We start from the raw sequence: 41,779 nt of genomic DNA on the forward strand, positions 1-41,779 counted from the left end.
GTAAAAATCCACACAAGTTGTTCTTCATAATCTCTTAATGATCTTCTTGCTGATTCGTCACCAGCAAGCTAGGTCGGCTATATTACACTGAATTTCTAAAGTGTCAATCCGTAATTCAAATTAATTTAAACTTAACCAACAAAACCCAAGCTTAACACCTCGTGCTAAGTTACTGTTTTATCAGAAGTTTTAATCTTCATCACTGCCGATGGATGTGCATTCTACAGCATTTCACACCCAACACAACCCCTATTTCTAAATAATTCAGCAAAAAACTAACGACTGTTTATTTATTCTACAAAAAATGCAGGTTTTTCTATTTTTTGAGCATTAAAGGTACAGAATTTGATAAATGAGTTAAAAGTTTGTCGGTTTTATCTTGCTCTTGAAAGCGTAAAGGACGGCAATCAATGTATTCACAGTAGCCACCTTCCCCATTTTCGTTCTCTTCATTTATTTTGACCTGATAACTAAAACTTCCAACATAGCCCGCGGCCAAACCAAATTTGAAATCACCGCGACTTTGCCCTTGTACCCAAATACAGGTGCCATCTTTAGCTTCGTAACACCATTCAAATTCACGTGGCAAATACATATTTTGCCCATTCGGCGTAGTGACGCGCGGATAGACACGATGGACTTTAAAATACACTTTTTGGTCAAACATCTGAGTCTGCATCTTGTTTAAATCACGCAAATACATCCGAGACTGAACAATACTATTCACCCCATCCCGAATTTGCGCCAACAGTAGCTGCCGGTTTTCACTCAGGTTAATAATTTGATAAGTCAGGAAGGCCAAAGGCAGATAAGGGAAATTGAAACTTCGTGCATATTCAAAACTTCCGAGGCTATCAATATTATATGTCTGTTGTTTATATTTTAATGTGCCCTGGCAATAGCACAGCAAAGACCAGTGCTCGGCAAGTGAAAACCGCACCTGGCTAAAGTGGGAAATGAGCTGAGTGGTATGAATGCTTAAATCGAAACTGAGTTCCGAGTCAAAACGCTGCAAACGAAAATGAGGAAAGGTCCCACTCAGTTGCTCCCGATCTAAAAACTGAAATAAGCCAGCATCAAAGTTACAGTCCTGCTGTACTGAATAACGATGCAGTTGGCCGACCATATGCGAACTGGTGCTGCAAATCACTGTTGCGGTATCCAGTGCGTTGGTTTGAATTGCACTGGGATTGGCCAGCATCGGTGCATTCGGCTGCCCGATAATGCTGAGAAAATTTAGATAGTGCAGCGGCGCCGGAAGTCCAGGAATCATCAAACCTTGATGAATAATCTTATATTTTGAGTTGGGGCCATGATAGGCAGGATAATGCGAAACAGTTGGAGTCTGATTCAGCTGTTTCGAACGATCTAAAAAATCTTGAAGAAACCGCATCTCAGACTCCTTATATTTTTATAATCTACTCGATCTTTTTGCCATAAAGGTGGTCACAAAACCAGATAAGGCATAGAGAATAGAAATTACCAGAATGCCGACAGGAATATTATAAGTCATCGCAGCAAAGACAAATACGGCAATTGGTAATACAAAAAACGGAACGCGTTTACGCTCTACGGTCTTGAATGAATAATATTTGATATTGGAAATCATCAACAAGCCCACCGCAATAATGACAACGGCGTTAATGATCTGAATGGATGCTTCACGAATATCAAAAATTTCAGGAAAATCTAAACCGACCCAGACCAGCGAAACAATCATGAGAGCCGCCAATGGACTGGCCACACCAATAAAATAACGCTTGTCTACCACGCCAATCTGTACGTTAAAGCGGGCCAGACGAAAAGCAGCACAGGCGGTATAGACAAAACAGGCGGCCAGACCAATCCGGCCTAAATCACTCAACCCCCAGCTATACATCAAGATCGCGGGAGCCACACCAAAAGCCAGCATATCGGAAAGCGAATCAAACTGTTCACCAAACGGACTTTGCGCACCAATCGCACGCGCCACGCGCCCATCCAAACCATCCAGCAAAGCCGCAATAAAAATTGCATAGATCGCTTGCTGGAAATTGCCATTCATACTGGCAATAATGGAGTAGAAACCCGCTAACAACGCAGCGGTTGTAATCAGGTTCGGCCATAGATAGATGCCTCGACGCTTAACTTTCTGCCCTTCCTGGGTATGTTCCTCTTCTTCCACCTCAAAGGTGATGCCATCAAAAGGCAAGTCTTTTGAAGAGTCGCGTTCCGGTTTGCTTATATTTGTCATTCTTGTCGATCCTAGCTATGACCTGTGCTTTGAAAAAATTATTCGCCGACTAACCAGCGAACTGCAGCGTGACCACCATTTTCACTCATGCGAAGATGTGGGAATAACCATTGTAGTGCTTCATCTGCATCTTCAGAGAATTTCCAAGGCGGATTAATCACCAGCAAACCACAACCATTCAAGCCGACTGGGGTGTCATCCGGCCATACACAGACTTCACACACCAGTTGACGGCGGATGCCGGTCTTGAACATTTTTTTCTCGAAGCGTTCAATCATGGCACGGTCTTTAATTGGATACCAAACAGCAAATACACCTGTCGGCCATTTCTTATAAGCGGCAACCAGCAATTCTACCAATTGTGGAAAATCTTTACGCTCAAGCTCATAAGGTGGATCGATCATCACCAGACCACGTTTTTCTTTCGGCGGAATCACCCCCAAAAGACCTTCATAAGCATCACGCTCATGCAAACCGGCACGCTTGTCAAAAATATTATGACGAAGCTGCTGAAACACATCACGCTGCATTTCAAAAATGGTCGCTTTATCAATCTCGCGCATGCCTTCTAGTGCAAACCAAGGTGAACCGGGATAAGCACCCTTACCAAAGTTTTCACGCATTTTCTCAACAACTTTCAAATATTGTTGTACACCTTCAGGTGCATTACGCTTGATCGAGTCATCCAGTTTAACAAGACGATGAATGCCGTTTAAGAACTCACCTGATTTTTGCGCTTCAGCAGTCGATAAATCATATTTACCCGCACCACCATGTGTATCTACATAGCGATAAGGTTTGTCTTTTGCATTCAGTCGAGTCAACAACTGAAGCAATAAAACGTGCTTCATGACATCGGCAAAGTTGCCTGCGTGGTAAGAGTGACGGTAATTCATGTTTCATTAATTCCTAATATCAACAGCTATTTTAACATGAAAAATAGTTTCGTTCAGGCACGATTCTTACACTAAAATAGCGAACCTGTTTTGCCACACTATCGAGAATTGAAAAAAATGGAAGCTGTTATCATCCCAGGGGATTGGAATGTTGATCAAATCTTAGATGATTTAGATCAACATGGCTTTAGTATTGTTGACGATGCTTATTCTAGCGAATATCAACATGCGGTAAGTCAGGAATGCTTAAGCCACTTAAACGAATTTCGTAATGCAGCCATTCAAAATGGCGTCGTCAGCAACATCCGTAGTGATCATATTCTTTGGTTACGACCTGAATTTCAAATTTCCCACCTACACACCCAAACCCTGCAACAGTTTTCTCAAGCTTTAAACCGTGCTTTTTATTTAGGCATTAAAGAAATCGAAGCACATTTTGCCTGCTATCACGCTGGCGAGTTTTATGCGCTGCATCGTGACAATCCTCAAGCTAAAAATGGCCGAATGATTTCCAGTGTGTATTATCTGCATGAACAATGGCAGGCAGATTGGGGGGGTGAATTGCGTCTGCAAGATAAAAATGGCCAGTGGCATATTATTCAGCCACAGCCGAACCGGATTGTACTGTTCCAGAGTGATTTGTTACATGAAGTTTTAATTTCCAAACAGCAACGTCTATCCATTACGGCCTGGTTAAGAAGCGATACAGCCTTAATCTAATGCTCGCTCATGCTTTAAATTTATTTTTTTAACCTCATATAGCCATTATTGAGAAATGAGGATTGCGTTGATGCGATTAACAACCAAGCAGATTATTGAGCGACTGGGTGAAACTGACCAATTGTACTTAAAAGGCAATACGCCAGAATTAACGCTTGAACGTGCTGATCTTCGTTTACAGCTGGTGACTTTAAGTGAGCTGCGTCAGGAACAGCGACATTTCCTGCAAGAAGCGATTGTCTTACTTGAACAAGGCCGGGTGGAATTTGAAGAAATGCCGCTGCGCATGTATATCAATTTATCCTTGCATCTGGCCAAGGCTTATATGATGTTTTTTGAACTGACCAAAGAGCAGCATTTTGCCCTGATTACCCAGCAAATTCTTAAGCCGATGGCCAGTTATGAACATGGCGATATTTATTTCTTTCTGGCTTATGCCAGTGCCAGTAAAAATGAGCCGGCCCTGACACGTCACTGGTTAGGTAAATACACCAAAACGGCTGAATGTGAACTGGAATTGTTGCAGCAGCATCATGCCTTTAGTGATTATCGTCAGCAGGAATGGTTTATCAAAATATTAAAAAGTAAAATGCATTAAGCTTAACAGCGTCAAAGAAAACGCCTCATTTGAGGCGTTTTCTTTTGAGCATCACTTTCATTTTTTAAGTAATACCAAGATATAACACAGTTAAGCAGGCTGACGTCTGTAGGCATCCATGTGTAATTGCTGGTTCAGCTCATCCACCCAGATTGCCCAATCATCATCCTGTACCAGATGACTAATCAATAATGAACGCTGGGATTTATTCCAGAATGGTGCCTCGTGCAAGGACAGGCCTGCTGGAAGTTGATGAGTCCGGATATACAACTCAATGGCAGCAGCGCTATTGGCCAGACCGAGTTGAGAAAATAACATTTCTAAGGATGGTTGGTTCTTCATGAGCATGTCGCCCTCCTTATATCAGATAAATTGTAATTATTTATAGATCTAACTTATAAGATAAGACAAAAAAAACCTAGTCATTTGACTAGGTTTGTTGTTTCTTTTTGTAGACTATAATTTAAACACCTTGCTTGTCACTTTCGACATGTAACAGCTGGTTCAGTTTATCAATAATCACAATCCATTCATCATCTTGATGCCAGTGCTCGCGTAAGAATGCACTTTGGCCCTCACTCCAGAATTCAGCATCCGGTAAAGCGACTTCAGATGGCAACTGATGGGTATGGGTGAATTCATTAATTGCGGCTTCATCAGAAGGCAAACCCAATTGTTCAAATAATAATTCTAAAGTTGGCTGTTGTTCGAACATGATCCACTTGCTCCTGTTATATGCTCTAAACTAAAAATAAGACCTTTACCATCCCTAAAATAAGAACTGGCATAAATCCTTAAATACTCATTTATAAATCACATGACCCAGAACCTTGGGCTTCGCTATGTAATTGTTCATTCAGGACATCAACTAAAATTGCCCATTCATCATCTTTTTTCCACTGACCAATCAGGAAATCATGCTGGGATTTCGACCAGAACGGCGCCTTGTGCAAAGGCACGTCCATGCCAATTTGATGGGTCTTGATAAACTCATCAATCGCCTCGGGACTCGAGTCCAATCCAAGTTGCTGAAAAAACATTTCTAACGTTGGGTGTTGATCAAACATCTTCTTCACCTCGCCTTTTATTGGATTATTTATGTTTTTTAGCTTAGTCCAAGCCTAAGCAAGATTCAGTTGCTGCTGCATCACAGCATGTTATTTTTTGTTCATCAAAAAAATAGAGAGATAAAAAAAGCACCCCGAATGGAGTGCTCTTTCAACTTAATCTAAACGATCAAATTATTTAAGCATGTCAGCAATCGCTGCGCGCTCTTCTTCAAGTTCGTTCAATGTAACATTGATACGCTCACGGCTGAACTCGTCGATTTCTAAACCTTGAACGATTTTGTATTCACCGTTCTCAGTCGTTACAGGGAAACCGAACATAACGCCTTCAGGGATACCGTAAGAACCGTCAGAAGGGATACCCATTGTTACCCATTCGCCGTTTGTGCCAAGAGCCCAATCGCGCATATGGTCGATTGCAGCATTAGCAGCAGAAGCAGCAGAAGACAAACCACGTGCTTCGATGATCGCAGCACCACGTTTACCAACAGTCGGAAGGAATGTATTTGCATTCCATTCTTGGTCGTTGATCATGTCTTTAACGCTTTCACCGTTAATTGTTGCAAAACGGTAGTCAGCATACATGGTTGGAGAGTGGTTGCCCCAAACTGTAAGATTTTTGATGTCTTTAACCGCTTTACCGGTTTTAGCAGCAATTTGAGATGCAGCACGGTTGTGGTCAAGACGTAACATTGCAGTGAAGTTTTTCGCTGGAAGATCTGGAGCAGATTTCATTGCGATGTAAGCATTCGTGTTCGCAGGGTTACCTACAACAAGAACTTTAACGTCACGGCTCGCAACTTCGTTAAGTGCCTGGCCTTGACCGATAAAGATTTCGCCGTTCACTTTAAGCAGATCAGCACGTTCCATACCTGGACCACGTGGACGTGAACCAACTAATAACGCGTAGTCAGCATCTTTGAATGCAACTTTAGGATCATCAGTACCGATCATGTCTTCTAGTAGCGGGAATGCACAATCTTGAAGCTCCATCATTACGCCTTTTAGCGCTTGCTGAGCTTTCTCAAAAGGAACTTCGAGCAATTGCAAAATCACTGGTTGATCTTTACCTAGCATTTCGCCGCTTGCGATACGGAATAATAGGCTGTAACCAATTTGACCTGCAGCGCCAGTAACGGCAACACGAACTGCTTGCTTCATCTAATTATCTCCAATTGAGGATATTCAACGCGATTAAATAGTTAGTATTTAATCTAATAATCGTAAACGCGAAAGATTGTACTCCAATCCTTTGCCGGATGCATATAAAAGAGGACGGATTTCATCTAAAGTCTGATAGGAAATATAAATTAAACCGGCAAAAAAGCTCAGTATGTTCCTTTTATTGTGACAGTTTTTGGGCATGTATTAATAATGTTGGCAGGACAGGATTTATAATTGCCATTTTTGTGATAACAGACTTTGATCGAGGTCAACACGCTGCTAGCTTGAGTAAGCTGGCAATTAAATCTCAAAGCATTGGCGGGTAATTGCGGATTAATTCTCACAAATTTCACACGCAGCGCATCGACTGACATGGTGATATTTTCCTGTTCAGTCAGCTCTGCCGGCACTTTAAGCCGGTCTGCATAATTGATAATCGTCCGGAAATATTGGCTGGCATTCATCGGAACGCAACCGCCGATGTTGCGCCACAAAATGGTCCGGGTATTTTCATCCGGCATGATTCTGGCCACCACCTTGGACTGAAGCGGTGAAAGTTTTGCAGAGCTATTGGTTGTACAGTTTTCTGACGTAGCCTGAGGATATAAGCCGGAAATATTCAAGGAATAACCTTCTAGACATTTTCGTTTCTTTGCATATTCAGGGTACAGGCTACACAAAGCCGGCACCATTTCTACATCCATAACATAGTCTGTCGGCATGGCGAATGCTGCCGGACTGCTGCCCAAGAATACAAGCGCTGCCCATTTCCCCCAAACTCGACGATCCTTCATTATTTTCATGAATAAATCACCATCCCCAATAATTTTAATTTTATTGTGTATTACGTAATGGTATCAGTTGCATACGCTTACCCACGGACTGTGCACCCTGTCCCAACAAGAGACCGTAATGTGTGGCATTGGTCATGACATGTTTCACATAATCCCGAGTTTCAAGTAAAGGAATACTTTCAGTATATTGATCTGCTGCCATGCCCTGAAATTCCGGCTGCCAACGGCGGGCACGGTTTGGTCCGGCATTATAGCCTGCGGTTGCCAAGACTGGGCTGTTGCTGAGCTGACGCTGAATGGTCGATAAATAAAAGGTGCCGTAACGAATATTGGTATTCATATCGGTCAAAGCTGCCGGATTATAAGTCTCACCCATTTGACGTGCCACCAGCTTGGCGGTATCTGGCATGATTTGCATCAGGCCACCGGCACCCACATGTGAACGTGCCACGGTATTGAAACGGCTTTCCTGACGCATCAAGCCATAAGCCCAAGCCGGATCGATCCCGGCATTGCGGCTATGACTGACCACGTAGTTCTGGTGCGGCATTGGATAACGATAATTGTAGTTATGTTTGTTCACGGTGCGGTCAGCTGCATAAATGGCCCGATCATGCCAACCCATGTCCATGGCACGCTTTGCTGCGGCCAGCAACAGCTCATCATCTTTTTTCAGATAGGCCTGACGCACTGCCCAGTTCCATTCACGGTTAATGTAGTTATTCGGTGCACTGATATTACGTAGCGTGAACGCACGACGGAAATGAATATCCTGATTCAAACGTTGCATGGCCTGATTCGATGGCTGAATTGGATTGGGTGTGCTCGCAGTCAGCTGTCCCAACTTGTCGCGTGCCAGAAGATTGTGATAATCATCCCCGGCGGCCAATGTACGATAAATACTCTCTGCAGTTTTCTTTGAACTACGATCTGCACGCTGCTCACTGGCACGGGCCAGCCAATATTGCCAGCGATCTTCCTGTTTCTGATTGACGCTCATGGCATCAATCGCACGGATTAGGCTTTCCCACGCACTAAAACGGATGGCCTGACGCGCATAAATCTCAGCTTCTTCCGGACTAAATGGCAGACCATAACTGACATCAAAGGCATTTAACACTTCCCGGTTAAAGTTGTTCTTCATGACGGTGGTTCCACCGACATACCCCACAGCTCGGTATAAGGCACGTTGTACTTGTACCGGTGTGCCTTCAGCAGTCCGTTTCACAATGGATAACGCCGAGTCCAGATCACTATCTGCCAGACGTCCCAGTGCATAAATCAGATAAGCATGTTCTGCCGCACTGTTTTTCGGTGCAGACCATAAATAATTGGTTGGATTGGCCTGAATCGAATTGAGTTGTGCTAAAGACAGATTCAGACCGATTCCTTGCGCAGTGGCAATAGCCTGACCTGACTGACCGGCACGCAATTGTACCCAAAGTCGCTGTTGGCGGTCTTCTGCCGTCATTAAAGGGCTAGAAAGCATCATTCGACCAAGTCCAGTACAAGAATCCGGTTGGCTATTGGTGGTTAGCCAGACCTCTTTAAACTCGGCATAAACCAGCTCATCACCGGCTTTGGCACGAACTTGTGCTACGGCACAGGCTTCAGCTGGATCAGCATTGGTCACATAAGGCAATACCGGTTGAGCCGTGGTGAAATCTGCCATTTTGACTTTTTCTTCGACATAGTCCGCTGCCAGCTTTTCAGCCATCGCAGATTGCGGGTAGCGCTGAGCAAAACTGACAATTTGGCTGGCAGGTTGCAAGGCAAGATTCTGGTTTAAAATCCAGTATTCCGGATAATAGCCTAAAGCATCATTCTGCATGGACAGGCGATATTGTTGTAATAATTCAGTATTACCTGAATTGGCCGCACGTAAGGCATCGTTAAATTGCTCTTCAGCTGCATATGTACTTGCTGAACCGATACACGCCACACTTAACGTAATTAATTTATAATATTTATACATATTTTCAGTGTGTTTCAACATCCCTTTGCCTTCTCTCATCGATTCTGTGCCTAGCCTATGTTGCTTATCATAAGAGCTTTGTTGAAATATTATAAGCAACTGTATTGTTCAGTTATGTAACCTTATGATTAAGCAATATTAATCTACAGACAATTTTTACCCATAAATCAATATTTTTCCACGTTTAATTTAAGCTATAAGTTTAAGCGACTTTCCTGCTAAAATATGCGCCTTCCCATATTTCAGTCCGTGAATTGAATTGTTATTCACCTGTTTGATGCGTCAATCAGGCTGTTCGTTCACTCTTTCAACGTATTACCTTGTAGGAGCCTACATGACGGTTCAAACCTTCATTCCGAATGGTGCCCCAGCTGCCTCAGAAAACACTGTTACCCAGCCAGCGCACACCCCTGTCCATGAGATTGCAGTAAAAAAACTGTATATCGAAACGCAAGGGTGTCAGATGAATGAGTACGACAGTCACCGTATGGCAGACCTGTTAGGCGATTCTCATGGCTATGTGCTGACCAACGATCCTAAAGATGCCGATATTCTGCTGATGAATACCTGCTCGATCCGTGAAAAAGCCCAAGAAAAAGTGTTTTCCGAGCTGGGTCGCTGGCGCAAACTGAAAGACAAGAATCCGGATCTGATTATCGGGGTTGGCGGCTGTGTGGCGTCTCAGGAAGGCGACAACATCCAGAAACGTGCCAATTATGTCGACATGATTTTTGGCCCGCAAACCCTGCACCGCTTGCCACAAATGCTGGATCAGCATTTTGACCAGATCGAAAAACCGAAAAAAGAAAAAATCAAACTGGTAGATATCTCCTTCCCGGATATCGAAAAATTCGACTTTCTGCCTGAACCGCGTGTTGAGGGCTATAAAGCCTTTGTTTCGATCATGGAAGGCTGTTCAAAATATTGTTCGTTCTGCGTGGTGCCTTATACCCGTGGTGAAGAAGTGTCTCGCCCACTGGATGATGTATTGGCTGAAATTGCGGGTCTGGCAGAAAAAGGCGTGCGTGAAATTTCCCTGCTGGGTCAAAACGTCAATGGCTATCGTGGTGAAACCTTTGAAGGCAATATCTGTACTTTTGCCGATCTGTTGCGTTTAGTCGCGGATATTCCGGGCATTGGCCGGATTCGTTATACCACTTCGCATCCACTCGAATTTAATGATGACCTGATCCAGTGTTATCGTGACCTGCCACAAATGGTTTCGCATCTGCATTTGCCGGTACAAAGTGGCTCGAATGATGTGCTTCAGGCCATGAAACGTAACCATACCATCGATGTCTATATCGAGAAGATTAAAAAGTTACGCTCAGTTCGTCCCGATATGCATTTATCTTCAGACTTTATCATTGGCTTCCCGGGTGAAACCGATGAGAACTTTGCAGAGACCTATCAGTTTATTCAGGATCTGGATTTCGATCATTCTTATAGTTTTATCTATTCAAAACGTCCGGGTACGCCTGCGGCAGAACTGGAAGATACCATTCCGGAAGATGTCAAAAAAGAACGTCTGGCCAAAGTTCAGCAATGGATTAAACGCTCGAGTATTGACAAAACGGATGCCATGCTCGGTAGCATCCAGCGGGTACTGATCGAGAAAGTCTCTGATAAAGATCCGAATATTCTGGTGGGTACGGCGGACAACACCCGTTATGTCAACTTTATTGGTGATCCTGCCTGGGTAGGTCGCTTTGCCGAGATCGAAGTGACCGAAATTAAAACTTTGAATTTAGTTTATGGTGAACTCTTGAATCTTGAGCCTGACGTGGCGTAATGTAGAGCATATAACGTACACTTCATAAGGAATACTCTTTGACTGCAGCGATTCGACGTACAGTAGCTTTTCCTGGGATTTCAATGGACCGTATCCAAGCGATGTTAGGTGCTTATAACGGTCATTTGAAGCAAATTGAACAACGTTTAGATGTCAAAATCTCCCATCGCGGAGAGAGTTTTATTGTGGATGGTGGAATCGATGCCGTTGAAAGAGCCGAAATGCTCTTGCAACGTCTACACGAAGAATCTGAACAGAGCCAGCAGATCAGCGCAGATACCCTGCACCTAATGATTCAGGGCAGTCAGACTGACCGTGAACTCCAGCAAGATCTAGAAGACCAAGAACATACCGGCCTGGACAATGTCTGGTTACAAACCCGTAAAGGCCGGATCAATCCGCGTGGTGCCAACCAGAAACGTTATGTACAGCGTATTCTGCAAAGTGATATTTCTTTTGGTATAGGTCCTGCCGGAACCGGTAAAACCTATCTGGCTGTCGCTGCTGCTGTGGACATGCTGGAACGCAATGAAATCCAGCGCATTTTACTGGTGCGTCCTGCGGTCGAAGCCGGTGAAAAACTGGGTTTCTTGCCAGGGGATTTAAGCCAGAAAATCGATCCTTATTTGCGTCCATTGTATGATGCTTTGTATGAAATGCTCGGCTTTGAAAAAGTGGCCAAGCTGATTGAACGTCAAGTGATTGAGGTGGCGCCACTCGCTTATATGCGTGGCCGTACCTTGAATCATTCTTTCGTCATTCTGGATGAGGCACAGAACACCACCCCAGAACAGATGAAAATGTTCCTGACCCGTTTAGGTTTTGGTTCACGCGCGGTCATTACTGGTGACGTGACGCAGGTGGATTTACCGCGCGGCCAACAGTCTGGTCTTTCACATGCCCTGCGTGTGATTGATAAAATCCCTGAAATTCATATCACCCGTTTTCATTCGCGTGATGTGGTTCGTCATCAACTGGTACAGAAAATTGTTGAAGCCTATGAAGGCTGGGACAGTGATCAGCAGCGTTTAAGTGCAGAAGCACGTGCCGAACGTAAAGCACGTCAGGACGCCTTGATCGCTGAAAATAATGCTGCCGCAGATGCACAGCATTAAGCTTTCAATTTAAGGATTTGTGTTGAAACTTAGTCTTTCCTTACAGCAGGATTTTCAGTCACCTGAACTGGTACTAAAACGTGCCTCTATTAAAAAAGTAGTCGAAACCACTTTAGGTCATATCGGTACGCAAAGTAATTGCGAAATCGGAATTGCCTGTGTCGATCATGATGAAAGTCATAAACTGAATCTGGAATATCGCGGCAAAGACAAATCGACCAATGTCCTGTCTTTTCCGAGCGATCTTCCAGATGAAATGGCGCAATTTCTGGATGCCTTTCCCATTGGCGATCTGGTGATCTGTATTCCTGTGGTACTTGCTGAAGCGCTTGAGCAGCAAAAAGCGCCGTTGACGCATTTCACCCATATGCTGGTGCATGGCACCTTGCATTTAATGGGTTATGATCATGAAACATCAGATGAAGATGCGGAAGAAATGGAAGGCATCGAAATTGAAATTCTGGCCAAGCTGGGTTTTGAAAATCCTTATCTGGAACGAGATTAAGATTTAAAAGAAAATGAAGGAAGCGAGCTGAGGCTCGCTTTTTTAATGCTTTATATTCGCTCTTCCTCTAGGAGATGAGAATCCTCAGAATATATTCTGAGTTCGCAAGGGAGAGGTTCTAATACCTGTTAAAACCCCTCTCTAACTCTCTCCCAAAGGGAGAGAGAACTAGAATGAATTAACGTACTTCAAACTCTGCTTCAGCCGGATCAAAACGCCAGGTTCGGATAATCCGCAATTCAGAAATTTCCTTCATTTTGGCATCAAACGCACCAAATGGCGCCGCTTTACGTACAGAAGATTTCGCAGCCTCATCCAGCATGGCATGTCCTGAACTGTCAATTAATCGGATGGCACGAATCCCTCCATTCTGATTCAGGATCACCATCAGACGAACTTCACCTGCCAGATTCTGCTGCTTGGCAGCTTCCGGATAATACTGATTGCCATAAAACTCTACTTTCTGACGGAACTTTTCCAGATAGGCTGCGGAGACATCCTGCTTGGATTGAATACCATCCACAGTTTTAATTTTTTGCTGACGACTAAAATTTTGCTGACGCTGTAAATATTGCGCTTCCAGACTGACCACCATGGCTGCTTTGGCCTGAAACTGGCTTTGTAACTGCTCCTGCATTTTTTTACGCTGATTTTCTTCTGCCTGTTTTTGCCAGCTCAAGGTGGTCATCAGCACTTTTTCTTCAAAACTGAGTTCCTGTTTCTGTTGCAGCAGATCCGGACTTTCTTGTTGTTCTTCCCCTGCCTTCTGCTCTAACAAAGGAGATGGCATATCACTCGACATCCGATGCGCTTCTCGAAACTTGCCAGACCCTTGCTGGTCTGTCTGGGCCAGAAAATCAGCGTGTTCAATTTTTTCATCTGTTTGTCGCAAGCTGACTGCAATTTCTTTGGTGCTGGTCTCCCGATCTTGCGGCATACCAAATTCCAGTGTCAATACGATCAAATGCAGAATGCCTGCGGTGAGCACGGCACTGCTAAACACAGGATCTTTCCACCAGGTTCTGACCAGAGGCATTAATATCATTGCTTATCACATTACCCAAACTCAGTCCTGAGTTCAGTTCCCCAAAAAAGTATTTTAAAGATTAAAAATAAACAAATTGGGCATTTCTATTTTAAAAATGCCAAATCCATCAAATCTTCAACGTTACATAACTAAAACTATAAAAATGGTGCTATTTATTTTGCTAAAATTCAAGCTTGAATACTTGTATTTTTCATACAATTCGACAAGATACACTTCGAGTCAAAAATAAAGTTGCTAGGATGCTTCAATATGCAAACGCTAATTTCCAATATTTCCAACCGAATCCGCCAAGTGTATCAGAGGGCGGAAGGATTTATTGAGGATGAGCGTGAATTCCCTTTATCGCAAGTCTTCTTAAATGCAACTTTTCAACGCTTTGTCACTGACAATGTCGATGCACTGAAAGACTTACACGCAGACCTGCATGAAGACTGGCTGCGTCTCTACGCGACACTAGACTATAAAGGCTTGAATATCACTTTGTCGGTAGACTTGAAGCTGGTTCAGATGGAACTGAATAAGACCACCCAGCTGATTGTATTCGAGCAAATCAGTGATACACAGCTTATTGACGCCAAATATCCAAATCTGTTGTATAAGCTTGGGGTGCGTTTTGCCCTGTTCTTCTATCAACGCATCTTGAACAAAGATCCATTGGGCATGATTCTGGAAAAACTTGGCGTTATTAAAGTCATTGATGACTTGCTGTATCTGGACTTGAACCGCTGGTTAGGCAAAAACCGTTCGATTATTGACACTCTAGGAAAAGTTCATGTGAATCATGCAGTGCTTCGCGAAGCTGAACTGGTGGTGATTGGTAATGTGAATCTGGCAGCCCTGTTTAGGAAACTTTCTCAAGACAGAGAGGAAAATTGGGATGAAGACGAAATGGACGATAACCTGGTGACCCCGATCAAACAGAAAGATCCGTCTTGAATACTATTCAATCTCGTTTTTTGAACTTTTGTTGAAAAAAACTACATGAAAGATACATTTTTGCTAGAAATATCCCTTAAATTTCCATATTTTGCCTAAAGAATAAAAGCTACAACAAGTAAGATATTTTGCCCGTTTAACCAATATAGGAAAATGACTAATGGTGAAGACTGTATTTAAGACTTTAGCGATGACCACAGGTCTAAGCGGTGCAATACTGTTGACTGGTATTTCTAGCCAGGCTTTTGCCATGACGCCTTTCCAAGCCAATTATCAATTTAGCTATAATGGCAAGAATATGGGTTCTGCCACCCGTACTCTGAGTAAATCCGGCAATAACTGGACTTACGTCTTTGCTGCAAAAGCCGGTGGTATTGCTTCAGCAACTGAAACCAGCCGTTTCACCTTTAATAACGGCAAGATTGGCTCCAGCAGTTTCAGTCGTAGCAGTAAAATCCTGGTGCATAACAACACCATGAGTATTAACTTTAATCCTTCCAGCAAAACCATCAATACCAGAAAAGATGATGAAAAGCGTTCTTTTGCCTGGAGAGCCGATGTTCTGGATGAACTGAATGCGGAATTACAAATTCGTGAAGATCTAAAAAATGGTGGCTTAAAATCGAATTATTATCTTGCTGATGCTAAAGAGGTCGAAGGCCGTAAGTTTGTTCGACAAGGTTCAGAAACGGTCAGTACCAAATATGGTTCTTTTAATACCATCAAGGTGGTGATGAAGCATAGCAAGCCGGGTCGTGAAACCATCTTCTGGCTGGCACCGAAACTTGACTATCTGCCAGTCAAGGTTTCGCATGTAGACAAGAAAACCTCTTATGGTTTGCTATTAACTGACTATAAAGGTGCAAGCAACTAAGATTTTGGCGAATTTCACTTGATTTTTTCCGGGTGCTTTTTACAATACGCTTTTGCTTGAAAAAGCACCTGCTCTTGAGGATTCTCCCGTGCATGCACTAGAACAGAAAATCTTGGCCGAAGGCATCGTTCTCTCTGAAGAAGTTTTGAAAGTGGATTCTTTCTTAAACCACCAGATTGACCCAGTCATGATGCAATTAATTGGTCAAGAATTTGCGCGTCTGTTTAAGGATGCTGGTATCACCAAAATTATTACGATTGAAGCATCAGGTATTGCACCTGCAGTGATGGCAGGTTTAGAACTTGGTGTACCTGTCATCTTTGCACGTAAATACCAGTCTTTGACCCTGAAAGATGATTTATACCGCTCTAAAGTGTTTTCATTTACCAAACAAACTGAAAGCACCATCGCGATTTCAAATAAACACATCAGCTCAACCGACAAGGTTTTAGTGATTGATGACTTCCTGGCGAATGGTCAGGCGGCGCTGGGTCTGGCCGATCTGATTCATCAGGCAAACGCAGAAGTGGTCGGTATTGGTATTGTGATTGAAAAATCATTCCAGCCTGGTCGCGACTTGCTGCTTGAAAAAGGCTACCGTGTGGAGTCACTGGCACGCGTAAAATCTTTGGCAAATGGCACAGTTGAATTTGTTCGCGACTAAGCTCGACAATCAATTTTAAAAGAGCGCTTATGCGCTCTTTTTTATTTTGTCTATCTGATGAAATAAATTAAAAATATTCAAAGCTCGACTCTAGTTCAATCTAATGTGTTATTCATGATTCCTGACTTGATCCTAGATAAATGGCTTACTTTTAAATTCGAAGTGATTAAACCTCTAAAATAGATCGTGTCATAAAATAAATAATTTTTCTATCCGATGAATAAACAACCAGTTATAGCAATTTTATTATAAGATAAAGAGGTCTAACTATCTGCAAATAATTAGACCTCTGTTCACCTTGAACAAGAGTTTATTTAACCGTCACAGTAATACTGCCGCTATTTACAGCACCGATAGCGGTAGTTGTGATGCTATTGTTAATAGCAGTTTGAGTTCCTTCTGCAATCGCATTGACAGAGGCATCAATGGTACCCGCATTATAGGCAATGTTCGCTACACTATAATTGCTTAAAGTTTCATTGATCTGCTCACTATAGTTGGTAGACAGTGATGAACTTACAACTTCCGATAGATCTGAACTATCCGCAACCTCGGATAACTCTTCTAAGGTTTCAGAATTATTCGTTGCACTAGTGACTTGACTGAAATCATAGTCATATGTTTCATCTGATACGTCTGATATCACCTGATTGAAGCTGCCTTGCTCAATCGTGATACTACCTGTGTTCGCTGCACCAATTGCAGTAGTTTCAATTGTCCCTTCAATTGAACTAATCGCATCTGGTACTTCTCTTACTGCTCCTGCAAGTGCTTCTAAATCAACGCTTGCATCAACATCACCTGTATTCACTGCCAGATTCAGCGCAGAACCATTTTCAACCTGCTGAGAAATAGAATCCAGAGTAGCTTGTAAACCGGTATCTACTTCCACATTGGTTTCTTGAGCATATGCCATCCCCGCACTAGACAGAAAGGCGACGGATAATGCGACTGTTTTGATCGTGTTTTTCATCATTGTTCTTCCTACTGTTATTTTGAAGTACCTCTCGCTAAGTACTTCTTCTGACAATGGGAGCGAGCCCATTTTCAAATCTTTTTAATCACGTTGAGTATTTGACCAGTAATTCTCTACTACCTCTGGATTGGCATCCCATAAACTGGATGACTTCTCCTCAGCTTGTTCTTTGTCAGCTTTTTCTTGACTATCTTTTTTGTCATTTATTTTGCTTGTAGGGGATGGGCGCTTAGTCTTACTAATATATTTAATCAGTTCCTGTTTGCTCATTTCAGGCTCGGCTTCAGGATTCTGAATCACCTCAGATTCTTTCTGCTTAGGCGGCTTGATATCTTTGCTGGGTGAATTGGTCGACTTGTTTTTTTCATTGGATGAATCTGCCTGACGTGAGGCCGATTCCTGAACAGGGTTGCTGGAATCGGTACTGATTTGTTGCTGATTTTTCTTATATTTATGCAAGGCAACAGAACTGCGAGTGAGATCTAAGCGACCAAATTCAGGTGGAATTTCCGCACGGCAACTTGCAAACACTGCCGGTGGCACGACCTGACTGAGTAATTCAAAAGTGGCCAGGTTCAACATTTGGCGTAAGGCAAAATTAGTCGCCTCTCGTTCTCCCTTGCCAATTTGAATATTTAACAGTGTACGACCCGCGAACCTGCCTGCACTCAGACCATAATCCTGTGCAGCAATCTGCTTTTGCAAGGAAACATTACCCACCACTTTACTGCTGCGGGTATCGGTCAGAGATAAATCCAAACCGACCATAATACGGGTTTGACTGTAATTTGGGCCAACTCCGGCAATTTGCATGTCAAAACCCCCACCCGGAATAAAATCCAGACTGTTAATACTGCCGGTGACATAATAATCGGAGGCCTGAATTTGCCTTGGATCACGAATCCCCCACTTGGCTTCACTTTCGATAATACGGGGGTCACGTCGGTTCATTAAACTGACGCCCGCCTGAAACAAGGCAGACTGCACCATATCTCCCGCACCCTGGGTCACCATTTTGCCACTTCCGCCATTGGTGACTACGTCTTTACCGGTTTGATCCAGAATCGCGCCAACAGAAAAACTCACATCACTACGCAGTTGCCCTTTGAGGCAGGAGAGCGCCATATCAAAAGGGGTAAAAATATCGGTAATGGGTGGTCCTTGCACCAGACTAACTGCTTTCTTGTTTGAGGGAGCTAAACCTGTACAACCTGTTAGAAACGAGCTAAAAAAAACAGGAATACTCAGAGAAAATATATATTTTCGGGTTAAGGAGAAATTCAGCATAGCGACTCTCCTGATTGAGTACTTAAATTAGGACAGCGCTGAGCGTTTTGATTGGTATTTGAATTGACAGGTGCTTCATTGAGTAATTCACTCGAAATATCGATGTTGTTGTCTGAACCTTCGACATTGATATTGTTGGTGGGTGTATTTACGGTACCTATAGAGGTGGTTGAGGTACTGTAAATAGTGGTTCTACCTAATCCAGAATAATAATCGGACTCCTTGAGCTCGATCAGATTGGCTTGAACTAGATTTTCATTGGAGCGGGCACTTGATGATTTCCAACGCTGCGTCCACTCATCAGATGTGGCATAAGCATTGTTTAAAAAACAAAAACATAATAAACCCAGATTGATGACTAATATTCTCATAATCTTAATATCCTCTGATCTAAGATATTTATTTAATTCTTGGGTTGAGTAAGATTAAATTTATCTGAAAAATATTAAATCACATAAAAAAATGAAAAGTAGAACCCAGCATTATTCACATATTTATTTATATTGATTAAAAAACCCATATATTTGTTTTTATTTATAATAATTATTTTTGTTATATTTTTTGATTTGTAAGAAATCATTATATCGAAAATATATGAATATAATAATCATCTAAAAAACTTGATTAAAATAATATATTTTTTATCTTATCAATAATAAATAAATTATCTAATCACGACCCAAATTATTATTTATTTTAATTTTAAAAATCTGTAAATTTTTATTTTATTAGAACTTCTCATTAATAATAATAAATATCACACTTTATTAAAAATACAATTAATCAATGAGAATGAAAACCACTTATAAAAAAATGCCGATTTTAAGCTGTTTTTTTGATAAAAAATGCCAAATAGCTTTAATGAATCCTTTCTGTTTGCAAGCTTTTGAGAGCAGCCAGCAAACCGTCAGCTGCTTTGAATATAAAGAAATGGCCAATCAGGCCTGTGTATAGATAGAGTACTGAGGAAGAAAAACCTCCAAAATCTTATAGTGTCCTGCATGATCGAAATAATTCAAAAATGACTCACGCAGATAAAAATAAATATATTTACAGCTGAAATACAATGTTTGAGCGTTAATTCAACTAGAATCAGGAAGGTAGGAAATGCTCCTGACCTCAGGATTCAGCATGTATATATGCTGTTGCAGCATATTATGAAGAGCTGCTGATCTAGAGAAAATTGCATCTCCTCCATAAACTTAAAACAAGTGAATACCAATCCTTGATGGAAAAACCTATGCAATGTCCTAAATGTGGTTCCACTGACATCGAACAGCGTGATCACGAACAGAATTTAAAGAAAATTGGTGGCATTCTCATGAGCTCGGCAGGTGCTACTGCGGGTACAGTCGGTGGTGCTGCTTCTGGCGCATCCGTTGGCGCAGCGATTGGTACTGTTGCTGGCCCCTTAGGTGTAATTTTAGGTGGGACAGTGGGTACTTTTGTCGGGGCAATCAGTGTTGGCATTACCGGTGGCGTAATAGGGAATTTCCTCGGCAAAAAAGCCGGGATTTCCGTCGACCGTAATTTATTCTTGGATTATCAATGTTTAAAATGCAAACATAGATTTATTCAAAAAGATCAAAAAGATCAAAAAGATCAAAAAGATCAAAAAGATCAAAAAGATCAAAAAGATCAAAAAGATCAAAAAGATCAAAAAGATCAAAAAGATCAAAAAGATCAAAAAGATCAAAAAGATCAAAAAGAAGATTAATATCATGAAGGAAATGAAGTGAGTGAGTTCTTCATTTCCTTGTGAGTTAATGCTTAAGACTGATTGAGTTTTAAAGCCACTTCAGCCAGTCGTTTGCCCTGTACTTCGCACAAAACTTTTTCATCTGGGCTTAAACCCTGATCATGCCGTGGGCCACTGACATGACTGGCACCGTACGGCGTACCGCCAGTCTTGGTATTGGACAAGGCAGCTGTAGCATTACTGAGCCCCATAATCATCATACCGTGGTGGAATAATGGTGGCAGCATAGTCAACAAGGTACTTTCCTGTCCGCCATGCATGGAGCCCGATGCGGTAAAGACACAAGCCGGCTTACCATGCAACGCGCCATTCAGCCATAGACTGGTGGTCTGATCCCAAAAGTATTTCATTTCTGAGGCCATATTGCCAAAACGGGTCGGTGAACCTAAGGCCAAGCCAGAACACTGGGCCAAATCCTCTAAACTGCAATAAATATCCCCTTCTGCCGGGATACTCGGCTCGGCTATGGTTACGACGCTAGAAATATTCGGGACAGTCCGAATTTTTACCGCCATTCCTGCCGATTCAACGCCATTGGCTATCAGATGTGCCATTTCTTTCGTTGAGCCATATTTGCTGTAATATAAAACAAGAATATAAGGTTGCATGAGGCTTCTTATTCATTACTTAAAAAAATAAAACTATACGATATTCTGTAACTTTTTTGGTTAAGCTAATGGATGAAAATTCATGATGATTAAAAAAATTGAGATTGGATGCACATGATTGTTGAGTATTTAAAAAAGTTACCCTTTTATGAGAAACACTGGTTTCAGTTTATTTTATTCGTACTTCGACGCTTTGAAGCAGACCGTTGTCGTGAGCAAGCCGGTTCTCTGACCTATACTACGCTTTTCGCAGTCGTGCCGATGTTGACGGTTTTCTTGGTCATTATTTCATCGATTAAAGCCTTAGAGCCTGCACGACAACAATTGCAACAGCTGATCTACAGTAACTTTCTACCCAAAACCACGATTGCCTTTGATAAAGCGCTGAATGCCTTTACCGATAAATCCAGTAATTTAACCGTGATTGGTATCCTGTTTTTATTTATTACGACCGTATTGATGCTCACCAGTATCGAAACGGCCTTTAACCGAATTTGGCGAGTGACTCAGACCCGAGGTGGAATCATCGGGTTTATGCGCTACTGGACTATCATTTCGCTGGGACCGATTTTACTGGGTAGTGCCTTCGTCATTTCATCAACCGTGGCTTCCATGAGTGTCCTCAGCAATAACTTTGCCGGGTATGAACTTAATGGTGCTTTTGTCCTCTGGGCCATTTCTTTTTCTCTGACCGTACTCGGATTTTTCATTCTCAACTGGACCATCCCCAATCGCAGTGTGCCACTCAAGTCTGCATTTATTGCCGGCCTGTTTAGTGCAGTGGTGTTTGAGCTGCTTAAAAACCTGTTCGGTTTTGTGATGTCAAACTTTACCAGTTATGAGATTGTCTATGGTGCATTTGCCGCTGTGCCGATCTTTCTACTGTGGATTTATTTATCCTGGAATATTGTCTTACTCGGCGTTGAGATCAGTTATGCCCTGACGGCCTTTGAATCTGGCCAGGATCATAAACGTCACCCAATCATCATGCTGCTGGATCTATTAGAGCTGTTTCATAAAAAGCAAAAAACTGGTGAGAGCATTAGTGAAGCAGAAGCATTAGATGCTTTGGGTCGTGATGAAATTGGTCGCTGGCCAAACTATGTGAGCATGTTTGAAAAACAAAATCTGATCAAACGTACCGATGACAATGAATATGTCTTGGTACGTGATCTGGATCAGGTGAGTTTTTGGGACTTTTATCTGCAACTTCCTTATCCATTGCCACGTAAGCATCACTTCACCGAGGCACATACCGAGGAAATCTGGATGCAGAAATTCTCGCCTAAGCTACAGGAAACCGATCAATATCTGGAAGAAAAGCTGAGTTTTCCACTTTCCGAATTGTTCCGGAATAAATAATCCTAAATCCTCTCGCTTGAGAGGATTTTTTTAAGTTGTTTGCGTAGACTTCCAGCAGACGATCGCACCTGCGGTCACCAAAGCAGTACCAATCCAAAAACTCAGCTCGGGTCGAATATCCAGAATCAGCATCGACATAACTGAAGACAGAATTGGCATAAAATAGGTGGCCAAAATCAGTACCTTGATATTGCCGTACTGCATGCTCTGATTCCAGTTACTATAAGCAATCCCGATCAGACTGCCTACTATGGCGATTTCCAGCCAGAGCTTCAATGAAGGCATCCTGAAAGGCTCATCCAAGCCCAGATGTAAGCCCCATAACGCAATGACGGCGACCACAAAAAAAATCGGTACGCCGTTTTGTCCACGACCATATTTTCTGGTCAGAATGCAATAACATGGCCATAACAAGGCACCGATAAAAGCAAAGCCATAAGCCCAAGGATTTTCAGCTAAAACCTGCATAAGTTTCGATAGATTGGTAATTTCAGGATTGACCACCAACATCAGACCGACTACAGCAAGCAAAAATCCTGGAATGACCCAAAGACGCGCCTGCAATTGCCGGGCAAATATCGAAAAGACAATCATCAAGGGTGGCCAGAGATAATTGATCATCGCAATCAGCATCACCTGTTCACGGTGATCCGACCAGGCAACTGCAACAAGAAATAGAATTTCATAAGCAACGAACAAAGCCCCACACCCCAATAGATAGCGCTTGGACATTTGCCTGATTTTAGGAAATCCAATCAATGCCAGAATCGCCAGACTACTAAAAGTGTAAATCAGGGCAATCCCCTGCACCGGACTGGTAGATTCGGTAATCAATTTGACCACAGCCACCAGACTGGCCCAGATCAGAATGGAAGACAGGCCAATCCAGGTGGCCAGTTTCATCGACAAGACGTTCATGTTTGCTCTTGAGGATTATTCGTTGTATTCGGTTTTTTCAGCCATCCCTGCAAGCTCACCAGAATCACGCCCAGCATGACCATACAGGTTCCAATAATAAAATTCAGTTCGATCTGTTCATCCAGAATCAACACCCCAAACAGCATGCCAAATACAGGCGTTAAAAAAGAAAATACGCCCAAACGTGAAGCCAGATAATGTTTCAGCATCCAGAACCAGATCAAATAACTGGCAAAGGAAATCAGCACGGTATGAAAGATCAGACTGGAAATAGACAGGGTCGTCCATTGAATGGTCGCTTGCCCACTAAAAAAAGCCAAAGGTAGCAATAATATGCCGCCCATCAATAATTGATAGAATAAGGTCTGGGTGGCAGGTGCTTCAGCCAGTCGGCTCAGACGTACACTGACAGTGGTGGCTGCCCAGAATATACCTCCGAGTAAGGCCAGAAAATCTCCCCACAAAGCATCGGTTTGTAAAGTAGAGCTTGTCTGTGGTCTGAGTAAAAAACTGACCACAATCCCGCTAAATGCCACGAAGATACCGCCCCATTGCACACGCGACAAACGCTCTGCCGGCAATTTCCAGTGCAGACCCAATGCGACAAAAATCGGCGCAGTATAAAGCAAAACAATGGTATGCGAAGCTGAGGTATAGCGTAGTGCTTCCCCAATCAGATGAAATTCGGTTGCGAACAGTATTCCGACCAGCAATCCTGCAGGCAAATAGCGGGTGCTCAAAAGCTGACGGCGCACGCTCTGCTGAATCAGGGGATACACCATGATCGCAGACAAGGCTGAACGCAAGGCAATTTGCATCAAGACTGAAATATCACTGGCCGCCCATTTCAGCACGACCTGTTGTAGCCCCACAACATACATAATACAAACATGATGGCAGATGCTTTGGCATCTAGCGCCTGACGTTGCTTCACCCCTACTCCTGTGACCGCTTTAAAGTGCCCACTATAATCTTCTCTGCGGTAAAACAATACTTTTCTATTATTTTGCCAGCGCTGTAAATATTTTAAAACTCGATAAAAAAGGACTGCGTTCGCAGTCCTTTCAATCAAAAAATAAACCGTTCAGCTTATTTAACCCAAGTCGTCCAGATATAATCCTGAGACTGGCCTTTCAGGATCATTTTTAACTGATCGCCTGCATGCAATGCCGCCACACCTGCGGGTGTACCCGTCATCACCACATCACCTTCTTCTAAAGTGAATACCTGGCTAATATCTGCCAGTAAAGTCGCGATATCAAAAATCAATAAAGCGGTATCGCCTTTTTGACGCAGTTCTTCATTCACCTCCAAAGTGTAATGCACATCTTGCCAGTCCGCGACCACATCATTCACAGGAATCCAGTCTGACAACAGACACGAACCATCAAAGGCTTTGGCACGTTCCCAAGGCTGGCCTTTTTTCTTGAGTTCATCCTGCAAGTCACGCAGGGTCAAGTCCAGACCTAAAGTCACCGCACCCACCGCTTGCAGTGCTTTTACAGGATCATTTTCTTTGCTTAAAGTCCGGTCAATACGCAAACTGAGTTCACATTCATAGTGGCAGTTGCCCCACTCCGGATTCCATTCAATCCCTGCATCGAGCGAGCCTAAGGCACTCGGTGGCTTAATAAATAAGACCGGACGATCAGGGATCGCATTTCCGAGTTCTTTGGCATGATCGGCATAACTGCGACCAACGCAGACAATTTTGGATGGGCGTGTACTCATGATCAAAACTTTCCTTTATTTGTCTTTATATCGATCTCTGGATTATTTTTTAAATGCATTCTCAAAAATGTTTTGCTCAGTCGCATCTTTAAAGGCACGTTTTGGCACAATGATGACGGTACGGTTTTTCAGTTCCAGCATATAGGTCAGTTTGCCGGCAGCAAAACTCTGCACTTCACTATACGCTACCAGCTTGCTACGCTCATTATTAAAAATCTCCGCATAGTCCTGATACAGATCAAGGCCTTGTTCACTCTTACCAAACTGATATTTGACGAACTGGCGTTTAAACATCATCGGCAGAAACCAGTAACGCATGATGCCTTGCAGGATCAGGAAGAATGCCCCCAAAGCCACGTAATAGCGTCCTACCCCGTCAAAGCCCATCGAAAAGCCCCAAAGGATAATCCCGATACTGACCAGAGGCGTCAGAAAACGTGAAATCTGCTTTTTGCCAAAAGTCGCCAAGGCAAAACCATCCTGAGATTCTTCTAAAGTCAGAAAATAACGGGTCGATAAAGTCGGTGCTGACTCAGTCATAGCATCACATCAAAAAAATAAAATCTTGCCCAATACTATAGCAAAATATGCACAATGCTTATGGCCTGACGCATCAATTACATAACTTTGCTTTGGAAAAACGTGTATTTAGTTTTAAATAAACAGCAATTAAAACAAAAAATATGCAACAGGATGTTGAATGAAAGGATTCAAGCAATGTATTGCAATCGGTATCTGTTCGGGTCTGTCTACTCTATCACTGGCCAAGATCATTCCCTGGGATGCAGAATTACCCAGTAGCCTGAGTGCTTATCCGGGCAATGCCCAACAATTGGCAGAATTAACAGGCGAAAGGATTCTGATTTATGCGCATCCGGTGACTAAAACCCAGCTTCCTACCTTAAACAGTAAGGCCACCAGCAAGGTACAATTTTATAGTGCCGCCGTGGTTTTGCCTGTGGCTGAAACACAGGTCGAGAAATTGCTACAGCATTATCCGGATTATGTTGGCCTGTTTCCGACTTTAAAGTCAGCCAAAATTCTAGAACAGCAAGGTTCGATTCAGCAGGTCAAATATCAGGTGCATATCCCCACACCAATTCCGATATTGAACTTCAAAGAAACCGTGGTGATGCAGCATCATCTGGGCAATAACAGCATCAGCACTTTAATTATTGATGCACCCATTCCTTATGGCGCGGGAAAACTGGAATGGTTCGCGCTTGATCCGCACAGAACTCTGGTGACAGTGACCCAGTGGGGCGACCTGAACCAGCCTAAAGGTTTTCTATTCAGTAAAATTCTCAATGCCCTGCCTGAAGCCAAACTTGGCATTCCTCCCGGTACCAACGCATTTCTACTCGAAGCACTGCAACAGCGTTTTAAAACCAGTCATGCCACAACACTCACCGCCCCGACTCCACAACTGAAATTTAATTCACAACAGCTACAGAAGATTGCCCAGCTTAGTCAAAAATCCGGCCAACCAGTCAGTTTTATTTTGCCCAGCTATCAGATTAAAGAAGGAAAAGCGTCAGAAAATTTGAGATTTAGCAGTACCTATCAATACTTTCCGCATTCGGTAGACAAGCTACGACCGTGGTTGGCTGCACAAGCCAGTCAACAGCTTTTCCCGCGCCAGATCAAGAAAGTCGAACTTAACCCGATCAATACCCAAAGTGTAGATGCCAACTATAAAGTTTCAGTGGGCTTAGGCGTGATTCAGATTCCATTTAACTTCAAGATGCGTTTTTACCAGCCCGATCCCTTGCAGAATCAGTTCAATGCCAATGGTGGCGACTTAAAGTTTGTCAAAGGCAGCATGAAGCTATTGCCGCAATCACAAGGTAATCTGTTCCAAATCACCAGCAGCATGAAGATTCATGATCAGGCACCGTTTTTATTAAGGGCCATGCGCAGTCTGCCCTATCACGATGTATTACCTGCGGTGGGTGGCAATACCGTCTATGCACTCAAGGTACAGCAAAAATTAAGATAATCAACGAATCGGTAGTTATTGGTTTTTTATATGAAAAAGCGTTAAATATTACAGACGTAAAAAAACCGCATCAATGTGCGGTTTTTTCAGAATTCTTATCAAGATTGGTGCGCTCAGAGAGATTCGAACTCCCGACCCCTTAGTTCGTAGCCAAGTGCTCTATCCAGCTGAGCTATGAGCGCGACGTCTTGATGGGGTGCATTATACGGATTTTTTAAGGCTTGTTAAGTGTTTTTTAATAAAAGCACAACCGAATGTATAGTAATTAAACGATACAGCAGTATTTACAGTTTTCTGTGAGAATTTCTGCACATTTAGAGCTAAAAACAATTAATACCATCCGGACTTTGACGCTGCATTCAATGTGGCGACAAGCTCCATTTCATCCTGATGAAAAGTACACAGCAAATACCGAGAAAGATGTCCCCAAATTTCAGGCACAAAAAAACCGCTATGAAAGCGGTTGATTGTTAAAGTTGGTGCGCTCAGAGAGATTCGAACTCCCGACCCCTTAGTTCGTAGCCAAGTGCTCTATCCAGCTGAGCTATGAGCGCGTAACTTGTGTGCCTAGGTTGGCAATACGTTTTTATGCTTAACTTACTTGGTGCGCTCAGAGAGATTCGAACTCCCGACCCCTTAGTTCGTAGCCAAGTGCTCTATCCAGCTGAGCTATGAGCGCGCGACATAAGTAAGCGTGGCGGTGAGAGAGGGATTCGAACCCTCGATACAGTTACCCGTATGCGTCCTTAGCAGGGACGTGGTTTCAGCCACTCACCCATCTCACCGTAACGTGCGGCCATAATACAAATTTCGGCATGGCACTGCAAGCGCAGCATCGAAAAAAAGTGCATATTTTTGCTCGTTTAAATACTTTTTAAGCAATTCAGCGATTTTTCGTACATTTTCCTGCTCAAAAAACCGAATAAATTTCCAGTTATCTAAAATGAACAGAAAATTGAAAACTTAAATGGATTATTGCAATCATTTACGTGCAGTCTGCGCACACATGTTTTATGCTAAACCTATCTCCTAAGATAAATTTAAAGACATGATGAAAAACTGGGTCGATCCTGAAGCAAAAGCTGAAGCCGAACGTTATGACAACCCTATCCCAAGCCGTACGCTAATTTTAGAAACCATAGAAAAAAATAATGCCCAGTCTCATGCCGACCTGGTAGAACATTTCGAAATCGCAGATCAAAAAAGTATTGATGCTCTCAGCCATCGTTTAATTGCGATGGTGCGTGACGGGCAATTGATGAAAGATGGTTATAAATTCCAGATTGCCGTCGAGCAGCCTGAATCCGAAGCGACGGTTTATATCAATTCCCGCGGGATGGGAACTGCCAACATTTCTGGCCAGGACGATCTCTTACTGGCTGAGCGTGAACTACGGCTGGTCTTTAATGGCGACCGTGTCAAAGTACGTCAAACTTCAGTAGACCGTAAAGGTAAAGCCTGGGGTTATGTGACTGAAGTTGTGCAGCACCGCGTTAAGCAGATCATTGGTAAAGTTTCCCTATATGAAGGTGAATACTTTGTTCAACCTGCTAGCCCAAATGCGCATCAGCCGATTACTCTTGAAAAAGAACTGATTGAACATGCGCAAGTCAATCTGGGTGATTCGATTCGCGTGGCGATTGATACTTATCCGACCCGTGAAGAATTTGCGACCGGTCATATTGTCCAGTCCATGGCAGATAAAGCCGATACCGAAATCATCATTCCACAAACCATTTTAGAATATGGTTTACCGTATGAATTCCCGGAAGAAGTGATTCAGGATGCAGAAAGCTTTAAAGAACCAACAGAAAAAGACCGTGAAGGTCGTGTGGATCTGCGTGATTTAGCTTTGGTCACCATTGATGGTGAAGATGCACGTGACTTTGATGATGCAGTATATGCTGAAAAACGTCCGGGCGGTGGCTATCGCGTGGTCGTAGCGATTGCCGATGTCAGTCATTATGTACGTACAGGCAAACCACTGGACGATGAAGCTCAGGAACGCGGAACTTCTGTCTACTTCCCGCACTTTGTTTTACCAATGCTGCCTGAAGCCTTGTCGAATGGCTTGTGTTCTTTAAATCCGGCTGTTGATCGTCTCTGTATGGTCTGTGATTTAAAACTGTCACGTGCCGGTCGTGTTACCGGTTTTGAGTTCTATCCATCCGTGATGCACTCTAAAGCACGTTTGACTTATGATCAGGTCGCCCAATATCTGGAAGGCGACAGTCAGGCCATTACCGAAGATCGCGAAGTTCGCAAGTCGATCAACACCCTGTTCCAACTCTATCAGGTTCTGAAAGGCTTACGTGCTGAACGCCATGCCATGGAATTTGAAACCGTTGAAACGTATATGACTTTTGATGAGCTGGGCGGAATTAAAGAGATTTTGCCGCGTAGCCGTAATGATGCGCATAAGCTGATTGAAGAATGTATGTTGCTGGCCAACGTGGCAGCCGCAGAATATGCATTGAAAAATGAAATTCCGATGTTGTACCGCGTACATGAGCCACCTGAGTTCTCGCGTATTCAAAAAGTCCGTGATTTCGTCAAGCTGCTTGGTTTGAAATTCCCGGAGCAACCGACCCAAGCAGATTATCAGGCGGTGATTGAAGCGACCAAAGACCGCATAGATGCACCAAGCATTCATGCGGTGTTATTACGCTCCATGATGCAGGCTTATTACGGCCCTAACAATGCGGGGCACTACGGTCTGGCTTATGAGGCGTACACACATTTCACTTCGCCAATTCGACGTTATCCAGATCTGTTATTGCATCGTGCCATTAAAGCGCATTTAAATAAAAAGCCATCTCCGCTTTCAGGTGGAGCTTTAGATGAAGCAGGAACACATTTCTCTGCCACTGAACGCCGTGCCGATGAAGCCTCTCGCTCGGTGACGACCTGGTTGAAATGTCATTATATGCAGCAGCATCTGGGCGAAGAATTTGTTGGCATCATTAGTGCGACAGCAGAGTTTGGCCTGTTTGTGACGCTAAAAGACCTGTATGTGGATGGTATGGTGCATGTCAGCCAGTTGGGCGATGACTTCTTTGTCTTTGATCAAGTCAGCCAGAATCTGGTCGGCCAGAATCGTGGTCAGGTCTTTGGTCTGGGCGATGAAGTCAAGATCAAGGTGGCTGGCGTCAATCTGGAAGAGCGCAAGATCGACTTTGAACTGGTACAGCAGCTCAGTCATGCCGGCCGTGCGATCCGTGCCCGTGCGCCGCGCGTGAGCGAGAAAAAACCGGCAGTACGTCCAGCAGCAACAGAAGAGGTTTTTAGCAAGAATGAGCGCGAGTCTAAATCCAGCCTGAATGCCGATGGAGAACAGCCCATACGACGCAAAAAAGCCAAAGGAGAACCCAGCTCTTACAACAGCAAGTCTGCTAAAAAATCTGCAGCAAAGCCTGAAGCAAAGGCTAAAGATAAAGTAAAGAAAAAGACCAAAGTGAAAAAGAAAAAGTCGAATGCAAAAGCCAAGACTGAATAATTTTTGACGGTATAAAAAGAGCGCTAAGGCGCTCTTTTTTATTTATAATCAAAATATTAAAATAGGAAAAATTATAAGAATGAATACCATAACTATTTTTACTTTGATCATTTCTTTAATGGCTTTGCTTGTGACTTATGCCGTATTTAAATCTGATCAGCAACCACAAATTATAGTTTTTGCTCTTCCGCATTACGGTAAGCAATCTTTCATTCAACTACAGATAAAGAATATAGGAAAATCCATTGCCTATAATGTACAAATATCGAGTGATCAACCCATTCCTAAACGGGCCTTCGGAATTAAAAAATTAAATGCTTCAAAAGATTATTTTGATAGCGGTATTTTCAAACATGGAGTCAAAGTATTTCCACCCAATCAGAGCTATATATACGATTGGGGACCGGCGGCCTCAGAGAGGCTTTAGATAATAATCCTATCACCATGAAAGTCACGTATTGGTATCAGCACCCTTTAAACTTATGGAAAACTCAAATCACTGATATTTCCATCATCGATATAAATGAACTAGAAGCCTTACCCTGATCTGATGGTGGATTTATTGAACAGCTTCAAAATATTAAATACAAAGCTAGAGAAAAAACTTTAACTACCTTGATTTCCCCCACCAAAGGCCCTACATCTAGACTGAATATAGAAAATTAATTTGGCAGACCGACATGACTTTAGAAAAGGCAACTTTGCCTGTTCCACAATTTGATCAGATTACCCTGGCCGATCTCAAAGAAAAAATTGAAACAACCATTCAAGCCGGACAAAAGTTTTTAAATGAACTGACTGACACGCCAGACTCGGTTCAGGCCCAACTTGAGATTCTGGAACAGGTCGATACCCTCGAAAATAATATGAGTGAATCCTGGGGCGTGTTATCGCATCTGAATGCCGTGATGAACAATGCCGAAACCCGTGACGTCTATCAAGCCTTATTACCGGGTCTGAGCGAATACTATACACAACTAGGTCAACATACGGCGCTGTATCAAACTTATCAGCATGCTCATGATGCATCAATTTTTAATGAATTACCTGCAGCCCAGCAAAGTGCCATCAAACTGGCCTTACGTGACTTCAAACTGTCTGGTGTGGCCTTAGAAGGCGAAGCGAAGAAACGTTATGCGGAAATTTCTGCACGTCTCTCACAACTGTCTTCGGACTTCTCCAACCATGTGCTGGATGCAACTCAGGCTTATTTCAGACCATTAGCTGAAGATGAGTTAGCGGGTCTCTCTGAAAGTAATATTGAGCTGTTAAAACAATATGGCCAGCAACGCGAGCTGGATCAGCCGGTCGCTACGCTAGATTTCCCGTCTTATCTGGCAATCATGACCCATGCGGAACATCGTGAACTGCGTGAAGAGCTGTATAAAGCCTATACCACGCGCGCTTCAGATCAGTCCGAGCAGACTGAATTTGACAATACCGCCTTAATTGAAGAAATCCTCAGCTTACGTCAGGAAATGGCCAAGCTGCTCGGCTTCAACAATTATGCAGAATTGTCTCTGGCCAGCAAAATGGCGCCAAGTGTAGAGGCAGTAGATGAATTCTTGCGTGATCTGGCAGAGCATGCCCGTGCGCCAGCAACCAAGGAAATTGCAGAACTAAAAGCCATTGCCGCTGAAGATGGTATTGATGAACTGAAACCTTGGGACAGCAGCTATTATTCAGAGAAGCTGAAAATGCAGCAGTTTAACCTGTCACAGGAGGCGCTGAAACCTTATTTCCCTGCACCAAAAATCCTGCAAGGCCTGTTCAGTATTGTCAATCGCCTGTATGACATTCAGGTGATTGAACGTGAAGCGCCGGTTTGGCATCCAGAGGCGCGTTATTTCGAACTGGAAGATCAAGGTCAGGTGATTGGCGGTTTCTATTTTGACCTGTATGCGCGTCAAGGCAAACGTGGTGGTGCCTGGATGAGCGGTTTCCGTTCGCGCATGCAGACCCGTGATGGCCTGCAAAAACCGATCTGCTATATGGTGGGTAACTTTACTCCACCTGTTGGCAACCGACCTGCACTGCTCACGCATGATGAAGTAATTACCCTGTTCCATGAATTTGGTCACGGCCTGCATCACATGCTGACTGAAGTGGACAATATCGCGGTGGCAGGTACGCATGGCGTGGCTTGGGATGCCGTGGAGCTGCCAAGCCAGTTTATGGAATTCTGGGCCTGGGATCAGGACAGTCTGAATCTGCTCAGTGAACATATTGAAACCAAGGAATCTTTGCCGGCCGACCTACTCAAAGCCCTGCTCGATGCACGTTTCTTCCAATCCGGCATGCAAACCCTGCGTCAGCTTGAATTTGCCTTGTTTGACTTGAGTATTCACCGTGCCAATCCGGCTTCAAATGCTGAACAGGTTCAGGCCACACTGAATGAAATTCGTGAAAAATATGCAGTTCTGCCCACCACCGACTATAACCGTTTCCAGCACAGCTTTAGTCATATCTTTGCCGGTGGTTATGCAGCGGGATATTATTCCTATAAATGGGCCGAAGTTTTGGCCAGTGATGCCTTCGACCGTTTCGAAAATGAAGGGATTTTTAATACCACCACTGGAAAACAGTTTCGGGAAAATATCCTCGCAGTTGGCGGAAAAGACACAGCACTTGACGCATTTATCAATTTCCGCGGACGCGAGCCAAAAATAGATGCATTGCTACGTCATCAAGGTTGGACGAACCGCTCTAAAAACGCTTAAACTAGCTTTTTAAGTTGATCACAAGGTGAGTATGATGACCATTAAACGTCGTTTCATTGCAGGCGCAAAATGTCCAAAATGTCAGGCGTTAGATCGTGTCGTCATGCTGACCTCTGGTGAAGATGAATGGATCGAATGTATTGAATGTGGTTATGAAGAAAATCGTCCCACACATGTTGACCAACCAGAAACACCAGCTGTTCCAGATGAAATTGGCGTGATTCAGTTTAAACCTCGTTCAGTAAAATAAAAATCAAGGTTCAAGCTATGTCAGTAGAACAAAGAAATAACCCCAAACTTTTAATGGGGATTATGGGGGCTTTAGTTACTGTCGTTGCATTGGTATTGCTATATCAGTGGTTGAATGCCTCTTCCGGTGAAGCGGAACGCATACATCAGGAAGATATCGCAGCTGTTCCGGCAGCAAAACCTGCGGCGAAAACTGAAGAAGATACAGCGGCAGCGAAAGCAGCTGAGGCGATCGAAGCTAAAGCACTGGTATCAGATCAGCTGTTAGATGCACCGGTGCCGGAGAATGCCAGTTTGGCCAAAGAAGAAGTGGCTAAATTAGATGACATCCAAGTTCAGCTCAATGAACAAAAAGCCACACTGGATGCGCAGCATAGCGATGCCGACCAGTTGATTCAACTGAAAGAGGAACAGATCAAGTTACTTGAAGCACAACTTGCTCAAAGCCAGTAAATCTCGACAGTATTTCAGCTAGAATATCGTCAGATCTTCTAGCTCAGTTGTTTCCATGTCTGCCCCAACCGCTCCGCATCTGCTTAAAGCCATTCTGTTACTGACCTGCTCTGCTTTTCTCTTTTCAGTCATGGGCGTGTGTATCCGTTATGCCTCGGCAACGGTTGATAACGCCACCGTGGTCTTCTTTCGCAATTTTGTCGGGCTGTTTATTTTCCTGCCCTTCATTTTCAATAAAGGCATTGGTTTTTTCAAAACTGAAAAACTATGGATGCACACCTGGCGCGCAGTGGTCGGACTGACTGCCATGTACGGCTTTTTCTATGCCATTGCCCATTTAAAACTCTCCAATGCCATGGTCTTCACCTACTCTTCTCCGATTTTTATTCCTTTGATTGCCTGGCTATTTCTCAAGGAAAAAATAACAGCAAGCATGTTAGTCGCCGCTGCAATTGGTTTCATCGGGGTACTCTGTGTTGCCAAACCGGATTCGGGTTTAATTAACCTGATGTCGGTCATTGGTTTGAGTGCGAGTTTTCTAGCGGCGATGGCTTTTGTCACGGTTCGGGCACTGACTAAAACCGAGTCTCCGGAAAAAATTGTATTTTATTTCTGCTTTATTGGCACCCTGATTTCAGTGATTCCGATGTTCTGGCTATGGCGGCCTTATACTCTGACAGAACTCAGCTATCTGATTACTGCCGGCATCCTGGCCAATTTTAGCCAACTGTTTATGTCCAATGCATATAAGCTGGCTCCGGCAGGACAAATTGGACCGGTCAACTATGTGGCAATTTTCTTTGCTGGTATGTGGGGATTTCTGTTCTGGCAGGAAGTTCCGGACCTCTATAGCCTAATCGGGCTGGGGTTGATTTTCTGCGCGATTCTGCTGTGTAGCCCAATCCTGCAAAAGCGCCTGAATTCATCTAAAATCTGAGCCAAGAATTCAGATTAAATTAAAAAAGCACCCGTAGGTGCTTTTTTAGTGTATATCTTTTATGGATACCAACCGAACAGCTTAAAGACATAAGGCACATAGGCGATGATCAGCATTGCAGGCAGCAGCACAATCACCGGTAAAATCCAGCGTTCATAACGGTAGTAAAAAGACAGATGGCGTACTTCTGCATCCGCTTCAGCCACTTCGGCATTGCCAATGGATTGTCTGGCCAACAGATGGTTCAGTGCCACCGGTGGCGTCACATAGCCCAGTTCAAAGCCAATCAGGGTGATCATCCAGAAATGCACCGGATGAATGCCGTATTGATAAGCCACTGGAGCAACAGTCGCCGAGATCAGAATCACCGCACCAAACGGATCCATAATCATTCCGACAAAAATCATCAAGCCGACAATCAGGGAAATGACCAGAATAGTACTGCTGATATCGGTTGGAAACGCTTCCATAATTTCCATACGTTCCAGCAAGCCACCGACACTCACAGAAAGTGCCATCAGGATCACCAGCGCACCAATATGCCCCACGGTTTCACTGGTGGAGATATGCATTGACTTCCAGAAACCCACCTTGCGCAGGATTTCTGTAGCATTTGAACGCCTTACACCATGATCAACAGCCAATTCTTTATCTCGCTGCCCCGCATGCTCTGCTTCACGATATTCTACATTGGCCACGCTAGCAGCTGTCGCCAGTTCAGGGGTATTTCTCGAATGTAAGGTCGCATTCAAAGTCTCATCCCAATGACCGACCGGTGGCAACGGTGCCGGTTCATGACGTAATTTATCATATAAGACAATCATCAGCAGAATGACCGGCATCATCACAGGGGCGGTAAATTCATTCAGGTCTGTCGACAAAGCATATTTGTAGAATAGCCAGATCAGAATAAAAATCACGATATAAGGAATAATCGCAAGGAAGGCACGACCTGATTGAGGAGCTGCGATGGTTGGTGCGGCAATCCGGAATTTATTTTCTGCAAAGAATAAAGAAATTACCAGGAATAAAGTCGAGCTGAGCAGGAAGACATAAATCCCATAGTGATAGAGCAAATCAGTAGTTACTTCTTTATTCAGTGATGCTACCACGACGATCAGCAAGCATGGACGTAAGACCACACCCAGTGAACCGGACATTGCAGTGGCGGCCAGTGCAAACTGACGGCGTCCACCTGCATTCCAGACTTCCTTATAAATGATCGCACCTGCGGCAATCACGAAAATCCCTGATGCACCGGTATAGGCAGTCGGTAAGGCAGCGGCCAGCAGAATTAACCAGGTCAAGGTTTCAGGGGCCAGATTCCATGGACGCAGAATATTCAGGAACATATCCACGACCCGGGTCTGTTTCAGCAACATACCGGCCCAGATAAACAAGGCCAGATTCAGGAAAATACTGGAAAACTCGACCAGTTGCCCCAGATAAATCCCCTGTCCCATTGGATAATCCATAAAGAAAGTGAAATTTATTCCTGTAATAATGGCCATATAGGCATACAGTGGCACACTCAAAAAGGCCAGACCAAAACTACCGCCCTCACGCGTTGGTTTTGGTTGTTTAACCACCTGATATAAACTGATCAAGGTTAAGCTGCTAAACAGAATCATCCACAGCCAGTAGATGTATTTCATCTCGCCCATCGGTACGCCCGAGTTCAGCACAGACTGGTATTGACTGTAGGATGAGAATGCCAGAAAAGCATTACCCAGCAGCATGGCGACCGAATAGACTTTAAAATCGATACCTGTACTTGGACTACGCAGACCAATATGATGGGTTTTTAGGGTGGCACTGATCGCAGCGAATACCACCATGATGACCAAGAGCAAGGCCCGGTTCTCAGTGCCAAACTTGAATATTCCAAAGAAAGACGTTTCAAAGGCCCGATAAGCCCGAATACTCGGTTGTGCTTCGACATGTTGAATGGCTTTATCGTAGAACAGATAAGATTCTTCACAAACCTGCTGTGCCTGTAATACCGCAGCCCGGACATCCGCTTGCGAGCGCACGCCGAAGAAATCAGCATATTCATCGGCTGCATCGGCTTTCATCTGCTGCTGAACACGCTGATCGACATTGATATTGCGTTCACATTGTGGCCGCGTCGGTTCAGCCCTTAGAAATGAATATTGCATTCCGGTTGCCGGATCACCGTAAATACGCTCGCCCATACGCAGCAACTGGCCGTGAATCATTTCCCCGGTGCCAATAATCAAAGTGAGCAAAAGTAAAACCAGCACGACGAAGGTCGAGATCCACTCTGTCCATATATAACGCAACAGACCTAATCCTGATCTGTTTTGATCATCATTTTGCATGTATATTCCTATTTTTATTTTAGCGGCCTAATGCTTGGTCTAGGACGCCGATCTTCCCTTCTGCCCCGAAAATTCCTTTTCAAAGGTCAGGATCTTTATTCTATGTTTTGACTTTGCATCAAAATCAGCACAATAAAAATGACAATTTATATTTTCTTTTTGTATTTTCTGCCAAGTAAATGATTTATCTCTGCACTTTAATTATCCCGAAAATAATTGCTCACGATATAGATCAGCGCCAGAATCACGCCCCAAATCACACCAAGTAAATGTGCCTCAACCAAAACCGGACTGCCGATCAGCTGCGCCGTTCCGACATTGCCAATGGTGTTTTCCCAGACCAGTTTGGCAAAAATCAAAAACAACACCAGCGCCGCAAAACCGCGTTCCCGTTTATACAGCAAATGCACACACGCCACTGCCACGTAGGCGCCATGCAGTACGCCCGACAAGCCGGCATAGGCTTCAATATTGGGTAAGAAAAAATAAAAACTTAAACTGATCAGCGGCGGCAAGATCAGTAAAATGGCACAGAAATGCCAGACGGTGGCGCGTGGAAAAATGAAAGGCAAACAGAGAAAAGCGAGAATATTCAGAAAATAATGAATCCAGCCCACATGCACCCAATGCGCTGTCCAGAGTCGCCAAAATTCACCTAACAGGCTCTCTTGCCAGTAGATGAAACTATCCTTGAAAATTTGCAGACATGCACAGAGAGAGACAAAAGCCGCTAGAAAAATAATTTTTCGTCGAACATGTTGATCTAGCATCAGCTTATGCTTCTCCCTAACCATCTAGTTTAATTTCATCCTTAAAATTCTATGCAGGCTATCTGGGTTACAGGTCTGCACTGAACAGGTCATCGAGTTCCGAAGAGCTGTCTGATTCATCCCAGAAACGTTGCATGCCATCATCGGCGCTGCGCACACCAGTATTTTCTGTCCAGTAACGATCTGAAATTCCACCGACCATAATCGCTGCCATACTGTCGATCAGCTTGAACTGTGGATTTACCGGCTTTTCCTCAGTACGGGCCTGCGCAAAGGTTTTTAAAGCATCGCGGATTTTGGCATCGTCACCACTGGCCTGTGCTGCTACAGCATATAAAGCATGCGATAAACGTACACCTTTTTGCTCACCAATTTGTGTAGATTGTTTTAATGTTTGGTAAGGATCAGGTTTACCATCGCTTGCACCTGGTAATAAAGTCCAGATCACAGCACGCGTAGCATTCGGTGCTCCCCAGAATTTGGCATTATCCAGACAGGTCATACCACGTTCGACCACAGCAGCGATATCTTTGGGTACATGCACTGCGCCGCCGGAATTAATATCATTGGTCATGGCTTGTAAACCGCTGAGCATGCCCAGCAGATAAACCGTTTGCTCCATATCGCTGTTCATGCGCGGGCATTCTTCACCCAAGGCTTTTTGATATTTTTTTTCATAACGGCTCTGGAACAATTGATAACCGGTATATTGACGCTGTGCCGCTAGAGCCGCCCAGCGTTTCTGCTCGATTCGCGCATCTTGGGCTTCCGCTACCTGGTTGGATTTTGAAGCACGCAAATAGCGTAACTCGGCTTCCAGTGCTTTTTGCTCAGCACAAATACCAGCAGCTGAATACATCAACACGGCCACCCGCGTTGGATCTGCCCCCATTTCTTTGGTCGCCATAATGGCCGGCGTTAAAGAATTCCCTGAATTACATACCATTTCAGCATCATCCATGGCTAAAATTGGCGGGACAATATGGTTTTCGGTAAAACCCAGTGCGACATTGGCACCGGTTTTAATGACATGGGAACACCCCGTTAATACTGTTGTTGTTATTGCAATGGTCGCCATACCTTGGCATATTTTACGGACGCCTGACATTTTCCTGTCCTCTATAATTGTGATTATGTCCATCTTTCTGTTAAAGATATCAGAAGCATTTTGTGAATAAAAGAGTATTTACTCTAATCTGGACCAGACACTGTGCCATCAAACTGGCCGACTGCAATTGACTTGATCTGTTGAATTCCCAAATTTTGGGCAAAAAAAAGTAGCATTGCGACGGTTCAGCACATGCTACTTATTAACTGTACAAACAGAGAGCCGGTAATAACTCTGCTTGATTAAGATAAAAATTTATCCTTCAGCACCATCGCGAATTGTCCAACCACCAAAGCTGAAACAATCACTACGATCAAAAACATCCACACTGGAGATTCTATTGAATTCTCCCGTATTTGCTGTTGGTGCGTTCAATGTACAGGCTAAAAATAAAACATAGGCGGGAAATTGTCATACAATTTATCTTACTGATAAGTCATTATTATTTTCTGTCTGACAATGAAAGCGTATTAATGATCTAAGTATCTGTTTTATTGAAACTTCAATCAAGTGATTAAAATAGCGTTGTCTGACAACTAGATAAGTTTGGTTAGAGCTTTCAGGGATTTCCATTGTTTTAGCGGCAATTGGTCACACCAGATCAATAAAGGCTGAGCCTTGGCGTGCTGAAAATACACCACAATATAAGCTTGATGATCAATCACATGACTAACACATACCCGACAGGTGGGCCGAGATTTGGCCGTCAATGACCATTTACGTCCATCCAGATATTCAAACTGTTCAATCTGGGGCGTCTTGCGATAAAACAGCTGATAAATCACCAGTCCCATCGCAGCAGACAGCAGCCAAATCGTAATCGGCAGTAGCTGATACAGCAGGTACATCAACAGTGCAAAAATAAAAAGCTGAAACGCCAGTGCACAATAACTGCGTTTCAGCTTGAAACAGCGATTATCCATGGACGTAAAATTTAAGCTTCTTGATCAAATCTTTTAATTCAGGACGCGGCGGCTCAGAGACTTCCATAAACCAGTCCAGCAGATCTGGATCTTCCTGATCGACCAACTCAGCAAACATCTGCTTTTCAAATGGATCAGCAGTTAAGTAGTAGTTTTTTACGTAGGGATCAAAATACACATCCAGCTCTTTTAGACCACGACGCGCGCGATAAATCACTTTGCGCTCTTCTAAGGTGATGTCATCAGTCATCGAATTTCCCCAATTCGTTATAAACCGGAATAGTTTACCTGAAGCCATCGCTGAATTTCGAGGGATTTCATATAAATGACCAAAAGCATCAGCATATTTAAGTTATTTGAACATTCCGCTCATTGTTGCTGATCTATGCTTGACCTACTTTAAAGCAAACAGATCAGAATAAGGAATAACAAGATGCAATCTGCAGCTATTCGCCCGCTTGCCCCAATGCTACCCCGCCAGCTTTTTACTACCGAACATGAAGCATTTCGTGAAACCGTACGCAAGTTTTATGAAAAGGAAGTTATTCCGCATAGCGAGCGCTATGAAAAGCAACAGCATGTGGATCGAGAGCTGTGGAATAAAGCCGGTGAGCTTGGATTGCTCTGCGCTACCATGCCTGAAGAATATGGCGGTTCTGGCGTAGATCGGCTGTATAGCATGATCTTGATTGAGGAACAGGCCTATGCCGGAGATTCAGCCACCGGTTTTTCCCTGCATTCGGATATCGTCGCCAATTATCTGCTGAACTTTGGTAATGAAGCCCAAATGCAGCAATGGCTACCGAAAATGGCATCTGGAGAAGTCGTCACCGCCATTGCCATGACCGAACCGGGAACCGGCTCAGACTTACAGGCAGTGCGTACCTCTGCGGTACTGGATGGCGATGACTATGTGATTAATGGATCCAAGATCTTTATTACCAATGGCTATCTCTGTGATATGGCGATTGTGGTCTGCAAGACCGGTCATAGTGACAAAGGCTCGGCCAATCTCTCATTGATTATGGTCGAAGCCGACCGGGCCGGATTTAGCAAAGCTAAACCGCTGAATAAAATCGGCATGAAAGGTCAGGATACCTGCGAACTGTTCTTTGACAATGTACGCGTACCACAAGAAAACTTGCTCGGTCTGGAAGGCATGGGCTTTATGATGCTGATGAAAGAACTGGCTTGGGAACGCCTGATTGTGGCAATTATGTGTCAGGCTGGCGCTGAAGCTGCTTTCGCACATACAGTGAAATACACCAAGGAACGTCAGGCCTTTGGCAAGAGTATTAGCCATTTTCAGAATACCCGCTTTAAACTGGCAGAAATGCGTACCGAAATCGAGTTTTGTCGCGCTTATCTGGATCGCTGCATGGAGCTGCAACTCAAGCAAGAATTAGGCATCGATGCCGCTGCTGCGGCCAAATATAAGATTTCAGAAATGTATAGCAAGGTGGTAGATGAATGCCTGCAATTGCATGGTGGTTATGGCTATATGCTGGAATATCCAATTGCCCGGGCCTATATCGACAACCGTGCCAACCGGATTTATGCTGGTACCAACGAAATCATGAAAGAACTGATTGCACGTTCACTGTAAACTGGACGCATAAAAAAGGAGTCACTCAGGCATTGCTGTCCCACAATTTTTCACAAGAGGAAGCTCATTTGTGCTTCCTCTTGTTTTATGGGTATTTTATCGGGTGAAAATAAAGCTTTTAAAGTTCTTCTTTCAAACAAATTCACTTGAATTA

40 protein-coding genes, 4 tRNA genes and 1 pseudogene are annotated in these 41,779 nt (G+C 43.7%); 18 read left to right on the plus strand and 27 right to left on the minus strand.

The window, feature by feature from the left end; translation table 11 throughout:
* Window positions 1–316: 316 nt before the first annotated feature.
* Genes FTT75_RS12125 through FTT75_RS12135 form a run of 3 tightly spaced genes read right to left on the minus strand, consistent with a single transcriptional unit; the run spans window position 317 to window position 3,129 of the window.
* Window positions 317–1,393, minus strand: a complete 1,077-nt coding sequence (locus tag FTT75_RS12125; protein ID WP_100329338.1) for a DUF6670 family protein — start codon at window positions 1,391–1,393, stop codon at window positions 317–319.
* A gap of 18 nt (window positions 1,394–1,411) precedes the next feature.
* Entirely contained in the window at window positions 1,412–2,233 is an 822-nt protein-coding gene (gene pssA, locus FTT75_RS12130) for a CDP-diacylglycerol--serine O-phosphatidyltransferase (RefSeq protein WP_005094042.1), read from the minus strand.
* 38 nt (window positions 2,234–2,271) lie between these two features.
* Window positions 2,272–3,129: a 23S rRNA (adenine(2030)-N(6))-methyltransferase RlmJ gene (locus FTT75_RS12135; RefSeq protein ID WP_005094045.1), complete on the minus strand. Its 858-nt coding sequence runs from the start codon at window positions 3,127–3,129 to the stop codon at window positions 2,272–2,274.
* Between the two features lie 117 nt (window positions 3,130–3,246).
* Here FTT75_RS12135 and FTT75_RS12140 point away from each other — a divergent pair, with 117 nt between their 5' ends.
* Together FTT75_RS12140 and FTT75_RS12145 are read left to right on the plus strand one after the other, a co-directional pair.
* The gene (locus tag FTT75_RS12140; protein WP_100357803.1) at window positions 3,247–3,849 is read left to right on the plus strand and encodes a 2OG-Fe(II) oxygenase; all 603 of its coding nucleotides are present in this window, start codon (window positions 3,247–3,249) and stop codon (window positions 3,847–3,849) included.
* A gap of 70 nt (window positions 3,850–3,919) precedes the next feature.
* The gene (locus FTT75_RS12145) at window positions 3,920–4,447 is read left to right on the plus strand and encodes a hypothetical protein (protein WP_005094048.1); all 528 of its coding nucleotides are present in this window, start codon (window positions 3,920–3,922) and stop codon (window positions 4,445–4,447) included.
* Window positions 4,448–4,537: 90 nt separating this feature from the next.
* Here FTT75_RS12145 and FTT75_RS12150 read toward each other — a convergent pair whose 3' ends face one another.
* The 6 genes from FTT75_RS12150 to FTT75_RS12175 all read right to left on the minus strand — a co-directional run bounded on the left by FTT75_RS12150 (window position 4,538) and on the right by FTT75_RS12175 (window position 9,447).
* Window positions 4,538–4,795, minus strand: a complete 258-nt coding sequence (locus tag FTT75_RS12150; protein WP_005094049.1) for a DUF2789 family protein — start codon at window positions 4,793–4,795, stop codon at window positions 4,538–4,540.
* A gap of 115 nt (window positions 4,796–4,910) precedes the next feature.
* A complete protein-coding gene (locus FTT75_RS12155) occupies window positions 4,911–5,165 on the minus strand; it encodes a DUF2789 family protein (protein WP_034608346.1) in 255 nt (84 codons plus the stop codon).
* Between the two features lie 88 nt (window positions 5,166–5,253).
* Entirely contained in the window at window positions 5,254–5,514 is a 261-nt protein-coding gene (locus tag FTT75_RS12160; protein ID WP_005094053.1) for a DUF2789 family protein, read from the minus strand.
* 174 nt (window positions 5,515–5,688) lie between these two features.
* Window positions 5,689–6,675, minus strand: a complete 987-nt coding sequence (locus tag FTT75_RS12165) for a malate dehydrogenase (protein ID WP_004281429.1) — start codon at window positions 6,673–6,675, stop codon at window positions 5,689–5,691.
* 167 nt (window positions 6,676–6,842) lie between these two features.
* Window positions 6,843–7,481, minus strand: coding sequence for a ribonuclease I (locus FTT75_RS12170; RefSeq protein WP_074383563.1), 639 nt, complete (start codon window positions 7,479–7,481; stop codon window positions 6,843–6,845).
* A gap of 31 nt (window positions 7,482–7,512) precedes the next feature.
* Window positions 7,513–9,447, minus strand: coding sequence for a lytic transglycosylase domain-containing protein (locus tag FTT75_RS12175; RefSeq protein ID WP_180186523.1), 1,935 nt, complete (start codon window positions 9,445–9,447; stop codon window positions 7,513–7,515).
* A gap of 334 nt (window positions 9,448–9,781) precedes the next feature.
* Here FTT75_RS12175 and miaB point away from each other — a divergent pair, with 334 nt between their 5' ends.
* Genes miaB through ybeY form a run of 3 tightly spaced genes read left to right on the plus strand, consistent with a single transcriptional unit; the run spans window position 9,782 to window position 12,859 of the window.
* Window positions 9,782–11,239 carry a tRNA (N6-isopentenyl adenosine(37)-C2)-methylthiotransferase MiaB gene (gene miaB / locus FTT75_RS12180; RefSeq protein WP_159138917.1) on the plus strand — a complete coding sequence of 486 codons (1,458 nt, stop codon included), beginning with the start codon at window positions 9,782–9,784 and terminating at the stop codon, window positions 11,237–11,239.
* Window positions 11,240–11,277: 38 nt separating this feature from the next.
* Window positions 11,278–12,354 carry a PhoH family protein gene (locus FTT75_RS12185; protein WP_005094064.1) on the plus strand — a complete coding sequence of 359 codons (1,077 nt, stop codon included), beginning with the start codon at window positions 11,278–11,280 and terminating at the stop codon, window positions 12,352–12,354.
* Window positions 12,355–12,376: 22 nt separating this feature from the next.
* Window positions 12,377–12,859 carry an rRNA maturation RNase YbeY gene (gene ybeY / locus FTT75_RS12190; RefSeq protein WP_005094076.1) on the plus strand — a complete coding sequence of 161 codons (483 nt, stop codon included), beginning with the start codon at window positions 12,377–12,379 and terminating at the stop codon, window positions 12,857–12,859.
* Between the two features lie 178 nt (window positions 12,860–13,037).
* On the opposite strand, the gene FTT75_RS12195 is transcribed toward ybeY, so the two are convergent.
* Complete coding sequence (locus tag FTT75_RS12195) at window positions 13,038–13,895, minus strand: energy transducer TonB (protein WP_180186525.1); 858 nt, start codon at window positions 13,893–13,895, stop codon at window positions 13,038–13,040.
* A 261-nt stretch (window positions 13,896–14,156) separates the two neighbouring features.
* Between FTT75_RS12195 and FTT75_RS12200 the strand changes: the two genes are divergently transcribed.
* The 3 genes from FTT75_RS12200 (at window position 14,157) to FTT75_RS12210 (ending at window position 16,381) form a co-directional block, all read left to right on the plus strand.
* Complete coding sequence (locus FTT75_RS12200; protein WP_005094079.1) at window positions 14,157–14,843, plus strand: hypothetical protein; 687 nt, start codon at window positions 14,157–14,159, stop codon at window positions 14,841–14,843.
* Between the two features lie 190 nt (window positions 14,844–15,033).
* Window positions 15,034–15,717, plus strand: coding sequence for a DUF3108 domain-containing protein (locus tag FTT75_RS12205; protein WP_370982144.1), 684 nt, complete (start codon window positions 15,034–15,036; stop codon window positions 15,715–15,717).
* Between the two features lie 88 nt (window positions 15,718–15,805).
* Window positions 15,806–16,381, plus strand: coding sequence for a xanthine phosphoribosyltransferase (locus FTT75_RS12210; RefSeq protein WP_005094083.1), 576 nt, complete (start codon window positions 15,806–15,808; stop codon window positions 16,379–16,381).
* 310 nt (window positions 16,382–16,691) lie between these two features.
* Here the strand turns inward: FTT75_RS12210 and FTT75_RS12215 are convergent, their stop codons facing one another.
* The 3 genes from FTT75_RS12215 to FTT75_RS12225 all read right to left on the minus strand — a co-directional run bounded on the left by FTT75_RS12215 (window position 16,692) and on the right by FTT75_RS12225 (window position 19,015).
* Window positions 16,692–17,354, minus strand: coding sequence for a hypothetical protein (locus tag FTT75_RS12215; protein WP_034608358.1), 663 nt, complete (start codon window positions 17,352–17,354; stop codon window positions 16,692–16,694).
* 84 nt (window positions 17,355–17,438) lie between these two features.
* Window positions 17,439–18,644, minus strand: a complete 1,206-nt coding sequence (locus FTT75_RS12220) for a CsgG/HfaB family protein (RefSeq protein WP_180186503.1) — start codon at window positions 18,642–18,644, stop codon at window positions 17,439–17,441.
* Window positions 18,638–19,015, minus strand: coding sequence for a hypothetical protein (locus FTT75_RS12225; protein ID WP_005094089.1), 378 nt, complete (start codon window positions 19,013–19,015; stop codon window positions 18,638–18,640). Before FTT75_RS12225 ends, FTT75_RS12220 begins: the two co-directional genes overlap by 7 nt.
* 869 nt (window positions 19,016–19,884) lie before the next feature.
* Here FTT75_RS12225 and FTT75_RS12230 point away from each other — a divergent pair.
* Window positions 19,885–20,361, plus strand: a complete 477-nt coding sequence (locus FTT75_RS12230; RefSeq protein ID WP_180086532.1) for a hypothetical protein — start codon at window positions 19,885–19,887, stop codon at window positions 20,359–20,361.
* 53 nt (window positions 20,362–20,414) lie between these two features.
* On the opposite strand, the gene wrbA is transcribed toward FTT75_RS12230, so the two are convergent.
* Window positions 20,415–21,011, minus strand: coding sequence for an NAD(P)H:quinone oxidoreductase (gene wrbA, locus FTT75_RS12235; RefSeq protein ID WP_074383568.1), 597 nt, complete (start codon window positions 21,009–21,011; stop codon window positions 20,415–20,417).
* 114 nt (window positions 21,012–21,125) lie between these two features.
* Here wrbA and FTT75_RS12240 point away from each other — a divergent pair, with 114 nt between their 5' ends.
* A complete protein-coding gene (locus tag FTT75_RS12240; RefSeq protein WP_005168686.1) occupies window positions 21,126–22,373 on the plus strand; it encodes a YihY family inner membrane protein in 1,248 nt (415 codons plus the stop codon).
* Window positions 22,374–22,403: 30 nt separating this feature from the next.
* Here the strand turns inward: FTT75_RS12240 and yddG are convergent, their stop codons facing one another.
* From yddG to FTT75_RS12260, 4 genes and pseudogenes are all read right to left on the minus strand, one after another.
* Window positions 22,404–23,291, minus strand: a complete 888-nt coding sequence (gene yddG / locus FTT75_RS12245; RefSeq protein WP_180186505.1) for an aromatic amino acid DMT transporter YddG — start codon at window positions 23,289–23,291, stop codon at window positions 22,404–22,406.
* Window positions 23,288–24,225, minus strand: a pseudogene (locus FTT75_RS12250) (DMT family transporter). Before FTT75_RS12250 ends, yddG begins: the two are co-directional and overlap by 4 nt.
* Before the next feature lie 155 nt (window positions 24,226–24,380).
* Window positions 24,381–25,022 (minus strand): fumarylacetoacetate hydrolase family protein, encoded by a 642-nt coding sequence (locus FTT75_RS12255; protein ID WP_005094098.1) that lies wholly within the window; start codon window positions 25,020–25,022, stop codon window positions 24,381–24,383.
* 42 nt (window positions 25,023–25,064) lie between these two features.
* Entirely contained in the window at window positions 25,065–25,562 is a 498-nt protein-coding gene (locus tag FTT75_RS12260; RefSeq protein ID WP_180186507.1) for a YcxB family protein, read from the minus strand.
* 160 nt (window positions 25,563–25,722) lie between these two features.
* Here FTT75_RS12260 and FTT75_RS12265 point away from each other — a divergent pair, with 160 nt between their 5' ends.
* On the plus strand, window positions 25,723–27,021 hold the full coding sequence (locus FTT75_RS12265; RefSeq protein WP_180186509.1) for an SRPBCC family protein: 1,299 nt from the start codon (window positions 25,723–25,725) through the stop codon (window positions 27,019–27,021).
* A 105-nt stretch (window positions 27,022–27,126) separates the two neighbouring features.
* On the opposite strand, the gene FTT75_RS12270 is transcribed toward FTT75_RS12265, so the two are convergent.
* The 4 genes from FTT75_RS12270 to FTT75_RS12285 form a co-directional block, all read right to left on the minus strand.
* Window positions 27,127–27,203 (minus strand) — tRNA-Arg (locus tag FTT75_RS12270).
* Between the two features lie 295 nt (window positions 27,204–27,498).
* A tRNA-Arg gene (locus FTT75_RS12275) sits at window positions 27,499–27,575 on the minus strand.
* 48 nt (window positions 27,576–27,623) lie between these two features.
* A tRNA-Arg gene (locus FTT75_RS12280) sits at window positions 27,624–27,700 on the minus strand.
* A gap of 16 nt (window positions 27,701–27,716) precedes the next feature.
* A tRNA-Ser gene (locus tag FTT75_RS12285) sits at window positions 27,717–27,806 on the minus strand.
* 263 nt (window positions 27,807–28,069) lie between these two features.
* Here FTT75_RS12285 and rnr point away from each other — a divergent pair.
* The 6 genes from rnr to FTT75_RS12315 all read left to right on the plus strand — a co-directional run bounded on the left by rnr (window position 28,070) and on the right by FTT75_RS12315 (window position 34,876).
* On the plus strand, window positions 28,070–30,517 hold the full coding sequence (gene rnr / locus FTT75_RS12290) for a ribonuclease R (protein WP_180186511.1): 2,448 nt from the start codon (window positions 28,070–28,072) through the stop codon (window positions 30,515–30,517).
* Between the two features lie 79 nt (window positions 30,518–30,596).
* Window positions 30,597–30,944: a hypothetical protein gene (locus FTT75_RS12295; protein ID WP_180186513.1), complete on the plus strand. Its 348-nt coding sequence runs from the start codon at window positions 30,597–30,599 to the stop codon at window positions 30,942–30,944.
* Window positions 30,945–31,182: 238 nt separating this feature from the next.
* Complete coding sequence (locus tag FTT75_RS12300; RefSeq protein ID WP_180186527.1) at window positions 31,183–33,237, plus strand: M3 family metallopeptidase; 2,055 nt, start codon at window positions 31,183–31,185, stop codon at window positions 33,235–33,237.
* Window positions 33,238–33,277: 40 nt separating this feature from the next.
* The gene (locus FTT75_RS12305; protein WP_171304310.1) at window positions 33,278–33,487 is read left to right on the plus strand and encodes a YheV family putative zinc ribbon protein; all 210 of its coding nucleotides are present in this window, start codon (window positions 33,278–33,280) and stop codon (window positions 33,485–33,487) included.
* Between the two features lie 17 nt (window positions 33,488–33,504).
* Window positions 33,505–33,939, plus strand: coding sequence for a hypothetical protein (locus FTT75_RS12310; protein WP_005168705.1), 435 nt, complete (start codon window positions 33,505–33,507; stop codon window positions 33,937–33,939).
* Between the two features lie 55 nt (window positions 33,940–33,994).
* Complete coding sequence (locus FTT75_RS12315) at window positions 33,995–34,876, plus strand: DMT family transporter (RefSeq protein ID WP_074383575.1); 882 nt, start codon at window positions 33,995–33,997, stop codon at window positions 34,874–34,876.
* 59 nt (window positions 34,877–34,935) lie between these two features.
* Here FTT75_RS12315 and FTT75_RS12320 read toward each other — a convergent pair whose 3' ends face one another.
* The 5 genes from FTT75_RS12320 to FTT75_RS12340 form a co-directional block, all read right to left on the minus strand.
* On the minus strand, window positions 34,936–37,218 hold the full coding sequence (locus tag FTT75_RS12320) for a TRAP transporter large permease subunit (RefSeq protein ID WP_180186515.1): 2,283 nt from the start codon (window positions 37,216–37,218) through the stop codon (window positions 34,936–34,938).
* Window positions 37,219–37,415: 197 nt separating this feature from the next.
* Window positions 37,416–37,988, minus strand: coding sequence for a rhombosortase (rrtA, locus tag FTT75_RS12325; protein ID WP_180186517.1), 573 nt, complete (start codon window positions 37,986–37,988; stop codon window positions 37,416–37,418).
* Between the two features lie 67 nt (window positions 37,989–38,055).
* On the minus strand, window positions 38,056–39,096 hold the full coding sequence (locus tag FTT75_RS12330; protein WP_005094123.1) for a hypothetical protein: 1,041 nt from the start codon (window positions 39,094–39,096) through the stop codon (window positions 38,056–38,058).
* Between the two features lie 536 nt (window positions 39,097–39,632).
* Window positions 39,633–40,019: a hypothetical protein gene (locus FTT75_RS12335; protein WP_180186519.1), complete on the minus strand. Its 387-nt coding sequence runs from the start codon at window positions 40,017–40,019 to the stop codon at window positions 39,633–39,635.
* The gene (locus FTT75_RS12340; RefSeq protein WP_005094125.1) at window positions 40,012–40,269 is read right to left on the minus strand and encodes a succinate dehydrogenase assembly factor 2; all 258 of its coding nucleotides are present in this window, start codon (window positions 40,267–40,269) and stop codon (window positions 40,012–40,014) included. The genes FTT75_RS12335 and FTT75_RS12340 overlap by 8 nt, the downstream gene beginning before the upstream one ends.
* Before the next feature lie 183 nt (window positions 40,270–40,452).
* On the opposite strand from FTT75_RS12340, the gene FTT75_RS12345 reads away from it, so the two are divergent.
* A complete protein-coding gene (locus FTT75_RS12345) occupies window positions 40,453–41,625 on the plus strand; it encodes an acyl-CoA dehydrogenase family protein (RefSeq protein ID WP_180186521.1) in 1,173 nt (390 codons plus the stop codon).
* Window positions 41,626–41,779: the final 154 nt, after the last annotated feature.

It is taken from the genome of Acinetobacter sp. YH01008, from assembly GCF_013420435.1.
GTDB lineage: Bacteria > Pseudomonadota > Gammaproteobacteria > Pseudomonadales > Moraxellaceae > Acinetobacter > Acinetobacter pseudolwoffii.

Excerpts from the sequence above, each read along its gene's own strand:
- FTT75_RS12125 (WP_100329338.1), bottom strand. The coding sequence starts at position 1,393 with ATGCGGTTTCTTCAAGATTTTTTAGATCGTTCGAAACAGCTGAATCAG.
- pssA (WP_005094042.1), bottom strand. The coding sequence starts at position 2,233 with ATGACAAATATAAGCAAACCGGAACGCGACTCTTCAAAAGACTTGCCT.
- FTT75_RS12135 (WP_005094045.1), bottom strand. The coding sequence starts at position 3,129 with ATGAATTACCGTCACTCTTACCACGCAGGCAACTTTGCCGATGTCATG.
- FTT75_RS12140 (WP_100357803.1), top strand. The coding sequence starts at position 3,247 with ATGGAAGCTGTTATCATCCCAGGGGATTGGAATGTTGATCAAATCTTA.
- FTT75_RS12145 (WP_005094048.1), top strand. The coding sequence starts at position 3,920 with ATGCGATTAACAACCAAGCAGATTATTGAGCGACTGGGTGAAACTGAC.
- FTT75_RS12150 (WP_005094049.1), bottom strand. The coding sequence starts at position 4,795 with ATGCTCATGAAGAACCAACCATCCTTAGAAATGTTATTTTCTCAACTC.
- FTT75_RS12160 (WP_005094053.1), bottom strand. The coding sequence starts at position 5,514 with ATGTTTGATCAACACCCAACGTTAGAAATGTTTTTTCAGCAACTTGGA.
- FTT75_RS12165 (WP_004281429.1), bottom strand. The coding sequence starts at position 6,675 with ATGAAGCAAGCAGTTCGTGTTGCCGTTACTGGCGCTGCAGGTCAAATT.
- FTT75_RS12170 (WP_074383563.1), bottom strand. The coding sequence starts at position 7,481 with ATGAAAATAATGAAGGATCGTCGAGTTTGGGGGAAATGGGCAGCGCTT.
- FTT75_RS12175 (WP_180186523.1), bottom strand. The coding sequence starts at position 9,447 with ATGTATAAATATTATAAATTAATTACGTTAAGTGTGGCGTGTATCGGT.
- miaB (WP_159138917.1), top strand. The coding sequence starts at position 9,782 with ATGACGGTTCAAACCTTCATTCCGAATGGTGCCCCAGCTGCCTCAGAA.
- FTT75_RS12195 (WP_180186525.1), bottom strand. The coding sequence starts at position 13,895 with ATGCCTCTGGTCAGAACCTGGTGGAAAGATCCTGTGTTTAGCAGTGCC.
- FTT75_RS12200 (WP_005094079.1), top strand. The coding sequence starts at position 14,157 with ATGCAAACGCTAATTTCCAATATTTCCAACCGAATCCGCCAAGTGTAT.
- FTT75_RS12205 (WP_370982144.1), top strand. The coding sequence starts at position 15,034 with ATGACCACAGGTCTAAGCGGTGCAATACTGTTGACTGGTATTTCTAGC.
- FTT75_RS12215 (WP_034608358.1), bottom strand. The coding sequence starts at position 17,354 with ATGAAAAACACGATCAAAACAGTCGCATTATCCGTCGCCTTTCTGTCT.
- FTT75_RS12220 (WP_180186503.1), bottom strand. The coding sequence starts at position 18,644 with ATGCTGAATTTCTCCTTAACCCGAAAATATATATTTTCTCTGAGTATT.
- FTT75_RS12225 (WP_005094089.1), bottom strand. The coding sequence starts at position 19,015 with ATGAGAATATTAGTCATCAATCTGGGTTTATTATGTTTTTGTTTTTTA.
- FTT75_RS12230 (WP_180086532.1), top strand. The coding sequence starts at position 19,885 with ATGCAATGTCCTAAATGTGGTTCCACTGACATCGAACAGCGTGATCAC.
- wrbA (WP_074383568.1), bottom strand. The coding sequence starts at position 21,011 with ATGCAACCTTATATTCTTGTTTTATATTACAGCAAATATGGCTCAACG.
- FTT75_RS12240 (WP_005168686.1), top strand. The coding sequence starts at position 21,126 with ATGATTGTTGAGTATTTAAAAAAGTTACCCTTTTATGAGAAACACTGG.
- yddG (WP_180186505.1), bottom strand. The coding sequence starts at position 23,291 with ATGAACGTCTTGTCGATGAAACTGGCCACCTGGATTGGCCTGTCTTCC.
- FTT75_RS12255 (WP_005094098.1), bottom strand. The coding sequence starts at position 25,022 with ATGAGTACACGCCCATCCAAAATTGTCTGCGTTGGTCGCAGTTATGCC.
- FTT75_RS12260 (WP_180186507.1), bottom strand. The coding sequence starts at position 25,562 with ATGACTGAGTCAGCACCGACTTTATCGACCCGTTATTTTCTGACTTTA.
- FTT75_RS12265 (WP_180186509.1), top strand. The coding sequence starts at position 25,723 with ATGAAAGGATTCAAGCAATGTATTGCAATCGGTATCTGTTCGGGTCTG.
- rnr (WP_180186511.1), top strand. The coding sequence starts at position 28,070 with ATGATGAAAAACTGGGTCGATCCTGAAGCAAAAGCTGAAGCCGAACGT.
- FTT75_RS12295 (WP_180186513.1), top strand. The coding sequence starts at position 30,597 with ATGAATACCATAACTATTTTTACTTTGATCATTTCTTTAATGGCTTTG.
- FTT75_RS12310 (WP_005168705.1), top strand. The coding sequence starts at position 33,505 with ATGTCAGTAGAACAAAGAAATAACCCCAAACTTTTAATGGGGATTATG.
- FTT75_RS12315 (WP_074383575.1), top strand. The coding sequence starts at position 33,995 with ATGTCTGCCCCAACCGCTCCGCATCTGCTTAAAGCCATTCTGTTACTG.
- FTT75_RS12320 (WP_180186515.1), bottom strand. The coding sequence starts at position 37,218 with ATGCAAAATGATGATCAAAACAGATCAGGATTAGGTCTGTTGCGTTAT.
- rrtA (WP_180186517.1), bottom strand. The coding sequence starts at position 37,988 with ATGCTAGATCAACATGTTCGACGAAAAATTATTTTTCTAGCGGCTTTT.
- FTT75_RS12330 (WP_005094123.1), bottom strand. The coding sequence starts at position 39,096 with ATGTCAGGCGTCCGTAAAATATGCCAAGGTATGGCGACCATTGCAATA.
- FTT75_RS12335 (WP_180186519.1), bottom strand. The coding sequence starts at position 40,019 with ATGGATAATCGCTGTTTCAAGCTGAAACGCAGTTATTGTGCACTGGCG.
- FTT75_RS12340 (WP_005094125.1), bottom strand. The coding sequence starts at position 40,269 with ATGACTGATGACATCACCTTAGAAGAGCGCAAAGTGATTTATCGCGCG.
- FTT75_RS12345 (WP_180186521.1), top strand. The coding sequence starts at position 40,453 with ATGCAATCTGCAGCTATTCGCCCGCTTGCCCCAATGCTACCCCGCCAG.